Here is a 57,671-nt window from a genome sequence, read left to right as displayed (position 1 = left end):
TGTCGTACTGGCAATGGTACTTCCTGCCTTCATTCGTTTTCTTACCCCGGTGAAGGCGGAGGAAAAGATGGTAGCGGTGACCGAGCTTTCTAATTTGAAGATGGAGTTACCGGAGGTGAAGGAAGAGAATAAGATCGTGGCGGTGAACGTGCCGCCTCCGCCTACATTGAAGACGACAATCAAGTTTACCGCTCCCGTGATCAAAAAAGACGAGGAGGTGAACGAGGCAGACGAGATGAAGACACAGGAGGAGGTGAATCAAGCGAAAGCGGCTATTTCCGTGGCGGACGTGAAGGGAAATGATGACGAGAACGGTCAGGATATTGCTGATTTGGAAGATCACAAATTGATCGTGGCGAGTGATGACGAGGTATTTCAAGTCGTGGAACAAGCCCCGGAATACCCGGGAGGTATGGCCGCCTTGATGAAATGGATCGGTAAAGAGATCCGTTACCCGTCTATTGCCCAAGAAATGAACATCGCGGGACAGGTTATCGTGCAGTTTGTTATCGGGCGTGATGGTTCGGTGCGCGATGTGCAGGTCATTCGTTCCGTTGATCCTTCGTTGGATCAAGAAGCTATCCGGGTCGTGAAAGCGATGAAGAAATGGATTCCCGGTAGACAGCGGGGAGAAGCTGTATCCGTAAGATTCACGTTGCCGATATCATTTAAATTGCAACAATGAAAGAAAAGTCTATAAGGTCCATAAAGTCCGTAAGGTCATGGGTGTCCTTCGGACAATACTTATCGGTAGTTTGGCTACCGTGGACAAAGTGCCCCGCAGGGGTCCAAGGACTTTTGACCTTATGGACTTTACAGACCTTACGGACTTTATGAACCTTATAAACTAATTAAGTTATGAATATTCGAATCGGCTTTTGGCTCTTGTTACTGGTGTCCCTTGGGGCTTGTAAAGGAAAGGCATCAAGTGTGCAGGAAACCTTGTTCAGCGGGGTGATCCGGGTTGCTGTCGATGAAACGTTATCTCCCTTGGCCGAGGAAGCTATTAACGTTTTTGAGGCGCAATATAATCAGGCGGGTGTAATACCACTTTACACGAGTGAAGTGGAAGCGATCAATTTGCTGTTACGTGATAGTGTGCGGTGGGTTTTGGCTACACGACCACTGACGGAAAACGAATTAGAGTCATTCCACAGCAAGAAGTTTTTTCCGGAGTCGGTGAAGGTAGCCACTGATGGGATAGCCTTGATCGTGAACAGGCAAAATGCCGATTCGATATTTAATTTGGCTCTGTTGCAAAAGATATTTACCGGGGAGATTACCCGTTGGGAGGAGGTTGCCCCGGGTTCCAGTGCGGGAGAGATACAGGTGGTTTTCGATCACCCGAATTCAAGCACCGTGAGGTACGCGATTGATTCGATTTGCGGGGAGGGGCAGTTGTCCGAGCGTTGTCACGCGGCAGGGACGAACCGGAAGGTGATTGATTACGTGGCACGTACCCGTGGTGCTTTGGGGGTAATAGGTGTGAACTGGATCAGTGATGACAGGGATTCGCTTTGTCGCGATTTTCTTGACGAGATACAAGTGGCACGCGTGAGTCGTGCCGACCGACCGACGTACGGGAATAGTTACCAGCCTTACCAGTATTATCTCTATACCGGACAGTATCCCTTGCGACGGGATATTTATATTTTGCTGAATGATCCCCGTAGTGTTTTGCCCACGGGATTGACTTCTTTTTTCTCCGGTTCGCGGGGACAGCGTATCGTGTTGAAGGCCGGTTTGCTACCGGCAACAATGCCCGTGAATATCGTGAACGTGAGAGAACAAATCTAACTATAAATTTGAAGACGATGAATACAAAATGGATATTATACGGACTGTTCTTTTCGCTCCTTTCCGTGAGCGTGAAGGCGGCAGATAACAGGGTAGGGATAGATCTCTACGAGTCGGGAATGACCGGTGCGGCAAAGGTGTTTTTTCTGGATAATCTGCCGACGCTGACGGATAATGTACGGCAGGCAGAGGCGTGTTATTACCTTGGGGAATGTTATCTGACGCTAGGGCAGAGGGATTCTGCCGGTTTTTATTACGATAAAGGCGTGGGATTGCAACCGGATTACCCGTACAATCGGGTGGGACAGGCAAGTCTGAAGTTGAATGACGATCCTTCCGGCGCGGAGGCTTTATTGAAGGATGCCCTCGGAACGAAAGGGTATAAGAAAGACGCTACCCTGCAAATCGCTATCGCGAGGGCTTACTTGCACGCCGGTGATGCTGCGAAGGCTATGGAGCACGTGAATAAGGCAAAAGAGTTGGATGACAAGAGCGGTTTGCCCTACCTCGTGGAAGGCGACATTCTGGTGATGCGGGGACATACCGGGGATGCTTGTGCCAAGTACGAGTCGGCTACTTATTTTTCTCCGGATTGTCTGGGGGCTTATTTGAAGCAGGCACAGATATACATGTCCACCAATCGTTCGCTTTCTCTCGAGAAGTTGAATAAAGTGCGCGAGATATCGCCCGATTTTTGCGGGGCTTACTGTTCCTTGGGAGAATTGCACGAGATGTCCGGAAACAGTAAGGCGGCGGCAGAGAATTATACTAAGTTTATCCGTTCGGGGTATTACGACACGGAGAATTTGCTTCGTTATGCGGGGATATTGTATTTCGACAAGCAATATGCCGGGATGTTGCCCGTGCTGGAACAGGTGTTGGATGAGCGACCGGATAATTTAGTGGCGAAACGGTTGTACGCGTACTGTCTGGCGAAGCGGGAAGACGGGGAGAAGTGTTTGCAGGCTATCCGGCATTTTATAGAGTCAACCCCGGAAGAGCATCAGATTTATCAGGATTTCCTGTGTTATGCCGAGCAATTGGAGGCAAACAAGAATTACAATGATGCCGTGGTGTTTTACGAGAAGGCTTTGCAAACGGATGCCAAACATCAAGAGTTGAACAAGGAAATCGCGGATATTTTCGCGAAGACCAATCAATTGGATTCGGCCGTGGTATATTACAATCGTTATATTGATTATGCTGGAGAGGCGTCGGCGGAAGATTTATTGAAATTGGGCAAATGCTATTATAACATGGCTTGCCGGGATTCCGTTGTTGACGAACAGAAAGCGGAACTCGTGAAAGCCGATAGTTTGTTTGCCGCATTGAGTGACAAGGTGCCGAGTAGTTACGTGGGATATTTCTGGCGGGCACGCGTTAATTCGATGCTCGATCCGGAAACCTTGGAAGGGTTGGCAAAACCTTATTACGAGAAAGTGGTAGAAATAGGACTGTCGAACACGGAACGTTATAAACGGGAACTGATAGAGAGTTACAAGTATCTGGGGTATTACCATTACGTTGTTGCCGATGCTATCACGACGAAAAATAATGGAAATCCCGATTCGGCAAAAGGTGAATACGAGGAAGCAAAGGAGTTTTTCTCTAAGGTGCTGGCGTTGGATGCCAAGGACGAGATTGCTTTGAAGGCACTGGAAAGTATAAAACTTTAATAATTTTAGATTTAGTGATTTTAGATTTTAGATTGAGTAAAACGACTCGTGCAAGTTGCGCATAGCTTTCCCCGAGGAGTGGATGCGGGTAAGTCTTTTTTTTCCACCGTTGGGGTGTTTTGGTATGGAAATTGCACTATATTCCACAGAACAATAAAAAGGAAATATGAAGTTTTGGTTGAAAATATTGTCTGTCGTTATTATAACGTTTTGTTTCGGGATAAATGTTTTGTCCGGGGAGAACACGTTTGAAGGACGTACGGAAAACAGGACGGAGTATTTCGCTTCTACCCGGTTGGACGGGGAATTTACTTTGAGCGATTTGGCAAGAACCTACGATTTCGTTGGTGGTGCGTTTATCCTATCCGCATCAATTGATTTACCGGGCGATACGGGTATTGAAAAAGAAAAAAGAGGTGGTTTGTCTAAACTGCTCTCGTGCCATGATTCGGTCTTGAAGTCACATCACATTATTTGTCAGGAAAAATTCCGAGAATATTTATTCACAAAGCATGTCCATGGATTTTATATCTATCGGATAGGTCGTTTAGTTATTTAGCGGTATTGCCGGGATATATTCTCTCGTGCAAGGGAGAAAAAAAGCGTGTAGAAAGTTTGTTGGAAAGAAACTTTCCCGGTGAATATACGTTAAAGTTAAAAGTAAGCATTTAAAGAACGTTTAAATTATATATTATGAGACAGAATGTCGGGTACGTGACGCAAGTGATTGGTCCTGTCGTGGACGTGATTTTCGAGAATGACGGGGGAGATTTGCCACCTATTTACGAGGCGCTTGAAATCGAGCGGGACAATGGAGCCAAGTTGATTGTCGAGGTTGAACAGCACGTGGGTGAAGACACGGTGCGCTGCGTGGCAATGGATACGACGGACGGGTTGTATCGCGGGATGAAAGTGGTTGACTTGGGGCGGACGTTGACGATGCCCACGGGCGATCAGATTAAGGGACGTCTGTTGAACGTGACGGGTGATGCTATTGATTATCTGTCCCCGTTGGAATACAAAGATACGCTTTCCATTCACCGGGAAGCCCCGAAATTCGAGGATCTGTCCATACAGGAAGAATTGTTATTGACGGGTATCAAGGTGATCGATTTACTGGAACCTTATTCCAAAGGGGGAAAAATCGGTTTGTTCGGTGGTGCCGGTGTCGGTAAAACCGTGTTAATCATGGAAATGATCAATAATATAGCCAAGGGACATAACGGGTATTCCGTGTTTGCCGGAGTCGGTGAACGTACGCGTGAGGGGAATGACCTTTTGCGGGAGATGATCGAGTCGGGTGTAATTAATTACGGCGACAAGTTCAAGGAGGAAATGGCTCAAGGCAAATGGGATTTGGAAAGCGTGGACATGGATAAAGTGCGGGAATCACAGGCCACGCTCGTGTTCGGGCAGATGAACGAGCCCCCCGGGGCACGTTTGCGGGTGGCTTTGTCGGGATTGACCGTGGCGGAGATGTTCCGGGATTCGAATGAAGGCGGTAAGGAGATATTGTTCTTTATTGATAATATATTCCGTTTCACGCAAGCGGGTTCGGAAGTTTCGGCGTTGCTGGGACGTATGCCGTCGGCGGTGGGCTATCAACCCACGTTGGCATCGGAGATGGGTAAATTGCAGGAGCGCATCACTTCGACGAAAAACGGTTCGATTACATCTATTCAAGCTATTTACGTGCCGGCGGACGACTTGACTGACCCCGCTCCGGCGACGACATTCAGTTTCTTGGACGCGACCACGGTATTGAGCCGTAAGATCACGGAATTGGGTATTTATCCGGCAGTGGACCCCTTGGAATCGAATTCACGTATTCTTGACCCGGCTATCGTGGGTGAAGAACATTATCACACGGCGCAGAGGGTTATCGAATTGTTGCAGCATTATAACGAGTTACAAGATATTATTGCCATATTAGGAGTGGATGAGTTGTCGGATTCGGATAAGATTGTCGTGGCTCGTGCCAGACGGGCGCAACGTTTCTTGTCACAACCATTCCATGTGGCGGAGCAATTCACGGGTATTCCGGGTGTGATGGTTCCACTGGAGGAAACTATTCGCGGGTTCAAGATGATTTTGGATGGCGATATGGACGAGTACCCTGAGCAAGCCTTTATGAACGCCGGAACAATTGACGACGTGATTAAGAAAGGAAAAGAGATGATGGAGAAAGCGAAAAGCAATTGAAAATTGAAAGTTGAAAATTGAAAATGAAATGAACGATGATAGGGGAGGTGCCCGAAGGGCGGAGGAGTTCAATTTAAAATCTAAAATCTAAAATCTAAAATCAAAAGCGTTCGCTCGTGCGGCTGTAATCTAAAATCATAAATCATAAATCATAAATCTAAAATTAATCAGGATGGTTTTAAGAATAGTATCTCCGGAAAAAGTGCTTTATAAAGGTGAAGTGCAAATGGTGAAACTACCCGGTACGGTGGGACAGTTCACGGTATTGGAGCATCACGCCCCGTTAGTGTCCACGTTGACAGCGGGAAAGCTGGTTTACCGGGGGGCGAGCGGGGAGAAGGAAATTGATATAAAAGGAGGAGTCGTGGAGGTGCGGGATAACAACGTGGTGGTATGTATAAATTGATAAACGAATGAAAGGTTATGCAAGACATATATTGACGGTATTCTTTTCGCTGACGGTGGCTTTGAACGTGTCCGCGCGGGAGGTTGTTGCCGTGAATGATACTCTGACAACGGAAGATGAAATTGTTGCTCGGGTGGATTCGCTGGGGCAGGAAGTCGAGGAAGAAGCGAAAGCGTTTAACCCGAAAGAAACCATTTTCGAGCATCTTGGTGATGAATACGGTTGGAATATCGTGGGGCGTGTGACTCTTCCATTGCCAGTGATTGTTAGGGGAATAGACGGAAGTTGGCACGTGTTCAGTTCCACGCGTCTGGAGGACGGGAAGGAATACGAGGGATTTTATATCGCCCGCGAGGGAACTCACGAGGGGAAGATTGTCGCCACGGACGCGACGGGAAACGTGTATCGTCCGTATGATTTCTCTATCACGAAAAACGCATTTTCTATCATGATAAGCGCTTTGATTACCATGTTAATCGCCTTTTCGTTGGTGCGTTATTACCGGAAAAACAAATACAAAGCCCCTAGAAAGGGTGTCGGTTCAATCGAGATGGTCGTGGAGATGTTGTACAAAGAGGTTATCGTGAGCGTGTTGGGAAAAGAGGCGAGAAAATATGCGCCTTATCTGCTGACATTGTTTTTCTTTATATTCATCTCTAACTTGATGGGGTTGGTCGCGTTCTTCCCGGGTGGAGCGAATGTGATGGGGAATATGTCTATCACGCTTGTACTGGCAGTTTGTACCTTTGTCGTGGTGAACGTGTCGGGAACAAAGGAATACTGGAAAGAGATTTTCTGGCCGGATGTACCGTTCGCGTTGAAATGTCCGGTGCCCTTGTTGCCGATAATCGAGATTTTCGGGGTGTTCACGAAACCTATCGCTCTTATGATTCGTCTTTTCGCGAATATGCTGGGAGGACACTTGATTGTGCTGGTATTGATTTCGTTGATATTCATGTTCGGCGTGATGGGGCAGGTGGTTGTCGGGGTGACAACGATATTCTCGGTACTGTTCGCGGTGTTTATGAACTTGATACACGTGCTGATAGGATTTATTCAAGCGTACGTGTTTATGTTACTGTCGACGATATTTATCGGGTTAGCGAGAGTGAAGCGATTGAGTGATTTATAATAGAATAATTTGAATCAATAAATCTAAAATAAATAAGGTTATGGAAAGTTTAATTTTATTGGAAGCCGCGGTAGCCGGAATGAGTCTGGCAAAGATAGGTGCTTGTGTTGGTGCGGGTATAGCCGCTATTGGTGCCGGTATCGGTATTGGTAAGATCGGTTCTTCTGCTATGGACGCTATTGCCCGTCAGCCGGAAGAAACGAATAACATCAGAACGAATATGATTGTGATTGCCGCGTTGATAGAGGGTGTTGCCCTTTTCGCGATTATCGTTTGTTTATTAGCATTGTTTGTATAAAAAGAAGCTATGTCATTGTTTACACCGGAATTCGGATTAGTGTTTTGGATGCTGGTTGTCTTCTTGATTCTTTTCGGCATCTTGGCAAAATACGCTTGGCCTGCCATTGTCCGTATGTTGGACGAACGGGCGGACTTTATCGATAAAGGCGTGGTTTATGCTCAAGAAGCGAAGGAAGACCGGGAGAAGGCACAGGCAGATGTCAAGACGTTGCTGGCGGAAGCGCACAAGCAACAATTGGACGTGCTGCAGCAGACAGAACGACTGAAACGGGAGATGATAGCGGATGCACGCAAGGCAGCGGAGAACGAGGCGCAACGGGTGAGAGAAGCTGCCAACTTATCAATAGAGCAGGCGAAAAGAGAAGCGGAACGGCAATTACGGGTACAAGTGGCATCTTTGTCTTTGCAGATAGCAGAGAAGGTGATGCGGAAAGATCTGTCTTCCGATAAGGCTCAAACGGAGATTATCGGTAAGCTGTTGGACGAGCTTGAAAATAAAGAGTAAAGGAGGAAGGTATGGACGAAGGATTGATTGCTCGTAGATACGCGAAGGCTCTGCTTCGATACTCGCAAGAACTGGGTGCTGCCGATTTGGTTTACGAGAAGATGAAATTATTCGAGATAAACTATATCGCTCACCCCGATTTGCAAAAGGCTTTGTTGAATCCGTTGTTGTCACCCGGGGATAAGGAGATGCTTCTTTCCACGGCTATCGGAATCGAGCCGGGAGAAGCGTATATCAAGGGGATTCGTTTGTTGATAAAGAATCACCGGGAGATGTATGTAAGACAAATCTGTCTGATGTTCCAAAAACTCTACCGGGAGGCTTACGGCATCATCCGGGTGAAGATTACCACCGCGGTGGAATTGTCGAAGGAGGCTCTGGAACAAATAGAGGATTACGTGAAACGTCGCTATGCCTCGAAAAAGATAGAATTTGTCCATAAAGTTGATTCGACGATTATCGGTGGTTTCGTGTTACAGATCGGTACGGAGCAATTAGATGCCTCGTTGATGAAGGAACTGAAGGAGATAGGAGTAGGGTTAGGACTGGAAGAGAATTATTGACTCGGTAATTCCGTGATTCAATAATTGACGATTCAGCGATTATAAGAAATTTGGAAAGTCATTTTCAATTTTCAATTTGAAATTTTCAATTGTATAAATTTATGTTGAAAGCGAATGAAATATCGGATATATTAGAGATGCAGCTCAAGGAGGTGGATACTCGAATGGTTTTTGAAGAAGTGGGTAGAGTGATGGAAGTAGGTGACGGGGTTGCCCATGTCTTCGGGTTGGATAATGTTCGGGCAAACGAGTTGCTCGAATTTGAGAACGGGGTTCGGGGAGTCGCTATGAACTTGGAGGAGGACAACGTGGGTGTGATTCTGATGAATGCCGGTGACCGCGTGAAAGAGAATTACACGGTGAAGCGTACCGGGAACATCGCTTCCATCAAGGTGGGAGAAGGTTTGCTCGGGCGGGTGATTAATACTTTGGGTGATCCGATCGACGGGGTTGGTGCGATTCAGGGTGATTTAATGCAGTTGCCGTTGGAACGTAAGGCTCCGGGGGTAATCTATCGTCAACCGGTGAAAGAACCTTTGCAGACAGGTATCAAGGCTATCGACTCTATGGTGCCTATCGGACGCGGGCAGCGGGAGCTGATTATCGGTGATAGACAGACGGGGAAGACCTCTATCGCGGTGGATACGATATTGAACCAAAAAAGGTATTTTGACAAAGGTGATCCGGTTTATTGTATTTACGTGGCTATCGGGCAAAAAGCATCCTCTGTGGCTATGCTCGTGAACACGTTGCAGGAGCGGGGTGCCATGGAATACACGGTCGTGGTGGCGGCAAACGCCTCTGATTCGGCAGCCATGCGGTATTATGCGCCGTTTGCCGGGGCAACCATTGGCGAGTATTTCCGGGATAGCGGACGTAATGCACTTGTGATATATGACGACCTTTCCAAGCAGGCGGTAGCTTACCGGGAGATATCTTTGATTTTGCGTCGTCCGTCAGGTCGTGAGGCTTATCCGGGTGATATTTTCTACCTGCATTCCCGTTTGTTGGAAAGAGCCGCGCGTATTATTTCCAGCGATGAGATGGCACTGACGATGAATGATCTGCCGGAAAACTTGAAACCGATGGTGAAAGGGGGCGGTTCGTTGACAGCCTTACCGATTATCGAGACACAGGCGGGCGACGTATCGGCATATATTCCCACGAACGTGATCTCTATCACGGACGGTCAGATATTTCTTGAAGCCAGTTTGTTTAACGAGGGTATGCGTCCGGCAATTAACGTGGGTATTTCGGTATCCCGTGTCGGTGGTAACGCTCAGTTAAAGGCCATGAAAAAGATAGCCGGAACGCTGAAGATCGATCAGGCACAATACCGGGAACTGGAATCGTTCTCCAAATTCGGCGGTGATATGGATTCCGTGACGGAAATGGTGATAGACAAAGGGCGTAAGAACGCACAATTGTTGATACAACCCCAACATTCCCCGATGCCCGTGGAGGAAGAAATTGCTGTCATATATTGCGGTACCCAAGGATTGTTACGGAACGTGGCAATAAAACATATTGCCGAATTTGAAAAAATGTTTTTAGAAATCTTGCGTTCCAGATACCAAAAGGAGATTCTTGAACCGTTGAGTAAGGGTATGCTGGATGAAAATATTTCCAAGCTACTGGAAGAAGTTGCCGGGGATGTGGCACAAACGTTTAATGATTAGAGTTCATAAAGTTTGTAAAGTTCATAAAGTTTATAAAGTAACGGGTGTCCTTCGGACAAGGTTTAATGGCAGCGTGAACTGCCGTAAACAAAGCCCGCGGGTTCCAAAATCTTATGAACTTTACAACCTTACAAACCTTACAAACCTTATGAACTTTATAAACCTTATAAACCTTATAAACTGACTATGGCATCTACACGTGAATTGAAAGGAAGGATTAGTTCGGTACACTCTTCTCAGAAGATTACCGGGGCGATGAAGATGATTTCATCGGCAAGGTTGAGAAAGTCCGAAAACGCGTTGAATAACGCCCGACCTTACATGGAACAGTTACAGAATATATTGGATCATATCGCGGCGCAGACATGTGACTATCAGTCCCCGTTAAGCCAAGAGAGAACGGTGCAACGGGTGGCTGTTGTCATTTTTGCCGCTAACGAGGGATTATGCGGGGCTTTTAACCTGACACAGTACAAGAAGTTGTTGGAAACCCTGAACGAGTACAGTACTCAAGTGAAATCGCCGATACAGGTGTATCCCATAGGTAGAAAGATCGTGAATGAGGTGAAGCGGACGGCAGGGGTGGAAACGATGGAAATACCCGAGTTTTTCGAGGCGAAACAGTATGCTGACGGGTGTACGGCCTTGGCGGACGAGTTGATCCGACGTTTTATGGCAAAAGAAATTGATAGGGTAGACGTGATATACTCTCATTACAAGAGTATGGGCACGCAGATCGTCACCCGCGTGCAGTTGCTCCCGTGGGTGCCGCGGGAAACAAATGTTCTCTCCGGAAAGGAACAGAACACAGTTTATATCTACGAGCCTAATTGTGAAGAGATTCTGGAAACGGTGTACCCCTTGGTAATTCATTCCATCATGTATCGCTATTTGTTGGAAAACCAAACTTCGGAACAGGCATCCCGGATACTTTCCATGCAAATGGCAAATGATAACGCTATCAAGCTGTTGAAAGGTCTGCAACTGGAATATAATAAACTCCGGCAACAGAACATCACGGCAGAATTAATGGACATAGTGGGAGGCTCGCTAGAGTAATTTTAAATATTAATATTAAAGAAACATAATGATACAAACTTGATAAAACATGACTGTAACCCTGATTATTTTAGCTTTATCCGCGTTCTTTTTTGTAAATGGTAAGATAAGATCTGATGTCGTTGCGCTTTGTGCTTTAGTTCTTTTGATTCTGTTCAATATATTGACACCGGAAGAGGCTCTTTCCGGTTTCTCCAATTCAATCGTGATCATGATGATCGGGTTATTTGTCGTCGGGGGTGCGATATTTCAGACCGGATTGGCTAAGATGATCAGTAGTAAGATATTGAAACTCGCGGGGGATAGCGAGTTAAAACTTTTTATCCTCATTATGCTGGTGACTGCCGCTATCGGTGCTTTCGTGAGTAATACCGGAACCGTGGCGCTCATGCTTCCTATCGTCGTGAGTATGGCGGTAAGTGCCAAAGTGAGTCCCAGTCGTTATTTGATGCCGTTGGCGTTTGCCAGTAGCATGGGAGGTATGGCAACCTTGATTGGTACACCGCCGAACTTGGTGATTCAAAACGCCTTATTAGGAGCCGGATACGAGGGGTTATCCTTTTTCTCTTTTACCCCCGTGGGTATTATTTGCGTATTCGTGGGTATTATCGTGTTGATTCCGTTAAGTAAGATATTTCTTGTAAAGAAAGATGAGAAAAAGATAGAGAAAAAAGCGAGAAATAAATCGGTTAAAGATTTAGCTTACGAGTATCAGATCGCGCAAAACCTGTTTCGGGTAGGGGTGAAGAAAAACTCTTTGTTTTGTGGCAAGACGTTGGTCGAATTGAATATCACGGGAAAATATAACTTGACTATTCTGGAAATACGGCGAGAATCCAACACGCAAAATCCTTTCATGAAAACCATAGACCAGAGATTGGCGGGTCCGGATACGGCGTTGCAGGAGGGGGATGTCCTCTATGTGCTGGGACAATTCGCGCAAGTGGAAGTATTGGTCGGGGAGAATCATTTGGATTTGTTGGATACGCATACCGCCGAAGTTTCCGATAAACATGTCAAACAAGATGTGAACTTCGGGGAGATGGGGATTGCCGAGGTGTTATTGATGCCGAATTCGCAGTTGATAAACCGGGCTGTCAAAGATTCCGGTTTCCGGGAGAAATACCGTGTCAATGTCTTGGGTATTCAACGGGGCGGGAAATACATATTACAGGATTTGAAAGACGAGAAAATGCACTCCGGTGATGCCTTGCTGGTTCAAGGTACGTGGCAGGATATTGCTCGTTTGAACGAGATGCAGTCCGAGTGGGTGGTGGTGGGTCAGCCGCTGGCAGAAGCTGCCAAGGTTACGCTGGACCACAAAGCACCTGTCGCGGCGGCAATCATGCTTCTGATGATTGTGGCTATGGTTTTCGATTCTATCCCGATTCCACCCGTGGCGGCGGTAATCGTGGCAGCCTTGTTAATGGTATTGACCGGATGTCTTCGTAACGTGGAGGATGCCTATAAAACGATAAACTGGGAGAGTATCGTGTTGATAGCAGCCATGTTGCCCATGTCGCTTGCCTTGGAGAAGACGGGGGCTTCGTCCGTGATTTCTTCCGGATTAGTGAATTCTTTAGGTGGTTTCGGTCCTGTTATCCTTTTGGCGGGTATTTATTTCACCACATCATTGTTGACCATGTTTATCAGTAACACGGCAACGGCAGTGCTTTTAGCCCCTATTGCCATGCAGGCAGCCATAAACACGGGGGTGAGCCCTTATCCGTTCCTCTTTGCCGTCACGGTTGCCGCGAGCATGTGTTTTGCTTCCCCGTTCTCCACGCCGCCTAATGCTTTGGTGATGTCTGCCGGGAAATACACGTTTATGGATTACGTGAAAGTGGGATTACCGCTTCAGATTATCATGGGAATCGTCATGATATTCATATTGCCTTTGTTATTTCCATTTTAGTGTGAAAGGGGTAGAAATTTATGATTTTTTGATTGATAATTGCTAAATTCATTGTTCCTTTGCAGGGTAAAAACCGATAGACGTGCTGGAACGATTAAGATCATGGATGTTGCCGTTGGCTATGTTGGGTGGGGGTATATTTTACTCCTTCTTTAATTTGTTTGCTTTTCTGACACCTTATTTGATTTCCGTGATGTTGCTGATCACCTGTTGTCGCTTGTCGATACGGGAGATGCGGTTTACTCGCTTGCATGCATGGATGTTGATGGTACAAGTTTTCGGCAGCGTGATCGTGTATGGTGTCCTATGCTATTTCGATCGGGTGTTGGCGGAGGCGATGATGATATGCGTGTTGGCTCCCACGGCGGTTGCGGCGGCGGTGATCACGGGGATGCTTGGTGGAAGCGTGCCTTGTCTGGCAACCTACACGCTGGCAAGCAATCTTTGCGTGGCAATCGTGGCTCCGGTCATGTTCTCGTTGGTTGGGGTGCGGGACGGGGTGTCGTTCGGTCAGTCGGTTTGGTATATTTGCACTCAGGTGGGACCTTTGTTGCTTTTACCTCTTGCCGGGGCTTGGGTGTTGGAGTATTTTGTTCCTTCCGTGCACAAAATATTGCGTGCCCGCCAGAGTATTTCGTTTTACCTGTGGAGTTTGAGTCTGACGATCGTGACGGGGAGAACGGTGTTTTTTATCATGCAGCAGGATAGTAAGGACTACGGGGCGGAGATTCTGATGGCTATCGCTGCTCTGGTGCTTTGCATCGCGCAATTCGCTCTCGGGCGCCGGATCGGGAAAAAATATGGTGAAACGATCGCGGGGGGACAAGGACTCGGGCAAAAAAACACGATTCTCGCTATCTGGATGGCACAGGTGTACCTGTCGCCTCTCTCTTCCATAGGTCCGGCGGCGTATGTTCTGTGGCAAAATAGTATTAATGCTTTTCAATTATATCGTAAGAGAAATACAGCGGGTGGCGTGAAAGACGAACGATGATAATTAGTGAAAGGTTTGGAATTCTCCTAAAATTATAATAAATTGCAATCATAATATCGCGAATCAGCGATAAATACATGATATCATGAATAATTGGACTATAATAAAGACTTTCGTTTATCCACAAGATGCTTATATGGCAAAGGCATACCTAGAGTCGGCAGGAGTAGATACATTATTGCAGGACGAGCTGACAGCTCAAGTAAATAATTTCTATTCTAATGCGATTGGTGGTGTGAAGTTGTGGGTGCGGGACGAACATTTGTCGGAAGGGGTGAAGTTGTTGCAAGAGGGGGGATATATTACTTCGGTCGATTTGGTGCAAGAAGATGAGGTATGGATTGTTGAAGCGGATAAAACCACGGATAGGACGTGTTGTCCCTTTTGTGGCTCTTCTAATATTGGTGTAAAGAAATCTCCCGACGTGATCATGATTGTGATATACTTCTTGTTGTCGGCGTTGTTCCCGATATTCAAGTCGGTGAATAAATGCTTTGATTGTGATAAGGTGTGGAAATTTAAAAAGAAAAGAAATCATGGAAGAAGTGGAAATCCCGGAAATTGACAGAGAAGGTTTGGAAGAAGAAGCAAAGGCTATATTCCCGAACGAGGAAAAAAGAAAATTGTACGTGGATATCTTGGTGAAGAGTGTGGAGGAAGCCAAGGCATTAACTAATCTTGTGTCCTTGATGGTAGAGTACCCGGAGATCGTGACTAACGCTGACTCTCGACGGAAAATGCACGAGGCGCTTGAGGCGCATCGCGAGAAAATGGGCGAACTTGAAAAGAAGGTGAAGAAATTGTGACATTTAGAGTTTTAACTTTGAACTCTAAGCTCTTTTACTTGCTTCTTCGTTTTCTTGTTAATAAGAATAAATCCAATAACGATCAGTACGAGGGCGATCGGGTCGTGCCAAGAGAATTTCTGTAAGCCGATAGCGATAGAAACGATAGCCCCCGTGATAGGGAGTAAATATATATACGCGCTTTCCACGAATGGGGTAATGTACACCAAGGCTTTCAGACTCAAGAAGTAAGCGAGCATCGTGGAGAACACGAGCGTGAATCCCAGTTCCAACCAGATGTGTGTCGGTGCGACGGACGTGAATATCGGTGCGTTCAAGACTTGATGAATACCGAACGGAAACGTGATAATCATGGCGGCCAGACTCATCCACCGCATAACGATGACGGAATTGAACTTTTGTGTATAAGGTTTTATTAAAATCAGGTACAAGGCATTAAACACGGAAGATACGAAGATAAGAACGTCACCCGTGACCGAATCCTTGACCGCTCCGGCATGGGGAGTTATGGATACATACACCGTCCCGGCAAGGCCGAGTATGATACCGATTGCCTTATACCAGTTAAAAGAGGCATGTAACAGAAGCACGGCAAGACCGATCACGATGATCGGCTGGGTGGTACGGATCACGAAAGCATCCACTGGACCGGTCATGTTCAATCCGTTGATATAAAGTAATAAATTCCCACCGATGCCGAGTACACCCCCGAGCATCATCATTAGAATGTCTTTTTTTGTCGGTTTCGCTTGTCCTTTTGTCGGAAGAAACAACGAGATCAGCCAGAATCCCGCGGCCATCATGGTACAGCGGAGTAACACGAGCCCGTGGGGTCCTATCCACGAGGGCATAAGGATCTTCATGAAGTTCGTGTTGAAACTGTATATGATGATTGTAGACAAGACCATAAGATGCCCTATGATCTCTTTGGGCTTACCGGTTGTTTCCATTCTTTTCTATTTTCCGTGATAAACGGAAACCGGAAGAAGAAAGTTACAGAGTAAGGTCCATAAAGTCCGTAAAGTCCGTAAGGTCTATAAAGTCACGGGCGTCCTTCGGACTGAGTTTAACGGCAACATTGCTGCCGTGGACAAAGCGCCCCGCAGGGCTCCATAGACTTTACTGACCTTATGGACTTTATGGACCTTGCTGACCTTATGGACTACTTGCACAAGTCAAGAGCCGCGTCTCCGGCGGGAATCGGGTCCCGTTTGATAGAAAAGTGGAAACGTGTTCCCCGTCCCTCGGATGAGGTGAACTGTATCGTTCCGCCCATAGCCTCGATGTATGCTTTGCAGATTGATAATCCAAGTCCCGTACCTTCCGTGAAGGTGTTCGCCTTGTAGAACCTCTCGAAAAGATTGGCATGAATCTTCGAGGGCATCCCTTTTCCGGTATCCTCTACCACGAAGTTGATCGTGTTTTGCTCCTTGTTCAGGGAATAACTCAGGCGGATGTGTCCCTTGTTCGTGAACTTCTGGGCATTCGATAAAAGGTTTACGATCACTTGGTACAACTTCTGCTGGTCGGTGTAGACGAGCAGGTCCGGGGTGTCGCCTTCCAAGTATAACTCCACGTTCGGGTGCGTGTTGTTCATGCGCATTAACAGAATATCTTGACAAAACTCGTGCAGGCAGAACGTGGTCATTTGAAGCTCTATCTTGTGTGCGTCGATTCTTGCCAGTCGCAACACGTCGTTTGCCATATGCGACAACTGGTCGGAATGTTCATAGATAAGATTCATGTACTCGTTGCGCTGGTTCTCGGTCAGCGTCTTGTCGGTGCTGACCAGATTTGCCCAACCCAATATACAATTCAACTGATCGTTGATATCGTTACCCAGTTTTTCCAGAAACGAGAATTTCGATTTCTCTATACGTCCCGTCTTGTCCAGTGCGTCCTGCAATCTGATCTGGGCTTGTTTCAGTTCCGTGATATCATGAATGGTGATCAACATTTCCGGGCGACAGTTCATATCCATGTACGATCCTGACACGGAGACATTGCACTTTATTGACTTCTTCTCCGATACGCGCAGGCTGACAACGGCTTCTAAATTCGAGAAGTCCTTCCTCATGCGGAATGCTTCCGTGATCGCTTGCCGGATGGGGCAGGTCTGACAAAGTTCCCCGTTCCCGCATCCTTTCTCGAAAGAGTTGACACACTGGAGTAATTCACCTACTCTTTTTTTTCGGTTATCGTCCCGTGTATCAGTCACGGTGTAATAATTTGTTTTCTCCACGATAAAATCCTTGTCGATAACTAGGATATACGCTTTAATATGTTGCAGGATAAAATCAAATAACGCTCCCGATGCCTCGATCTCTTGCCCTCTTTTACTGCTCATCGTCCTTGCTCTCATGTACAAGCAGAAGAGTAATAAAATAACGCCGCTTAATATTGTAATGATAATACAACTATTCATACTACACGCTTCTAAATTCACCACAAAGTTTGTTATAATTTACCGATGTTCCAAAGCATAGATTTAAAATTTCTATCTTTTTAAGAAAATCGTTTCCGCGAAACAGTCCCTTGGTAGCTTGATTTTCGAATTGGCATATTGATAATCACCTTGATCCTGTATAGAAACCAAGCCGGGATAAGTATTGTTACCAGACGAATTTTAGAGCAAATCCTCGTATTCCTTGTGTCGTGCCACGTAAGCGCGAGCGAAAGGACACGTGATAATTACTTTCAACTTCTTTTCTCTGGCATAATCCAGCGCCTGCTTTACTAGCGCCGAGCCGTAACCTTTGCTTTGCAAGGGCTTCGGGACGAATGTATGTACTATGTTGATTCCCCCGTCAAAGGGTTTGTATTCCACAACGGCCGTTTTGCCGTTATCTTGAATTTCGAACAGATGCATCTGTTCATTGTGCTTGATTTCCATATCCGAGTGTTTTGAGTTTATATCTATTGGAGTATACGATATACTTTCCAACACAGTTTCAGTTTTATTAAAAAATAACGAATACCTTCATTTTCAATTCTCCATTATTTTGAAACGTCTTTTCCTCTTTCATCGTATTAATTTTATGAATATATTTGTATTCTTCATCAATTTAACCATTAAATAGTAAATAATGTCTCATTTACCGACTTTGATAACCGACCTCGCGCTCATTCTTGTATCGGCGGGGATTATTACCCTTTTGTTTAAATGGCTCAAACAACCCCTTGTGTTGGGGTATATCGTGGCGGGACTTCTCGCGGGCCCTTACGTGCATGTTTTTCCCACGGTGGGGGATATCGAGAATATTAATATCTGGGCGGAAATCGGGGTAGTATTCCTGCTTTTCGCGCTAGGACTGGAGTTTAGTTTCAAGAAGTTGGTGAACGTGGGTTCGACAGCGTTTATCACGGCGATCACGGAGGTGGTCACGATGCTGATTATCGGATATCTCGTGGGCTATATGCTGGGGTGGTCAACGATGAACAGCATTTTCCTCGGGGGGATGTTATCAATGTCTTCCACGACGATTATCATCAAGGCATTTGACGATCTGGGTTTACGTAGCCAGCGATTCACGGGGATTGTGTTCGGGACGCTCGTCGTCGAAGATCTGGTGGCAATATTGATGATGGTGTTGCTTTCCACCATGGCGGTCAGCCAGCAATTCGCGGGAGAGGAACTCATCATGAGCGTCTTTAAAGTAATCTTCTTCCTTGTCCTCTGGTTCCTGATCGGGATATTTATCATTCCTTTGATATTGAAAAAAGTCAAGAAGTTGATGAACGACGAGACATTATTGGTCGTCGCTCTCGGTCTGTGCCTCGGTCTGGTGGTGCTGGCAACGGAAACGGGATTCTCTGCCGCTCTCGGGGCTTTTATCATGGGTTCCATACTGGCGGAAACAGTGGAGGCGGAGCGTATCGAGCATATTATCAAACCGGTGAAAGACTTGTTCGGGGCTATCTTTTTCGTTTCCGTGGGAATGTTGGTCGATCCGGCGATACTCGTGGAATACGCGTGGCCGGTAGCGATCATCACGCTGGTGACCATTGTCGGTAAAGCTTGCTTCTCGACGTTCGGCGTCCTCTTGTCGGGACAAACGCTGAAGACTTCCGTTAAATCCGGGTTCAGCCTCGCGCAGATCGGGGAATTTGCCTTTATCATCGCCTCGTTGGGCGTGTCGCTGAAAGTTCTCGATGATTACGTTTACCCGATCATTGTTGCCGTTTCCGTGATCACGACTTTCACGACGCCTTATTTTATCCGGCTCGCGGATCCTTTTGCTGACTGGTTGTACCGGGTGTTGCCCGATCGTACCTGCAACTTCCTCGATCGCTATTCTTCCGGCGCGAAGACAATCAATCACGAGAGCGATTGGAAAAAACTGTTGAAAAGCTTTCTTGGGCGCCTCTCGATATTCAGTATATTACTGACCGCTGTCTTCTTGCTCTCTACACACGGGATATACCCGTTGATGACAGATCAATTCCCCGACTCGCCCGTGCTCGACAACGTGGTTACCGTCGTGTTGACATTGGTACTGATGGCGCCGTTTCTTATCGCGCTCGTGTCAAACAAGTACAATTCGCGCGAATTATTCATGAGTCTTTGGAATGATAGTAAATACAACCGGGGACGGCTGGTGTCGATGGTGCTTTTCCGGGTATTCGTGGCGACGTTTTTCGTGTCACTCGTGTTGATCAGGTATTTCCATATCCAGTACGGTATCGTGATTATCATTGCCCTTGGGATACTGGCGTTATTCCTTGTTTTTCGGCGTGACTTGAATCAGTATGCCAGATTGGAGAAACGTTTTCTGTTGAATCTGAACCAGCGGGAGGAAGCGGCACGCCGTCGTAATCCCCTACGTGCAAGTTTCAAGCGGAAATTGAGTGACAAAGATATTCACCTCACCGCTATTACCGTGTCGCCCAATTCCCCCTATGCCGGACTTTCCCTCGGGGAAATCTCTTTCCGAAAGACTTTCGGTGTCAGCGTGGTGGAAATTATTCGGGGCGACCACAAGATCAATATCCCCGATAACACGGAACGTGTTTACCCGCAAGATCGCCTCGTTGTCGTGGGAAGCGACGAGCAAATCCAACGTTTTTCCGCGGAGGTGGAACGAATGCAGGAGGAAAACCGTGACGGTATTCACGAGGAAGAGGTCACCTTGCAATCCTTCACCGTGGAACCCGATTTTCCTTTTCTTGAGCAGACTCTGGCGGAATCACACGTCGGCAATCGCTACAACTGCGTGATCGTGGGAGTCGAACGGGACGATAATGCCATCATGAACCCGAACGGTCACACGATCTTCAAGGAAGGTGATCTCGTGTGGGTTGTCGGTGAACGCGACAATATCCGGGATATGATAGCGGGGAAAGAGAGTTAAAGGAAGTTCGCCGCTCGACTGAAAACTCCTTCAAAGGCTTGGTGCAACATTTCCGGCGTGGCTCCCGTGTTTGTCGGGAAGGGGTTCTGGTGCGAGTACTCGTAGGGGAAATCCAGTTGTTCCAGAATCTTTCCGGCGTTTTTCGCGCCGAGGGCTTCCACTACACCCCGCGTAGGCATAACGGTATCTTTCGCGAGGCTGATAATCCGGATACGGTTTTGAGCCTGTTCAAAGAATGATTCCCGGTAATCCTGCATGATTTCGGGGCGAATCATGGCTTTGAACGCTTTTTCCATGAAATCTTCCTCGTAAAGCACGGGTAACATACGGTGTGCTTCGCCCGGTACGAGAAAATCATTCATAAAATAATCTTTCACCTTTCTGTATGCTTCCCGATCCATGATATCCCGTGCGCTTCCGTCCATTCGGCTGAATATCGAACCGCCGCAAAACAGGAACAGGCGGCAGTCGTCCAGCAGTCGGTCGGGATTGGCTAACATCAGTATTTGCGAGAGGAAAGCACCGATCGAGTAAGCAAAAATGTTTACCGGGGTATCCCGCTTGAACAGGGGGTGCTGTCCCGTCTTGATCTCCGTGAGCAATTGCCATAGGTTGAACATGGATTCCTTACCCGAGATAAAGAAACGGAGCGGGGCATCCGACAGGCGGTAACTCAGCGCGACGTTCACGAACGTAGAGTTGTCGAGATGTTCCACTTCTTGCTTCCGTCGTGTTACCCACGACATCAGTGCCCGCGGGTTATACCATGTGCCCGGCGTGCGGTTCATGTGAAAAGCGATAGGGAAAAGAATGACGGCTTTACCCGTGGCGAGTGCAAGGTATTCCGCCCACGTCAGGTACTTGTCCCAGTTCCGTTCGTTCAGCCCGTGCAGCAGCAGGATGGCTTTGTCAATTTTCTTTGTTCCGCGAGGGGTGAAGACAGTGTACGAGAAACTTTTATTCTCTTGGATGTTATTGTCCGGAACGGGACAAAATTCACAGGGGGGTATCAATTGCTGGAATTGCTCGATCTCCTTCACCCCGGTGTTCTGGATGAAATGATACGGGTGTATTTCCAACGGTCTGTCGTCTATTTCTACCTTTTTATCGTAAGAGAAAATAGCTTTTAATTGTTTGGTTCTGGTGATGATTTCCATGGTGTTGTGTTTATAGCTTAATGCAAAAAAACGACACAATTCCGGGTTTTCAAAATCAAAGGTATGTACCCCGGGGGAAAGGGACGAAAAACGATATTCAGGGATAAAATTCAGGTATGAGGGGTAAATTTTATGACGGGAAAAGTGTATCTTTGTTTGAAATTTACAAAAAAAGAGAGAGATGAATGCGTTGACACGTAAAATACCCACGTTTCATTACGAGAAATCGAACTTGCTACGTTTAGTGTTATTCACGGCTGTATTTGACTTGATTTTTATCAATCTCTATAAGCCGTTTAGTTCCCTGACGTGGTATCCCGTGTCGGAGTTCAAGTTTTTCCTTTTCTCCAGTCTTGTCATTCTCACGGGGGTACTGGTGGTCGCGGTGAGTCGTCTTATCATGTATTATTACACGAAACGTCATGCGCTCAATTACCTGCAATATGCCGGTTGGATTGCAGCCGAGGTCTTTTTCATGTCGCTTTTTTATACTACCTATTCCATGTATCTGCGACCGGAGCGCGAGGTGATGGAAATATTCGCGGAATCGACCGAGAACACTTTTCTTGTTTTGCTTTTGCCTTACGCCATGTTGATGCTTTATTTCTCGTGGCGGGACAAGGTACAAAAGTTGCGGATGATAGAGAATGATAAAAACGACATGGGAGGAACTTCCGCGGTGATCTCGTTTCTTGATGCGAACGGAGAGTTGCGTTTGTCCGTGAAACGCGGAAATTTATTGTATATCGAGTCTGCGGATAATTACGTGCGTGTCTGGTATTTGAACAAGGGTGTTGTCACGAGTTTCATGCTACGGAACACGTTGAAAGCCATGGAAGAAACCTTCGAGGGAACGAATATCCTGCGTTGCCATCGTTCTTACATGGTCAATTTCGAGCAGGTGAAAGTGATTCGCAGGGAGAAAGACGGTATTTATCTGGAATTTGGCGTCGAGAAAGTACCCGATATCCCGATTTCTAAAACGTATAGCGAGAAAGTGACACATTGGTTCATGTGTTATTCATCATAATTCGTTGGAAAGTCGTATCTTTGTAGAGGAGAAGTTAAGATTATGACACCTAAGGGGAGAAAAGATTTAACAGTTTCGGACGGAAGCGTGAAGCGGAAATTGGGGTCACGGAAATGGAGAAAAATCGTGAAACGGGTTTTCGTGTATGGTATCGTTTTGCCCCTTTTGCTTTGTTGTATGGGGATACTCTTTTGTAATTACCGGATAACGTGTTATGCCAAAGGTCGGGTATTCACGGACACGGCATCAATCCCTTGTAACAAGGTGGGATTATTGCTTGGGACTTCCCCCCGGTTAAAGGGTGGGCGGAGTAACCCGTATTTCGACAACCGCATCAACGCGGCAGTGGCGTTATATAACGCGGGAAAGGTAAAATATATACTGATCAGTGGGGATAACCGCCGGCACAACTACAATGAACCTCAAGCCATGAAAGATTCGCTGTTGAGAAGAGGTGTTCCGAAAGAGGTGCTTGTGTTGGATTTCGCGGGACTGCGTACGCTCGATTCCGTGGTGCGTTCCAAGGAGATATTCGGGCAGGATAGTATCACCGTGATTTCCCAGCAATTTCATAACGAACGGGCTATATTTCTGGCTCATCATTATGAAATGGAAGCGATCGGGTACAATGCCGAAGATGTCGGAACCCAAGAAGGTTTCAAGACACAAGTACGCGAATTGTTTGCCCGGGTAAAGGTGTATGTCGATTTCTTCACGAACAAGCAACCCCGCCATTTAGGAGAGAAGATCGAGATTCCGGAATAAGTTTATAAAGTTCATAAACCCGAAGCGACAGGTTCTATTCGCCTTCGGCGAGTTGCAGGTTGCAAGTTGCATTTGCCACAAGCGGCAAGTTACAAGTTACTTTTCTCGAGTTCTAGTTTGTATTCCAACTCATCCTCTGTTTATAGAGGAAACCGGCGAGTAAGCGAGGGCAATAGGGAAGCTTGCTTCCTGATTGCCGAGCGTGAGCTGGTTCGAGACCGGCTTCCGGGCTCACTTGGACGCGAAGCGGACGGAGGAGTTTAATCTAAAATCATCAATCAAGCAATCGTAAATCACCAAATCAATAAGATTACTGAATCAACAAGTCCACTTCCCGATATTACGTTCTTCCGCGTTGAATTCCACGCCCACCTTGACGGTTTTCCGGCTGTCGGCGGAGTAGGGGATGAGGTATCCCCGATCGTCGATTTGGGCGAGGGCTTCCTCGGCGGAGCCGTCGAGTTTGAACTCGAAGACATATATGTATAGCGAGGTTTTCACCACGGCGTCCGCCCGTCCTCGGGCACTGCGTACCTCGGCGTCGGTGAATTGTCCCATTAACTTGAATACAAGGTAGAACACCACTTGATAATGCCGTTCCGTCTTGGCGTTTAACTCGTAAGGAAAATCGGCGAAGAACGCCCGCAGTCGTGTCATGAAGGCATTGACATCCCCTTTTTCCAGTTCCTGCACGAATTTGCCGATATAAAAATCCGTTTCGCTTCCCGGTATGGCGGAGTAAAACGGGGCGACAAAATTCAGGAACCCGTACTTCACCTCCTCGTTGGGGAACCCGAGAGTGTACGTCTGGAAACGCTTGTCATATCCCTTTATCGTCAGGTAACCGCTCTGGTAGATCATCGGCACGGGATTCTTCACGTCGGCACGGTCGTCGGTGAGCGACGAGGCGGTTACCTCGATGCCGTCCAGTTCCTGCAAGTCGAAATCCGTCTGCTGCAGCATGCGTGCCAGAAACGTCGGCGTACCCGTTGCGAACCAGTAGTTCTGGAACAAACGTTTCTCCATCACGCTCAACAGGCTGAACGGGTTGAACACGTTCGGCACGTCACCGCTACTGAAATGATAGCCGTCGTAGCGGCGGGTTAATTCCTCTATCATCTCCTCGCGTGTCCCCCCGTGGTATGCCACCAACCGGTCTATTTCCGGCGCGAAGTTCGCCTCTATCTCGGAGAGTGTCAACCCGCAAAGCGTGGCATAATCCAAGTCGAGGCTGATATCGGAGAGTTGGTTGAGATTGCTGAATATCCCCATCTGCGCGAACTTCGTCACCCCCGTGATGAAGATGAAACGCAACCACGGGTCGGCGGTTTTTAACACTGAATAAAATGCCGTCAGTATCGAGCGGTATTGTTCCTGCAACTCAGGGTTATCGAAGCTGTTGAGCAGCGGCTTGTCGTACTCGTCTATGAGCACCACTACCCCCCGCCCCGTCCGGGCGTGTGCCGCCTTGATTACCTCCAAGAAACGAATGGAACGCGTCGGTCCCGGTATACTGACCCCGTACTCCCGTTCCCATTCCCCGAGGCGGTATTCCAGCATCTTGTCGAGTTCCTCCACGGTCTGGTATTGCCCTGCGTTCAGGTCGAGATGCAGCACGGCGTGAGTCGCCCATTCCGTCTCCAGCCGCTCGACGGCAAGCCCCTCGAAAAGCTCGCGCTTGCCTAGGAAGTACGCTTCCAGCGTCGAGAGCAAAAGACTCTTCCCGAAGCGCCGCGGGCGGCTCAGGAAATAGGGGGTTGGCGTACTGGCAAGGCGGTACACCAGTTCCGTCTTGTCCACGTACACGAAACCTTCCCGGCGGAGTTTCTCGAAACTCTGTATGCCGATAGGCATCTTCCGGAGATGGGATAACGTTTGGTTCATGGTCTTTTTTTTTACCTTTGGCAAGTTGCAGGTTATATTCGCCTTCGGCGAGTTACAGGTTGCAAGTTACATTTGCCTTCGGCAGGTTACAAGTTCAATTTGTTTTATTCGTTATCACAAAGGTAGGGATAACAATTGAAAATTGAAAGTTGAAAATTGAAAATGTTCTATTCGCCTTCGGCGAGTTGCAGGTTGCAAGTTGTATTTGCCTTCGGCAAGTTGCAAGTTACTTTTCTTGCGTTAAGGCTGTATTCCAACTCTTCCTCTGTTTATAGAGGAAACCGGCGAGTAAGCGAGGGCAATAGGGAAGCTTGCTTCCTGATTGCCGAGCGTGAGCTGGTTCGAGACCGGCTTCCGGGCTCACTTGGACGCAAAGCTGACGGAGGAGTTTAATCTAAAATCTAAAATCATAAATCATAAATCACCGAATCGTCAGGCTCATCGAATCGGTCGTTACTTCCAAATGTTGGCTTTCCGAAAATTCCGTTCTCTCGGGGTTGCAGAAGAAGGGGTAGAGGTGGATTTTCCGGGGTTGCTTGTCGTTGAGGACGATGGAGATGCCGCAACTGGCGCGGGTGACGCCGCTGTCGGCGACGAGCATGGGTTTGCCGGGTTTGTTGTCGAAGAGGACGCCGACGAGTAGCGGGTCGTGGGGAGAGCAATGGGGGGAGCGGCGGTTGTCCTGCCACGTGATGGTGATGGTGTTGCCGTCGGCGCGAGCCTCGAGGTTCCACGGCAGGCTTCTCGGCCCGAAGCTGAAACGGAAGAGGTGGAAACACGCCACGACGCGTCCTATCAACTTGTCGTGGTTCATGTGGAACATGAGGTTGTCGCCCGTGCGTCCTGCCCAGTAGAGGGTGGCGGCGGTTGCCCATGCCGGGTAGTCCGCCATCGTCCGGGCGAAAGCGGCGCCGAACTTCCTTGCCTTGCCGAATACCTCGTTCGTGCGTTCCTGCTCGGGATGCTTGGGTCCGGTATGCTTCCGGTTGTGCTTCGGTCGGAGTACCCAGTTGCCCAGTCGTTTGAAACCGATGATGTTGCGTAAGTTTACCCGCCGGATGGAGAAAAAGTCAAAGATCGTTTTCATGGTGTGTGGTTTATTTGTTACTAACTCGAGATTGGTTTCAGCCTGTGCCGGATTTGTCCGGTAGCCGTGTACCTTGTTGCTTTATTCCCCCGCAGGTTCGTGCCAATGCACTCGGATTTCGGGGAGGGAGTCCATCACCATCAGCCCCGCCGAGGCGGTCAGCTCATCCACCGGAACCCCCGCCAGCAGTGCCACCATGCCTTGCCCGGCGGCGCGGCTCAGCTGCGAGAGGTAGTAGTGCGTGATGTCGGCGGTGTATATTCCGTCCTTGGCATACGTCGGGGAGGCATCCGTCAGGATGGCGTCCACCGGTTTCCCCTCCGCGTCGGTCACCGCGGCCTTCACGCGGTTGTCGCCGTCCGTTTCGTAGAGGCGCACGGCGGCAGGCAGCGGGTAAGGCGTATTGGTCATCTCCTCTTTGACTTCCTCTTCCTCTTCCCCTTCCACGGGCGGTGTCGTGTACCATCCCGGCTGCCGGACATGCCACCGGATTTCCACCTTCGCCGGTGTGCGTCCCTCCGCTTGTCCCGGAAGCGCGTCCGGCAATTCCATCCGCACCATGTACCCGCCCGCGCCGCACACCACTGCCTGCCCGTCGGGGTATCCCTGCCGGGCGGCATCGGCAAACGGCAGGGCGTCCGTCTGCTGTTGGAGTACGCTATAAAGCGTCCCCGCCGCATTGTTGACTATACTCATAAACATACACGGGGCATCCTCCGCCGCGCCCGTGACAAAGGAGCAGCTCCGGGCAGTGCCGCCGCCGTCGTGCCAGTGGAGGGTGATGCCCATGCCGCCTGCCGAGGGGTCGAGGGTGGAGATACAGGTGTTCAACGGGTCGGCCATCACGACCAGCCCTTTCAAATATTCCCGAAACTTGGCGGCATCCCCCATCACGCTGTTCTCGGCAGCGAGCATGGCGAGCATCTCCCGCCCGAGGGCGTCGGCCTTGTCGAGCCGGAAACGCAGAACGGGCGGCACTCTCCCCGCTCCGGGCCAAAACGTGAACGAACCCAAAGGTTCAGCCTCGTGCAGGACAGTGGCAGTGTTGAAGACCGGGGCGGACGGGGGAAGTTCCCGCAGGCGGTAGAGGTGGATTTGCTGCAACAAGGTTGTATCTCCCCACACCGTCCCGCCGCCGCGGGCGAAAAAGGTGAGTGAATCGTACACGTGGTCTGCCCGCACCTCCGCGCCGGAAGGAGGCGAGAGGGTGAAATAGGGCGTCGCTCTCGTCACCCCCGTGATATCGTCCGTCTGTCCCAACAGCAGCATCCGGGGGGAAGAGGTCGCGAAGGAGTCGCGCTTTACGGTCAGTGCCGGAAGTTCCTCCGTCACGACGGTGACCTTCACGGGAGGCTCCGGGTCGTGAATCGGGTCTTTCACGTCGCAAGCGGCGAGCAACAGGATTGCCGCCGGGACGAGAAGTGATGTAATCGTAATTTTCATATCTTTCATTCGTGTATTTGTTCTACTTGTTCCTTCCGGTAGTCCACACGAGGCTGATTCCTGCTTGTGTCGGTCCCCAGAAATTCTTTGTTTTCCCTCTTTCCTTGTACCGTCGTGTTCCTTCAACTGCGTCGAACGTGTCGTGGTCGAAGCGCGTGTAGCCCAGTCCGAGATTGAAGTCGATGGAGAAGCAGCGCGAGAGATAGAGCTGGTAGCCCGTTGTCACGCCCGCGCTCCACGTCGTGCCTTGGTAGCCGGTGTCTTTCGACAGGAAGCTGCCTATCGGGTACTTGTATATATTGTACTCGCCGTAGCTGCCCGATACTCCCGCGTAGAAGCGTTTGCCGTCGAGCAGGTACCACCTTGCTTCGGGGTTGAGCAGCCATACCTTCTGCACCTTGCCGCGGTCGCCGTTCCACCGCGCGAGGCTGCCGTCGAGCCGTATGCCGACATGGCGGTTCACGCGCCACTCCGCTCCCAGTGCGGGAAGCAGCAAGGCGTCGTGCAGCAGGTTCGTCCGTATGGCGAAGCGGTACAGGCGTGCCGGGGATTCCGGTTCCGCTGGTGGCGCGGGTGCAACTGCCTTCGCGGGTGCGTTTTCCGTTATCGTTTCTTCGACCGTCACCGTTTTCTTTTCTGTCGTTTTTTTCTCCGCGGCGGCGGGTGGAGCCTCTTCCTTCGGCTTCTCCGCCACGGGCAGGGGTGCCGCTTTTGCCGGGACGCGGAGGGTCATGATTACCGCGTCCCGGTTGCCGTCGCGAGCGACGGCGCGGTTAGTGGTTATGAAGTTTTCTTCCTTGAGTCCCCGGCGCGTGATGAGTTCCGACTTCATGCGGTTGGCGCGGACGCGTGCCATGTCGAGGTTTTCCCGTTCGGAGGGGAGGGAGGCACAGTAGCTGTCCACGGCGAGAGGCATGCTGCCGTCGGCTATCCGCGCGCGGTATTCGTCCACGAGCGAGAGCAGGCGGCGGAGTTCCGCCTCGTTGCCCCGGAGGAAAAACATATCGTTGCCCGGCAGGAAGCGGAAAGTGACGACGGAATCTGCCGCCACTCTGTCCGCCCCCCGGGCGGGCGGTGTACCGGAAACCGGCATGCCCGCTATCAAAAAGAGTAGGATCTTAGTTAGTCGAGAAAGTTTCATAAAGCTGTTATTTATATATAAGTATTTTGTCGATTTACCGGAATGGCACCGCGTGCGGTGGTTCGTGAATGTAAAACTAGGTAAAAATGAAATCCGCCGGGAGACAATTCAACAAAATATTGCTTGCCAAATCGTAATAGGGGTATTTTTTTCACTTGCCAAATCGTAATTCCGTGCAAAAAGGTAAAAAACGTACTATTTCGGGCTATGATAGTCGTTTTTTGACAAAAACGCGATATATTTGAAGCATGGATGTGTCTGCTGCCTACCCGATAGCCATGACGGTGCTCGTGCCCGTTTTCTCGGCGGTGTCCTGCGGGATACTCGCTCTTTTTTCCCTGCCGGACAGTTTGACCCCGGGGGAGAAAAAGTTGAAACGGGTGCTTCTGGTCTATCTTTCCCTGTCGGCACTCGGTTGGTACACGTTTTTTTGTTACGAGTTCCAGCCGGGACTGTTTGTCCTGCTGAACACGGTTTGCCTTTTGGGCTTCGTGCTCCCGTCGATATTCTTTTACCGCGTGATCCGTTACCTTACGCGACTGGGGTTGCCGGAGCGTTTCCCGCCGTGGCATTACCTTGCGCCCGGGGTGTTGGCGGGGGTGATGCTGGGGTGGTCGCTGTTCGTGCCCGGCGAGGTGCAGCTGGAAATCGTCACGGGCAAGGCGCTGGTGACGCCGCCGGGATACGGGGCGTACACCCGCTTTTTCACGATAAAGCCCTTGGCGCGGGTGATTTTCGGGTTGGTGTATTACGCGTTGACGATCGGGGTACTGGTACGTTATTATAAAAAGATGAGCGAGCGGGACACGCTGGCGCGTGCGCCGGCACGGTGGGTGATTTTCCTCGTGGCGATCTCCGTGGCGTCGTTGCTCTCGTCGCTGTTGCCTACCTTTATGCCGCGCGGTAAAATACTTTATTCCATCTGGACGAGCGTGGTGACGTTGAGCATCGCCGCGCAACACGTGTTGCTGACCTACCACGTGATACGGCGCGAGTACGTGCTTTACGCCGTGCCCGAACCGGAGGGAAAAGTGCCGGGGGACGCGGCTGAAAAGACGCCGCGCAGGCAACATTCCGGCAGTATGTCGCGGTTGAGGCTGGAAACGTATTTCGTGAAGGAGAAACCTTACCTGAACCCGGGTTACAAGATAACGGATCTGGTGGAGGCGCTGGACGTGAACCGGACGGTAATATCGGCGTTTATCAACCGCGAGTACGGGATGAATTTCAACCGCTACCTGAACCACTGGCGGTTGCGGGAGGTGGAACGGCTCCGCTCGCTGCCCGGCAACGAGGGCAAGAGCGAGAGCGCGTTGGTCAAACAAGCGGGATTCGGCGAGTACAGGCAGTACACCCGCGCCCTTGCCGCCGGGCGGGAAGGAGGGGAGCCATGATCGGGCGGGAGCTTGTCGAGGCGTTCGCTTTCACGGCGCCCGTCGTGTGCGCGCTGGTGTGCATGGTGATGGTGCTGCTGGACGCGCGGACACGGGGGCGAAGCCGGGAAGACCGCCAATTGCGCCTGTTTCTGGCGCTGGCGTATTTCGTTACCTCGCTGGGGTGGATGGGGTTGGTGTTTTACACGATTTATCCCCGTGTCTTCATCTATTATCACTCGGTGTTCCTGCTGACGCTGATGCTGGACCAAGTGCTGTTCTACCGTTTCGTCGCCATTCTCACGGGCACGGGAGAGTACCGGCGGTTCGGCCGCCTGCATCTGGCGATACCGCTCGGCATTGTGGCGGTTTCGGTGATTTTTGACTTCGCCGTACCCGTTAGCCTGCAGGCGGCGGTGGTCTACGGCGACGACGCGTCGGGGACGTGGTTCCGGGTGATGTATGCCATGACAACGCTCGTGTTCGTCGTTTACAATACCGTTTATCCCGCGTTGAGCTTGAGGAATATACGCCGTTACAAGCGATGTGTCGTGAATTACTCGTCAGACGCGCGTCGGTCGTCGCTCGGTTGGCTGGCGCTGATGCAGGCGTTGATACTGGTTTGCGTTCCGGTGCCGTTGGCGGGATTGTTATTTCGCGTTCCGGTTTTCGCCACCAATTATTTCGTGTGGCTGGGTGCGCTGCCGACCTTCGTGTTTTACTTGATATTGTGCTATAACCTGCTCGATGATAATTACGTTATTATCAGGCAGGATGCCGGGGAAGAGGAGTACCCGCCCGACAAATCGATACCTCCCGGCCGTGCGCGTTTCACGCGTTACATGCGGGAGAAAAAGCCTTATCTTAATCCCAAGCTGCGTATTACCGACCTCGCCGCCGGAATGCACACGAACCGCAGTTATCTCTCGGCGTTTATAAACAAGGAGTTCGGCATGAACTTTTGCCGTTTGATCAACCGCTATCGCCTCGCGCATCTCGAACGCCTCCGCCTTTCCCCCGACAACGCGGGCAAGAGTAAAATGGAACTGGTGATTATGGCGGGGTTCAGTAATTACAGGAGTTATCTGCGGGTGAAGGAGGAGGAGAGGCTTGTTAATTAGGTGATTTATGATTTTAGATTTTAGATCGAACTCCTCCGTCAGCTACGCTGCCAAGTGAGCCCGGAAGCCGGTCTCGAACCAGCTCACGCTCGGCAATCAGGAAGCAAGCTTCCCTATTGCCCTCGCTTACTCGCGGGTTTCCTCTATAAACAGAGGAGGAGCTGGAATACAGTCATGAACGCTAGAAAAATAACTTGTAACTTGCCGAAGGCAAATGCAACTTGCAACCTGCAACTCGCCGAAGGCGAATAATCTAATATTAGACTATATCCCTCCGGCAAACATTTAACTGCCGAGCTATCGGATTAACTAAATATATTGTCGTTATGTCGTTATTATAACCTGCCTATAGCAGGTTATGAGCAGGTTTTGAGCAGGTGATGGGCAGGTTATGAAGGTTCCTAGCCCTTTGGTGGCGCGGGTTTCGGGAGGGTAAAACGGGAAAAAAGGTGTAAGTGATTATAAAACAGAATGGTGTGATTTGTATTTATTTTAGGTAATATTGGATTAAAATTAAATAAGTATTATAAAAATAATTTAAAAACAAATGAATATTTTCTTTGTTTTGTAATCTAATTGTTTTAATATTGCATTACGATATCGTTTGAAAAAAGAAGGAAGACCCCAACGAGGCACCCCGGGGATCGGGTGTGACCGGTAGAACTAACACGACGTTTCATTATAAATAAAGAGAAAGTATGTACATGAAGAAATTGTTTCCTTGCTTGAAGAACATCCCTTGTTCCGGCAACGGCGTGTGGATCAGGCTCCCGGACGGCAGTATCGGGAAGTGGAACCTGTCGAAGGTAAACGCGACCTGCAACTCGCCGAAGGCGAAAAAAGAATTACGAACTAAAAAGAATTGAATTATGGCAAAAGGTAAATCAACCCTGTTTTGGGAATTGCGCCAGAGTATCGGTCAACACCGTTTCACCACGAGTTGGGACGGCGAGATAATCTCGGCGATGAAAGGTAAAAAGAACCCTGTTTACTCGAGCAAGGAGAAGCAGGAGGCACGTGACTTGCGTATAGCGGGTTACGGCGGTTGCGGGAAACTTACCCGCCCGTTGCTGGAAACGTTGCGGGTGAGCTTTCGCGAGCGCAAGAAGCGGGAATCGCCGATGAACGCTTTCATGCAGGCGAACGTAAAGACGCTCTGCACGGCGTCCCGCGACGCGTTGACGAAGAAAATCGTGCTGGAGTACGATTTCGGCGGGATGCAGGTGAGTGACGGCTCTCTGGACACGGCGAACGTGACGGCGACGGTGGACATGGACACGAACAAGGTGGCTTTCGTGCAGGTGGACGAGGTGATCCCCGGCGGGTTGGCGCGGGAGAACGACCGGGTGTACGCCTGCATGTTCACGGCGGGCGCGGAGGATCACAAGTCGATGCGCAGCCTGCGAGTGGATTTGCGTGACCGCGGCGAGGCGGGCTCGACATCGGCACTGATCCCGGCGGGCTGGAACAAGGCGGCGCTGTTCATCTACGCTTACGCCGTGTCCGCCGATGGCAAGTACTCGTCGCCCTCGACGCGGCTGTACCCGCCCCCCACGGCGGAGGAGCTCACGCTTGCCGAGGCGGTGGAGGCGTACGAGGCGGCACAGTTGCGGCTCGCCGTCCGCGAGGTGACCGCCACGCCCGAGGAGCGCGAGGCTATCACGCGGGCGAAAGCGGGCGTGAAGAAAGCAACCGCCGCCGCCGAGAAGGAAGCGGTGAAAGCGAAAAAGTCAGCTTTCGAGATAAAACTGGCGGGATTGGAGGCGGCAACGAGACAATTGAAAATTGAAAGTTGAAAATTGAAAATGATTTGTTCGCCTTCGGCGAGTTGCAAGTTGTTGAATCTAAAACAAACCGGAAAAGAAGCCGGGATACTGCCGAAGGTGGCGGTATCCCGGCTTTCCCGCTTCAGTGGCACTTTCATTTTCAATTTTCAATTAACTTGCCGCTCGCGGCGAATACAACCTGAAACTTGCCTTTGGCAAGTTTCATTTCACCCATACATTCAAGATCTCGCCGATAAACCTCTTGTGCATGGCTTTACCTGACCATTGTTTTTTGAGTTCGGGATCGGAGATGCCGTCGATGTTGATGGTCTGGGAAATCATTTTGCGACACTCGATAATCATCCATGCTTCCGAGAACGCTTTGCTGCCGGAAGGGGTGGTGACAGGGGTTAGTCCGGCTCCCTTTACTTTATCGGCATCCTTGCCGGAGTTGTGCCCGCAATAGTTCAGCGCTTCGCGGTACGTTTCGGTGTAGAACGTGAGCGTGTAGGTGTCGCCGTTATCCATCAGGTCATACGTGTAGCGTGCCGGGGAGATGAAACAGAAAGCCACGGGTTTGTTGTACAAGTATCCCAGTCCGCCCCAGCTTGCCGTCATGGGGTTGAATTTCTCGTTGTTCCCGCCCGTGATCAGCATCCAGTCTTCGGAAAGCATTTTGATGATGTTTCCGGGAATCTTGTCGGGAGCGATCCGCTTGTAACCTTGCAGGGCTTCACCCGACACGGGAGCGATGTTCTCCACCGCTTGGGCGGGAGGGGCTACTGCCGGGGGCGTGGGTACGTTTTGTGCTGTTGCGGGTTGCACGCCGAGGCTCTTTTCCGCACCCTCGAACAAGTTTTCCGCGAGATCGACAGTTTTGATACGGAATTTGGCAATTCGTTTGATCAGTTTTGTCCGGTCCTTGTTCATGGCTTGCTCATCGGTGATCCAATCTTCCGCCGCCAGACGGTCTTTGCTGTCTTCCGGGTAGAGATAATGGATGTTCGTGATTTCCATGACGCATTTGCCGGGAGAGCAAACGAAGTTCACCCGATAGTTGGTTTTTGCTCGGTCGAGAGAGAACGTTTTGTCGGCGAACACGAGATATTCGCTGCCGTAGCAAGCGATTTGCCCTTCTTCCTTGTTCGAGTACGCGACTTGTCCCCAGTTACCTTTATCCGTTTTAAACCGGGAGTTTGCCCATGCCGACACGGCATCGAAGATTTGGTCTTTGGACAAGTTAGGGGCTTTGATTTCTTTCTTGAACATCACTTTACCGTCCACCACGGGAACGGCGCCGGTCATGTATTTGCTGTCAACTTCTTCCTGCGCGAAAGCGAACGCGGGTAAGAGGCAAAAAATAAGTAAAAGACGCTTCATCATAGTATGTCAGATTTAATAAATATTTCAGTACGGGTATTGCCCCGTCAAATCGGGGGAAAACAATAGAAGCCGCTCTCAAAGTTAAAGAAATATTTTGTATTCCGGCGGGAGAAAGGGAATATTTAAGATTTATGATTTAAGATTTTAGATTGAAGATTGAAAAGATTCCCGAAGCAAGGCGGTATTCGAGCTCCTCCTCTGTTTATAGAGGAGGTGGCACGGAGTGCCGGAGGAGTTTATTGATTAAGTGATTCAATGATTGTCGATTCAATGATTAACGAAGCGTCGCTCGTGCGACCGGAATCATTCAATGTAAAATCGCTAAATCTACAATTAATAAACTCCCTCCCCCCTTCGGGGTATTGAGCCCGGAAACCGGTCTCGAACTGGCTCTCGTTCGACAGACAACGAGCAAGCTCTCAGTCTGTTCTCTCTTACTCGCCAGTTTCCCTCTATAAACAGAGGGAGAGCTGGAATACAGTCTTTAACGCTAGAAAAGCAACTTGTAACTTGCCGCTTGCGGCAAATGCAACCTGCAACTTGCAACTCGCCGAAGGCGAATATAACCTGCAACTCGCCGAAGGCGAAAACCGAAGTGTGGTATTTTTCCACAAAGTGCGGACGGGGATTCCTCATTTCCCACGTTTGTCCGTTCGGGTATGTTGTTGAGGTAAAGTCGATTGTTGCTTTTTGTTGTTTTCGGTATATTCTTTGAAAAATATTCAGGTATGGTTACTGTTTTCCGTGTGCATGAAGGTTAATAAAGTCGGGAGAAGTAGTTGGATTGACGGAAAAGGAGGAACAATGAATTTATGGAATAATTGATAAATAGAATATTGAAGATCGTATGGAAAAAGTTAAATTTACATTAGCCAATTCGTTTTTATGGATCTTTCTTTTCTCGGCTTTGCCTTTGACCTTATGTGCCCAAGACGATAAGGCCAAGGAATCGCAACGTACCATAAAAGGACGGGTTCTTGACGAGAACAGGGAACCCATGGCAGGAGTGCTCGTTTTGATTAAAGGAACTACAAGAGGTTCCGCCACGGATGACGAAGGGCAGTACACCTTGAATCTGATGCAACAGGATAGTTTGCTTGAATTCAGTTTCTTGGGATATGAAACAAGGACAATAAAATTGTCCTCTTCCCAGAAGACGGTGAACGTGACGTTGCGTCCTACCCGGATACGGATGGACGAAATCGTGGTCGTCGGGTTCGGAACACAGGCACGGGAAAAAGTAACCTCCGCTATCACTAAACTGCCCCCTTCGGCTTTGGAGAACGTGCCTTATACCAATCTCGCTTCGGCATTGCAAGGCAACGTTTCCGGGGTACAGGTGCAGAGTACGTCCGGACAACCCGGCGCGGCGCCGAGGGTGATTGTCCGGGGTGGTACTTCGATCAATAACATGAACGGGGCGGCACCTATTTATATCGTGGACGGGATCATTCGTACCGATCTTGCCGACTTGAACAGTAATGATATCGAGTCGCTTCAAGTATTGAAGGATGCCGCTTCCACCGCTATCTATGGGGCAAGAGCTTCCAACGGTGTGGTGATTGTCACCACGAAAAGCGGAAAGCCGGGCAAGATACAGGCTAATTATTCGTTCGGGTTGACAGTTTCCGAACCCGGGGAAAAATATGATCTGGCTTCCGGGCGGGAGTATATCGAGATGAACCGGAAAAGTATGCAGTACGCTTCCCGCTACAACGCCAGTGCTTTGGACCGTCTTAATTCGGCTCTCGGTTTCGGTACGGGAAACGATTTGACGAATAACACGGCTTACACGACGCAATACTTGACGGAAGCCAATAAACACAAGTTGAACGAGGGGTGGGAGAGTATGCCGGACCCGATTGATCCCTCGAAGACGATTATATTCAAGGATACGGATTTTCAGGATTTGATTTACCGTACGGCTTACACGTACTCGCATAACCTGACCGTTTCGGGTGGAAGCGATAAAGCTACGTTTTATGCCGGGTTAGGGTACATGGATAGCGAGGGAACGGTGATCACGACCAAGTACCGCCGTCTTTCTTTCAGCTTGAACGGCAGTCTTAAATTGCGGGACAATCTGAACGTGTCGGGGCGGATGATGTATACCACTTCAAGTAATAACGAGGTATATGACCTCGCTCAGATTTTTTACCGGGCGGCATCTTTGCCCCATACCGCGAAATACACGTACGAGGACGGAACGTTGGCACCGGGACAAAATCGCAGTATCGGTAATCCCGTTTACCATTTGAACAATGACAAGCGAAAGAACAGTAAGGATAACCTCTCTCTTTCTCTTGCCGCGGACTGGGAATTTCTCCCCGGTTTCAGGTTTACCCCCCAGTTGTCCATGTACAAGTACACCACGGACGGTTATTCCTTCATTCCGTCTTATTGGAACGGTTCCATGACATTTAACGATTCACGGGAAGCGAAAGGATATTACACGAAAACGTTGCAGGGACAAATGGATTTGGTGTTAGGGTATAATAAGCTGTTTGCCGACGCGCATAACGTGGACGTGAAAGCCGGGTTCTCCTATTTCGGGAGGGAGAAATCGACGTTGAATGCCGAGGGGCAAGGAGCGGCGACCGATTTGATTCCCACGTTGAACGCTTCCGCTTCGGCAAAAAGCGTGAAAGGGGATGAAAGCACGCAGGCGATAGCCGGATTCTTTGCCCGCATGAATTACGATTACAAGGACAGGTACCTGATTTCGCTGAGTGCCCGTTTCGATGGAGCGTCCAACTTGGGTGACGACCACAAGTGGGGATTTTTCCCCGGTGTATCCGTCGGTTGGAACGTGCATAACGAGAAATTCTGGGAGCCGTTGAGTTTTATCCAGTTGAAATTAAGAGGTAGTTACGGGGTGACGGGAAATATCAGCGGACTGGATGATTTTCAGGCACGGGGTACGTATGCCGTGGGAAAAATCTACGATGGAACTTCTGCCATCCAGAACACGGTCATCCCGAACTCGGAACTGAAATGGGAACAGTCCAAGACTTTTGACGTCGGTGCCGATATCGGGCTGTTCAACCAACGGGTGGGGATACTGTTTGATTACTATCGCCGGGTGACGGATAACTTGATCACTCAACTTTCATTGCCGCCTTCTACCGGGTTTGCCAATATTTACACGAACTTGGGACGCTTGGAAAACAAGGGATTCGAGTTGGAAGTGAACGCTAATATCCTTCCGGGATGGAGTGCCGTGCAATGGACTATGGCAGCCACGGTCACGAACACGAAACACAAGATATTGAAGTTGCCGGAGAATGGGGCCGAGAATAACCGTATCGGCGGGGAATACGTGTGGGTACCTTCCCGGGGTGAATACGCTTGGGTAGGCGGTTTGCAGGAAGGCGGACGTGTCGGTGATATTTACGGTCACGTGATTGAAGGTGTGTACGCTACTGACGCGGAGGCTCAGGCAGACCCGACCGTGAATACCATGATTCCGGGTAATGACAAGACTAAATACGGCGGTTACTCCATATTCCGGGATGTGGACGGTGACGGACAGATTGATTCCAAGGATAAAGTATATTTGGGAAACTACTATCCCAAGTGGACGGGAGGATTCTCTAGCAAACTCTCGTTCCGTAGATTTACCTTCTCGTTCCGTTTCGACTACACGCTGGGACACAAGATATATAATTATGCAGCCCGCTTTATGAACAATAACTCGCAAGGCGACGGAAATCTCACGAAAAACATGGCGGTAAATTCATGGAAAGAACAAGGGGATGATGCTTCAATGCCTTGTTACATCTGGAATAGTGCTTACAATCACCCGGAGAGAGCTAATATTTACGTGGAGAAGGGGGATTTCCTTTGTTTGCGCGAGATATCTTTGAGTTACGAGTTCCCGAGAAGGTGGCTGCGGAAAGTGGGACTTGCCGGAGTACGTATGCACGTGACGGGGAATAACCTTCACTATTTCACGAATTATTCGGGATTGAACCCGGAAGAGGGCGGACAAGATAACGGGCGTTATCCTATTCCGAAAAACATTATTACAGGAGTATCTATCACATTTTAAATGAATCGAGCCATGTGTAAATTGAAAAGACAAATAATTCATATAGCCATGGGAGTGAGTATGGGACTTGCCATGGGGGCGTGTGACATACTGGATGTTGATCCCACGAGTGTTATCACGGCTGACTCTTTCTGGAAAACCGAATCGGACGCGGAGGGCGGATTGGCGGGAATGTACGTGTTCCTGCGGGATAATACCACGGATAATATGTTTATCTGGGGAGAGATGCGAAGCGAAACGCTGGAATCGGAGGCTATCGTGGGGGATAATTACAAGAAATACAGGGATAATGACTTGAGTGCAAGTTTCGGACCCACGTGGGAAAAATTCTATGCCACGGTGAACGCGGCAAATTTGCTTCTGACAAAGGTACCGGAAATCCCTTTCACTGACGAGTCCGAACGTAACCTGATACTGGCACAAGCCCATGCCACGCGGGCATTCGTGTATTTCACCATGGTGAAGATATGGGGCGGAGTGCCCCTGCGGACGGAAGCAATGGAGGGGTACGATCCCGCGAAAGTGCAGAAAGCAAGGGCAACCGAGGAGGAGTTGTTTACCTTTATCAAGGATGATATTGAAGATGCTTTGGGATTATTTCCCTCGACGGCTTTCGAAACAGGCAGAAACCATTGGTCTAAAGCGGCAACTTACGCGTTGAAAGCGGATGTTTATCTTTGGACGGCACGCCGTAAGAACGGTGGCGAAACCGATTACCGCACGGCCTTGGGAGCCTGCGAGGAAGTGCAGAAAATCGCCGGAATCCGTCTTCTGCCGGAGTTTAAAGACGTGTTCGCTTACGAGAATAAAGGGAATGACGAAATCTTGATGGCTGTCAATTACAAGTTGAACGAGGCGGATAATAATTATTTTGACATGATGCATATTTCTCCGGCTACTATTTCTCCTGATATTGAACCGGAGATACTGGAAATTATCGGTGCCGGGGGCGGATTGATGGAACAATCACCGTCCAAACATTTGCGGGAACAGTATGCACCGGACGATAGCCGGAAAGACGCTACTTTTCTTGAAATATACAAGACGGTAGAGGGTGAGCGGAAGTATTACGGGACCATGGCTATGAAAGGACGAGGGACGGTGGTTTCGGGAGTCCGCTATTTCGTGGACGATATTATCCTTTACCGTTATGCCGATGTGTTACTGATGAAAGCGGAGGCGAAGAACGGGTTGGGCGAAGACCCGACCGACGAGATGAAAGAAGTCCGGGAACGTGCCTACGGCGAGAAGTACGCCGACCACGCGTTCGTGAACGGTACTCCTGCGGAAAACGATGCTGCCATTTTGCAGGAACGGTTGTTGGAATTTGCTTTTGAATGTAAGCGTTGGTGGGATTTGGTACGCTTCGATAAAGCATTCGAATTGGTACCCTCTCTCGTGGGACGTGACAATCCGGATTTGCTTTATTTCCCTATTCCCAACAGTGTGTTGAGTCTTGAACCGCTTGTTGAACCTAATCCGGGTTGGCCGATGTAATAGAAAAAGGTTCTGCCTTTGACGAATAGGTCGGAAGTTCTTTTGAACTTTCGACCTATTTTCATACTTTAGCGCATTGAAATAAAAGAAAAAAGATGTAATCATGAATAATGAGTTGCTTGAAAGATTAAAGACCGAATACGGGGAAGAGGACGACGTGATCCAATTGTACGAGGAATGGGGCGAAACGCCCTATTTACAAGAGATATTTCAAATTCTGGATCGACAAAATTCCGATTGGACTCTGGAACGGGAATTGGGTAGTTGGGCAGCTGAATTTATACTGGATATATTGCAGGAACACGAGGAAGAATTGGAAAATTTATCCGTGGAAGATCGTGGGAAATTATTCGAGGAGGAGATTGACGAACGCTATGCCGATTTCAAAAGTTGTCGCCAATTCGCTCGTGTAAACAATCTTTCTATACAATTCGAGGAAGACGAGGATACCGATTGTCAAGACTTGGATGAGTATATTGCCGAGGACGGAGAGGAAATAGGTTTTCCCCGGTATTAAACTCCCTCCCCCCTCCGGGGTATTGAGTCCGAAACGGACTCGAACTGGCTCTCGTTCGACAGACAACGAGCAAGCTCTCTGTCATTTCTCTCTTACTCGCCAGTTTCCCTCTATAAACAGAGGAAGAGCTGAATTACTCACCGTCTTCGGGATGAGTCACCAGCTCCTCCTCTGTTTATAGAGGAGGTGGCAGCGAAGCTGACGGAGGAGTTTTTAGAAAAAATGACTTTTGCCTCCCTCATCGAAACCGTAATAATAAGATAAACTAAGGTGTGATTACGAATTATAGCATAAGTTGATTAACATCCGGCAAATCAAATCACCCCCTGTAATAGCGATAGCGTAGAGTATTCCCAGACGATAGCCTTTCAAGTTGCACGACACCCGTAGCGCGTGAAACATCCATATCAGTACCCAAACAAAGAAAATCAGGGAAAATAAAGAGAACCATACGCCTTTTATAAATTCCGGTTGTGCAAGTAATTCCTGTATGGATAGAGCGTTCGGGTTGAGTTGTGTCATAAACCGGAGCGAAGGTATAAAGTAGAAAAGGTTCATGATAATGAAAGGCAATTGAGCGAATGCCACAGTTCCCAAGACATCGACAATACGGATGCGGGAGCGAGAAAGTAATAATCCCCCGAGGTAAAACAGAATGGCAGGAATAAGCCATATCACCAGATGTTCGGCGGCGAAGCACCACCATGCCGGATTGGGTGCCCAACCAAAGTGTAATAGCCCGTGATAATGTAATCCGGTGGAATAGGAGAGTAAGGTGGCAAGCACAATACCGAGGAAACCCCATCCTAATGCCGAGTAGCCGGCTATTCGTGCGAAAGGATTGAACAATAAATTGAGTCGTTGTTTTTTCATAGCTATTCCATTTTATTTAGTTTGTCAATCAGATCATCCAGTACGTTGCGCACCGTGGGGTAACTGACTCCCATGTTTTTTGCCATGTCTTTCAAGCTGCCGCTGGACTTTATGAAAGCAATGGCAAATTGTTGTTCGTTTTCCGTCAGTCTGGCTAATACCGGTAGCTCGAATGAACCGCACACTTCCGTGTCACATTCTTCACAAAAGAGTCGTCCGACCTTTAGCGTGGAGTCGCATGCCGGACATCTTAGGGGTAATCGTTTCTTTGATGTATTCATAATACGGATTATTATTTGCAACAAAGGTAATTAAATAATCAATATTATGAATGTATAAATGAATAAAATTAATATCTTGTTTTATTTTATTTATTTGAAGTGAGATGAACGTTCTTCAAGGGGGGGGAGGGTATTAAACAAAAAAAGGAGCTATTGCAGCTCCTTTTCCAGTATTTGAATCTTTAATCAAATTTCGATTTCGATCAATTTAGCTCCGGCGCTAACCGATTTACCTTCTTGGGTAAGAATACGTTTTACTCTACCGTTATAATCGGATGTTATGTTGTTTTCCATCTTCATGGCTTCGAGTACAAGTACGTTCTGACCTTTGGATACGGTATCTCCGGGTTTTACCAGAATCTTGAAAATATTTCCCGGCATAGGTGCTTCTACTACTTTTCCGGTAATAGGCTCGTCTTTTTGAACATCTTCTTTTTGTTGTGCTTGTCCTTCTTTATGGGTTGCTTGGTAGCGGGCTTCTTTCTGTTTCGTCAAGAAGGTTTTAGCTACAGCGGGGAAAAGTTCCAACAAAAGAACTTCTTTCTCGTTCTCGGCAAGTTTTACGCCACCAAATTCTGTCAACACGGGATTTTCCTGCATTTGATATTTGGAAGTGTCATACGGGATTTCCTCGCGAGTTCCGGCAATTTTCAGACGGAATTCCGGATCTACCGGAACGGGAGTTTTTCCGTATTCCCCTTTCACTAACGCGACGAATTGATTAGACGTGTTGGAATACATCGGTTTTCCGTTCTTCACGTCCAAAGCACAGTTCACGGCTTGAGCACCCACGATCTGGCTGGTCGGGGTTACTAGAGGAGGAAGACCTGCTGCTAAACGAACAGTCGGTATCAACTTCATGGCATCCTCGAGGATATCCATAGAATTCAATTGTTTCAATTGGGCTACCATGTTGGTGTACATACCACCGGGAACCTCGGCTTTTTTCACGAGCTCGTTCGGTTTCGGGAAGTTGAAGTATGCCTCGATAGCGTGGCAAGCTTGTAACAATGCTTCTTCGTTGTTGTTCTTGGCAGCGGCGATAGCGTCGTCGAATAGCTTGTCTATGTTAGCAGGAAGCGTGTCCGTGAGCGGGTTGAACGGATTCGGGAATTGTTTAACGGCGTCGAACGCTTCCAACTCTTTCCGGATGTTGTACAACTCTTTATTGATTTTGGCAACGGCTTCCATGTTTACATCCATTTCTATGCCTAATTTCTGGCAGAAGATATAAATCAACTCGATAGCCGGAGCGGCAGGACCACCCGCGAAGTTCCAGATATTGGTATCCACGATATCTACCCCGTGCACGATAGCGGAAAGTACGGCTCCAAGTCCGTAGCCGGGAGTACAGTGGGTATGGAAGTCTACCGGGATTTTCAGGTTTTTCTTGAAAAGCGGAAGTAATTCGGCGATACGTGCCGGGTTAATCAGACCACTCATATCCTTGATCGTGATCATGTCAGCCCCGAGAGCTTCCATTTCTTTTGCTTTATTCAAGAAGTACTCGTCCGTGAACACGGGTTCCGGGTTCTTTTTACCTTTCAACTTATCCATCAGGCTAAGTTTCGGGTATTTCGGGTCAATCGTGTAACAAACCGCACAATCAGCCATACCACCGTATTTCTTCACGTATTTGATGGTCGATTTCACGTTGTTCACGTCGTTCAAAGCATCGAAAATACGCATGATTCCTAAACCGGACTCGATGGCGTTTTTACAGAAGCCTTCGATAATTTCGTCGGTATAGGGAGCGTAACCGAACAGGTTACGACCTCTTGACAAGGCGGTCAGTTTGGAAACATCACCTACAACGGCTTTGATTTTTTCCAGACGATCCCACGGGTTCTCGTTCAAGTAACGCATCACGGAGTCGGGTACTGCACCACCCCATACTTCCATCGCGTAGAATTTTGCGTCTTTGTAGAAAGGTAACACGCGGTCTACTTGGTTTTGATTCATTCTAGTCGCGAATGAAGATTGTTGACCATCTCTCAATGTCAAATCTCTAATGAGTAATTTTCGTGCCATGTTTTATAAGAATTTAATTGTTATGTGTTTATTCTATTTTAATGCTTCAAATCTATTCAAAAAAAAAGAGTTTTCCTAATAATACTCATGAAAAATCAAAGAAAAACTAACAAATTTTTGGATAATTGACAAAGATGATTTTAATTTGTAACTTGAGATCGGATGTTTTACTTCTAAACATCGGAAGAATTATAAATAATACGTCATGGAAAAAATTGCTGTGTTTCCGGGATCCTTTGATCCGTTTACGGTTGGTCACGAGGAGATCGTGAGAAGAGGGTTGAAAATTTTCGATAAAATCATTGTTGCTGTCGGTATTAACGCTGTAAAGCAGGAGTTCTTGGATGTCGATACACGTATCGCTATTATTGAGAAAGTCTTCAAAGACGTGAAAGAAGTAAGCGTGATGAGTTATTCCGGGTTGACTGTTGATTTTTGCGAGCAGCAGAATGCCGGTTTTATCATCCGGGGACTGCGCACGGCTGCCGACTTCGAGTACGAGCGTGCCGTGGGACAGATTAACAAGGCGATGGATTCTAATGTGGAGACCGTATTCTTGCTGACGTCGCCCGAACATACTTTTATCAGTTCCACGATCGTTCGGGATATATTCATGAATGGCGGAGACGCGACTAAATTCCTGCCTTCAAATATTACCACCGAAGATTTACGGCAATAAGGAGGTTGCGGATTTTGGATTTAATGATTTTGGATTTTAGATTGAGTTTCGGGGAGAACTCGATCCGGGGTGTGTTTGGCTGTTGTCGGTTACATATGTTTTAAATTATACATATTGCTAACCTGATTATAGGGTAATGCTCTATCTTCTTCGTGGCTTTGTCAGAGCTCAAACGTAGCAACTATATTCCCCTGTATGGTTGTTATGTTTGTGTTCTGTTTGCGCTCTGGCGGAGGGGTAGTATTACCATATAAACTTTATGAACCTTACAAACTTTATAAACCAAAGAGGGCGTTCGAAAAACGCCCTCTTCACGTGTGAAATTGAGTAATTGAATATTAAACGAGAGTATTTTATATAGTTGTTTAGAAACTAAATCCGCTCTGGAATATATTCGATTGGCTATACGGAACCAAGTTACCGGAGAAGGTCAATTCACGACCGTTCGTGTTCGAGGTTACGGTTGCGGTAGCGTAGCTACTTCCATAACTCATGCGTACGGTGACTTGCGCGAATAAAGCGGCTCCCATAACGTTGAACGTGTAGGTGATGTTGCCGTTTTTGTCCACTCTCTGGTTGATACTGGAAGGCCAGCCGGTCAGCGTGATTCCCCCCAATCCGTTCGGTCCGGGATTAAACCCGTTGAATGCCAACTGTACGGATACCTGATTGTTGTCCATAGCCACGAAGTTCGTGTTGTTGGTAACAGGTATGGCTCCCCCGAAGTTGTTGAACAAGGTATTGGCTTGTAATACCCAACTGTTGTTCTTGAGGGCTTTTACTGCGTCCTGATAAGCGATCATATTTTGTTGTTCGCGTACCATTTTCCGGTGCATACGCATACATGCCCTGTGTGCTTTTCTCTTTTCCCTTATTTCTTTTTTGGTTTGTGCCTGCATGGCAAAGTCACTGAAAAGGAATGTAGTCATTGCCAATAAAAAAATAACTTTTTTCATAGCGTCTCTTTTTTATTTTGTTTAATTAGTTTAGTTTGTGAATTTCTCGTATTCCCAACCCCTCTTTTCCGCTAGTCTGATGAAAGAATGAGTGATAGAGTATCAAAATTCTATGGCATATACGGCAATAAGAGCGAGAGGGTTCAATTTCTCGCTTTAAAAAAAGTTTAATAATTTATGGATTCTGTGATTTTATGATTGTCCGTGAACGATATTTCACGTGTGGACGGGGGATATAGATATCGTAAGATAGTAAAAAAAGGTGTGGCAAAAATCTATTCGCCACACCTTTTTTTTTTTATGATTCACGCATCTATTTGTTTTTTTTTGTTTTTCAGCGGTGTTTCGTGCGTGGCTTCTTCTGCCACGTAAGATGGTACATGTTTTTTGTCTTTGCTTTTTTTCGGTTTTTTGTTACCTGCGGCACCCATAATAAATCCTCCTGATAATTTAATAATTAAAACAATAAATTTATAATGAGTAGAAATCGGTTATTTGAAAATAGCTGTTCTATTCACGGGCAAAGACAGACAAAAGATATGCCAAACAAGGAAGTGGTGTCAAGTTGGTGAATTTATGATGTCAATTTGACAGTGATAAAGAAAAAAGTTTTTTCAGTTTATTTTATATTTATATATTTGTGTCGTATATGTGAGAATGCATGATAAGATCGGTTGATTATAAAGGGATTTTTGAACAGTTATTTCGGGAGAATTATATTCGCCTGTGTTATCATGCCTATAGTTTTTTGAATGATGAAGAGGCTGCAAAAGATGCTGTTAATGATGTGTTTGAAAAAGTGTGGGTTAATTTCGAGAAGATAGAACGTACCCAATCTGTTCTTCCGTTACTATATACATTGGTACGTAATCATTGCGTGAGTTTGCTCCGGCATAAGAAAGTGAGGGAGCGTTTTAATCAAGAGTTGCGATTGAAGGATGAAGCGACGGATGAGGGATATATGGAATATGAACTTCTGATCGAGCGTTTGCGGCAGTCTGTGGAGAAACTACCCGGTCAAACGAAGGTCGTGTTCAGAATGTGTTTCCTTGACGGGAAAAAGTATCAGGAGACAGCAGATGCGTTAGCGATTTCTATTAATACGGTCAAAACACATATAAACAAAGCTTTACGGATTCTTCGAGAAGAGTATTCCGATTATTCTTTGCTGCTGGTTATACTTTCTTCCAAAAAATAAATAAAAAAAGTAGTCATTGACATCACCCGTTTTTAGTCGTTGAGCGTGTTAGTATAAAATAATACACTAGAAGTATGCAGGACGGCTTTAAAGATAAAGATATAGAATTTGCGTTGCACGTGTTACAGCATGTAGAATGTCATGATGATAGGGAGGTAAAAGTTTGGTTGGAGGAGAAAGATCACCGTGAGCTATTAGAAGAATTACGACGTTTTCGGGAAGCGGGTATGCGGGAAGCGGAAAGTCTGAACGTGGACGAGAATTACCAATGGCGGTTGTTGGAGCGGAGAATGGTGGCACGGAAAAGAAAGAATCATATCCGGCATGTAGTAACGGGAGTTGCTGCCGCAATAACTATATTGATAGTTGCGAGTGTAATCATTTATTATCAACAAAAGGAAAATACTTCTGGGGAAATACCTCAATTGGCTCTAAGAGCGGGAACAGATGTGGTGAAACTGATTACCGGCAAAGGGGAAGAATATATTTTGGCTTCTTCGACGCTGAACGATAGCGATACTTTGGGGTCCCAAGGTATTGTTATTGATTCCGTGGGAGGATTGAAATACATGAGGATATTACACGATACTACCCGTCCGGAGGAGTTTCACACGATACTGGTTCCCCGCGGCGGAGAGTATATATTGGTACTGGATGACGGTACCCGGGTGTGGATCAATTCCGAATCGGAATTACGGTACCCGGTGGCGTTTCGTGATTCGGTAAGGAAAGTTTATTTGAAGGGAGAGGCTTATTTCGAGGTGAAACGTGATGAAAAACATCCTTTCGTAGTGGAAACAAGCGAGTTGTGTACTCGTGTGTTGGGAACGGAGTTTAACGTGCAGTCTTACGAGAGGCGGGAGGTGAATATTACTTTAGTTGAAGGTCGTGTCGCAGTGAATAAAAACGGGAACGGTGCGGGGGTGATCTTGAAACCGGGTGAAAACGCTTCATATAACGGGGACAGCCTTTACGTGGAAAGCGTTGATGTGTTGAAATACGTGTCGTGGAAAGAAGGTTTTTTCTATTATAATAATGTGCGGTTGGAAGATATTTTGAGTGAGTTGGGACGGTGGTTTGATTTTACCGTTTTCTATCAGAATCCCGAAGTGAAGGATTACCGGTTTAAATTTTGGGCTAATCGGAAAGATACGGTGGAACAGGTACTGGAGCGTCTGAATGAAACGGGAAAATTGCAAATTGAAGTAAGAGGGAAAACGGTAACCGTTTCCTTGTAATAGATAAATAGACGAGGACTGATTCTAATATAAAAGGGATAGTCATAACCTATCCCCTTTGTAATAATTCAGTTCATCGGAAAGATGAACATGTTTAATTTTAACTACAAATGTATGGAAAAAAAATCGATTTCACCTCATACCAGAGGGCGAAAAACGAGTAATCGGGTGAAACACATGATGTATGTCCACTTGGTTCTTTTTTTAAGTTTGTTTTGCATGACGTCAGTCGTGTTCGGTCAGCAAAAGAAATTGAGTTTTAAATGGAAAGACGTGCCTTTGTCAGATGTATTCAATGCGCTGGAAAAGGCGGATGTCTACAAGTTCGTGTTTAACTACGAGGACACAAAACTTTACAAGGTGACTCTGGACGTGGAAGGGAAGAACGTGTTGGAGATACTGGATTCGGTGTTAAAGGAGAAACCTTTTTCTTACAAGACGGAAGGTATCTATATTATGATCCGGTACAAGGAACCGGAAGGTAAACGATTTATCGTGGGAGGGAGAGTGATTGACGGGAAAGCGAATCCGTTACCCGGGGTTACCGTGTTGCAGGAAGGAACAACGATCGGTACGGCTACCGATTCGGACGGGAAGTTTAAAATTCTTCTGACGAAGGAGAAAGGGACGCTGTCGTTGTCATTCATCGGGTACAAAAACCAGAAAGTGGCTTACGAAGCGGGAAAACCTGTTGTTGTGAAAATGGAAGAAGAGGTGACGGATTTGGATGAAGTGGTGATTCGTGCTTACGGAACCCAGAACAAAAAAGAGGTGGTGAGTTCAATCACTTCTATCAAGGCGGACGAGATGAAGGAACTTCCCTCGCATAGTATATTGAGTATGTTGCAAGGGCGTATGGCAGGTGTGGATATCGTGAATCAGTCGGGCGCTCCGGGTGCGGGAGGTAATCGGGTAGCCGTGCGGGGATATAATTCCCTGATGCAAGAAGGTGCCACGGACGGGCAACCCTTGTACGTGGTGGACGGGGTTCCGATGTTTTCGTTTAATTCCCCGACCACAGGTACAAATACATTATCGGATTTGGATCCCTCGATGATTGCTTCCGTGGAAGTGTTGAAAGATGCGGCAGCGGCGGCAATTTACGGTTCGCGTGCCGGGAACGGGGTGATTTTGATTACGACGAAAAAAGGACAAGCCGGAAAGGCAAAGTTTTCGGTTAACTTTTCTTATACCGCCTCTTTTTTGCCGGTTACGCCCGAGCAGACAGGAGGACGTTTGGAGAGAATGACCAAGATATATAATTTACGGCATAGCCTGGATGCGATATACGATGATTACACGCAGTTGAACAGATATCCCACTTCTTATGAAGATGCTTACAGACAGGGAGATGGCGGATATGATGCTTGGTGGGGAAACGGTTATTCCGGCTCGGCAATGGATCATACTATTCTTCAAGATAGCTTGAATCCGTTTTATAATAACCAGACGAATTGGTACAAGTATAGTTTCCAGACGGGTAAGGTTCTTAATGCCAATATTCAGGCTTCCGGAGGATCGGATAAGATACAATACATGATAGGAGCAGGGTATTATAATGAAAAAGGTATTATGTTGAGCAGCGATTATTCCCGGGCGAATTTGATGGTGAATTTAAGTGCCAAGCCCGCACCGATTATGACGGCTGCGGCGCAAGTTTACATGGCATATATGGATAAAAGCCGGAATTTGAATAATACGGGAACGACTTCGCGCAATATAGAAGGAATGACAGTAGATCCCGCTTCACAGACTACTTTATTTCCCGGGCACGGTAAGATCAACGACGAATTTCTGGCAAAGATCAACCATACGGTGTCCCGTAATGATAATTATCGTTTAATCAGTAGTTTGAACTTGGAATTTCAACTGTGGAAAGGGTTAACACTCTCGGGTGTCGGTGCGATAGATTATGCGCAGTTCAATGTAAATGAATTTAGACCGAGTACTTTGGATGGAGCGCTTCATCGTAATTCTTCGGCGGGACAAATTTCCCGGAGTATTTCATTAATGAATGAAGAATTGTTGAAATATAGGGTAGAGATCGCACAGAAACACACGGTGGAGGCTTTGTTAGGTTTTAATATTTCTAAAGAGCAGAGCTTTGATAACAAAGGCATCGGCTACGAGGGGCCGAATGATAATGTCTATTGGTATTCCGGACCCGGAGGTGTTGCGAATTATCAGCCTGAGGGCTACGAACCGCGCTGGGAATCCAGAACGGATTATTCTTCCGATTTTCAAGAAAAGACGATGTTGAGTTATTTCGGTCGTTTGAGTTATAATTTCAAGAAGTTGTATATCGCGGAGTTCGCTTTCCGTCGGGACGGATCGTCTACGTTCGGGGCAAATGTACGTTGGGCAAACTTCCCTTCAATAGCCTTCGGTTGGAATTTCGCGGATGAGGCTTTTTTAAAGGATGTATCATGGCTGAATAGCGGAAAATTGCGTTTGAGTTGGGGAAAGTCCGGTCAAATATTTAAAGAAGCCTACATGGCGTACGGATTGATGTATAAAAACGGATTATTTCAAGGTAAACCGGGAATGACATCAATGCAGGGGGTTGCTCCCGATCTGACTTGGGAGAAAACGAAACAATATAATGCCGGTTTGGATCTGGAATTGTTCGAGTATCGGTTGAATGTTAAATTTGATTACTACAATAAATTGACCTACTCGTTGATTTCAGATGTACCCACCTTTGGGGATATGAATGTGCTGGATAGTTTCAAGAGAAATTCCGGGGAGATTTCCAATCAAGGCGTAGAATTGGAATTGAAGGCGGATATTTTCCGGCAAAGTGAAGTGAGGTGGAGAAGCCGATTGAATATTTCCCGGAACTGGAACAAATTGGTCGACACGTACAACGGCAAGGATATGGTTGATAACGTATTGAAACGAGGGTTGTTTGGGGTATATGTTTTCAATGATAACGGGTATTTCCAGAATGAAAAAGAAGTCCCGGTTTACTATAATAACGAAGGTTATCCTATTTATTTGAATCGGGTTCAAGGTGAAATCAGTGGTATGGTAGGTGAAAGAAAGATTCAAGATGTGAATGGTGACGGCGTGATAGATGATGATGACATGTTTTACATTGGTAGTGCCTTACCTAAAGCATATGGCGGATGGGCAAATGAAATTTCGTGGAAGAATTTTGATTTGAATATTCTTTTCAATTATTCTTTGGGACGGAAGATGATCAATGCGGTAAGTTATTCGTCACCTTTTAGTATTGACGGTCCGATATTTCGTGATTTGCCCAAGACTACGTTTTGGGAAAAAGAAGGTGACATGACGGATTTGCCGCGTTTGGGAGCCACGATGACTTACCCGGAGTTGCGTTCCAACGTGGAACGAGTGAATATGCTTCGATTGAAGCAACTTACTTTAGGGTATAATTTACCGGAGAAATGGGCTAAGAGATTCTACTTTAGTGGTATCCGCTTGTTTGTTACGGGTGAAAATATTTGGACTTGGTCAAATTATTCCGGCACAGATCCCGAGGTTGTGGATATGGATTACGGGATAGATGGTGGAAAAGCGTATCCTTTACCGGAAAAATGGACGTTTGGGTTAACTCTTAATTTTTAATAATTATGAAACAGTATTTTATATATATTGTTGTGGGACTTCTAGCCATGTCATGTAGTGGCTATCTGGACGTAAGACCGGAAAATTCAACGACTTTTAATAATTATTTCCGTTCCGGGCAAGATGCTGAAGCTCTGCTCAATTCGATGATGAATAACGTGCGTGTTGCCGAAAATTCGGATATGTTGCATATTGCTGCCGGTTTGAAGGTGGATAATGTAGTAAGTGATTACCGGGGAACGCCAATCTATCGGGCACGTCAATTAGCACCGGTAAGTTATTTCAGATCAAATTGGAGAAATTATTACGCTGCCATTAATGATGCGGACGTGATGTTGGATAATGCTTACCGTTTTCCCATGTCGGAGGAGATTGTTAATATTTATCGTTTACAGGCTTATTTCGTGAAAGGGTTATGTTATTTCTGGCTTGCCCGGGCGTGGGGAGAGGTGCCTATTGTTCCCGATAGCGAGTCTATAGAGATTAAATTAGCAAAAAGTAGTGTGACTGAGGTGTTGGAAGAAGCGACAAAATGGGCGTTGAAAGCTATGGATTTGCCAAAGTATGAAGACTTGAAAGATTATGCAGGCAACAAGAGAACCACGAAACAATACGGGAGTAAAGGAGCTGCCGCTGCCTTGTTGGCTAATATTTATGCTTGGCGGGCAGGTCTTGAGAACAGAAAAGAGTATTGGGAAGAAGCCGAGAAATATTGCACGATGATTATTGAAAACAAGGTCGGCGCATATGGTTTGGGAGCCGACCCGGAGGACGTGTGCAACCGGGTATTCAAAGGTGGAAGCGAGGAGAGTATTTTGGAAATATACCGGACTTTCACTGCTGTCGGGGAATTCACTGAATTGGCTTATGTCGGGGAGCAATTTGCAGGTTGGCCGGTAAGGACAGACATGGAAGTGAGTTTCTCGTACCCCGATGTATTGGAATTTAATAAAACCACGATTAACGAACTTTATCCCGGTGATGATTTGAGAAGGCAGAGTTATTTCTACGGGATAGATTCCACTGAATTCCACGTGAAGGTTAAGGTATTTAATCCAGAAACGTGGGAAATGGAAGACGTGATAAAAGTTTTCGATAACACGAAAATAGAGAAGGCGTATATAAATGTATTTCGTTTCCCTAGTTACACGTACACGGGTAATGATAAAGAGAAAGTTTTCTTGGGAATGGAGATGTATAAAATAGTCTGGCGTCTGGCGGATATTATGTTGTTGAGGGCTGAATGTCGTTGTCGTGCCGGGTTGCCTGACGCGATGGAGGACGTGATAGCTATTCGGGAGCGTGCCGGGTTGACGGGAGCGGATTTGACGGATGATTTTGGCGGGGATGTACAGTTGGCGATATTCAGGGAACGGGAGCGGGAGTTGTTGTTCGAGGATACCCGGTATTACGACGTGATCCGAAATGGCGTGGAATACGTGCGGCGGGAGCTTTCTGAAACTTTCAGCCGTTTGTCCGACAAGGATATCCAGAATGGGGCATTATATTATCCGGTGGGCTCGTCTGCCATGAATAATAATGATTTGATTTTGCAAAATGTATATTGGAATACAAAAGTACAATAGGGCTATGAAACATATATTGATATTAGGCTTTGTATGTCTGGTTTTAGGCATGGGAGGCTGTGTACAGGATAATTTTATTAAATCCGGGTTGCATAACGGTCGTTTTGACGGTAGCTTGTTGGAGTATTTAAAAGCCCCGGGGCATTCTTACGACTGGGATTCCACGGCTAGATTGGTGGAACAAGCTGGTCCCGATGTGGTTCGTCTGTTCGAGGGAAAAGACACGGAACATCCGGAGATTACTTTTCTTGGACCGACGAATCACTCTATTCGCAGGTATATGTTGGAAAATGACATCGAGCGAATCTCGGATATGGATCCGGATGTTTGCAAGGATTTGTTATTACAATGCATCATCGATGGCAAAATATACCGGGATGATGTTCCGAGAGGAAAATATGATGAAGATGAAGCTATGCCGGGAGAGGGCGGTAAGTATTATCCTACATTGAGTGGAAGTACCGTTTGGTTGTACACGCACCAGCAGACGTTACAGGGAATCCCGGACGTGGGAGCTGTTTCCTTGGGCGTGTATTCACAAAGCGCGTTCCGTGATTTTTCTATCGCTTCTTCCAATATAGAACCGGATCATTGTGTGGTGCATTCTTTGTCATACAACTTCACGTTAGGGGATTTCGGGGAAATGGACGATTGGGAAGATCCGGACGATTGGGAAGATTTTGAGTAATAATAAAAGAGAAAGTTATGAAACGGATATTATTTATATTGAGTGTTATATACTGTGGGCTTGTGTCATGTGACGAGAAAGAGGGTTATTTGATAACGGAGAATGCTGTTTACGACCCGGATACGATGATCGTGCGTCTTACGCCGGACCCGGAATTGGATGCGGTACGGATAGAGTATGAATCTCCGTGGCAATCTTTGAAAATGCAAGGCTACGAGGGAACCGAACGAATTGATTTTTCCGTGGAATCTGTCTCTTCAACTGTTGGAGAAGAAGCTGCTGCTACTTTCATGCAGGAACTGACCATATTGGCAGGCGGGGGTGTTATGCGCTATCCATATAAGGGAAAGTCGCCCGCGGGACGGTATACCGTGTCGGTTCGGTTGACGGGACCCGGGTATAGTCAGGTGGTGAAGAATGCTTTTACATTTATCTTAAAATGAAAGACAGATGAAAGGAATAAAGTTAATTTGTATTTGTTGTATTCTTGGAATGACGGGTATTCATGGTGTGTCTGCGCAATCGGAAGACAATTTGTTGAATATCCTTTCCGGGGAGTTGAATAAACATTACCGGGAATTACAGGGGGAGAAACTTCCCCCCTATTACATGAATTACAGGATTATCGACACGTGGAGCACGACGATCATCACTTCGTTCGGGGCGTTGAGGGATAACCAGAGCCGGCATACCCGCATCATGATTCCCCATATTCGATTGGGTGACACGACGTTGGATAATTACAAATATTACCCGATGGGATCGGAAGTGACCGAGTTTGGTATTTCATCCGCCGTCCTGCCGATTGATGACGGGAACAATGAGGATGCTATCCGTCAGGAAATCTGGATGGAGGCTTCTTCCCGTTACGCTTTTGCCGTGGATATTTACGAGCGTACAAAGGCGCAAACCAAGGTGAATGTCAAGAATGAAGATAAAGCTCCTTATTTTTCTGCTGCGCCGGTGGAGTCCTATTACGAGGCTCCTTTTCCAGCCGATCGGTTGAAAGTGGATGCGGAGGCATGGATTGCCCGGTTGAAGAAGATTTCCGCTCTTTTTAACGAAAATATGAATATCATGCAGGGCGATGCCACCTTGACGTATGATGTCGAACGTCGTTATTTCGTGGACACGGAGGGACGGAGTGTCGTGCAGAACCTGCCTTATGCCCGCGTCATGATCCAAGGAAACGTGATGGCTTTGGACGGGATGCGGCTTCCCTTGTACCTGTCCTATTTCGCGCATGATCCGGCTGATTTGCCCTCAGACGAGCAGATGATGGCGGATACGCGGGAGATGATCAAGACATTGGCGGCTTTGCGGGAGGCTCCCGTGGCTGACCCGTATACCGGTCCCGCCTTGTTGTCGGGTGCAGCGAGCGGTGTGTTTTTTCACGAGATATTCGGGCATCGTCTGGAAGGGCAGAGGATGAAGACGGACGAGGACGGACAGACTTTCAAACAGATGGTGGGAGAAAATGTATTGGCTCCTGATTTTCAAGTTTCCGACGATCCGACGTTGACGAGTTATGCGGGAAAGGAGTTGAACGGGCATTACAAGTTTGACGATCAGGGTATTCGTGCCGAACGGGTAAACGTCGTGGTGGACGGTAAGTTACGGGATTTCCTGATGAGCCGCGTGCCGATAGACGGCTTTCCGAAGACAAACGGTCACGCCCGGGCAAGTGACGGGTTCGATCCCGTGTCCCGACAATCCAACCTGTGTATCGAAACGAAAGCTCCCAAAACACAACAGAAGTTGCGGGCGATGTTGATCGAGGAGGCGAAAAAGCAAAACAAGGAATACGGTTATTTCTTCAAAGAAGTGACAAGCGGCTTAACGTACACGGGGACAAGCAGCACGAATTCGTTCAACGTGACCCCGTTGGTGGTTTACCGGGTCTACACGGACGGCAGACCGGATGAATTGGTTCGGGGTGTTATCCTGATCGGGACTCCGTTGTCCATGTTCTCGAACATCGTGTGCGCGGGGGACGACCCGAGTGTCTTCGTCGGTATTTGCGGGGCGGAATCCGGGGGTGTGCAGGTTACTGCCATTTCGCCGACGATTTTGGTGAACAAGGTGGAAACCCAGCGTACGGCGAAGTCCAGCGTGTTGCCGCCTGTTCTCCCGAGAGTGTATGTACCGCAAAAATGAAGTTATGAATATTAAATAGGAAAATGATGAGATACACGATATTGTTATTTTTAATATTTCTGGTCAGCCTGTCGCGTGCTCAGACGCAAGAGGACGTGACTATTTTCACGGCGATGGGGGACGAGCAGGCGAGAACGAAAGAGCAGTTGACTCTTCCTATGATGAGTAAGCCTTTTTATGTCTCTTACGCTCTTCTACTTTCCCAGCAGTTTTCCGTGGAGGCAACCTTGGGGTCTGTGTTGAATTCGGTTAATCTGCCCCTTCATTTGATGGGAACCTCTCAAGTCTTGCTTGGGGATTATAATCGCACGAGCGATCTGCGTCACGTGGGGCAATTCCTTCGGGTGGATGTAGGAGGCGAGATTGATTATAACGCTATTCGCCTAGGCTTCTGGCTGGCTTCAGATCAGGGATACAAGGTGGCTTTGCAGGAATACTCTGCAAAAAAGGCATACTTGGAGGCAAACCCGTATGAACTTCCCGATAATCTTCCGGATTTGTTACCGACCCCTTCCGTGGAGAAACTGATACAGGGAAAACAACCTTATATTTCCGTTATTTCCGGGGTAGAGGCGAAGGCACGGGAATTGTCCGCCGTGTTTAAAGATTACAAGGAGATCGTCGCTTCCAAAGTATCATTGCAGGGAAGTGAGATGACGTTTTACAAATTGACCACGGAACAGGTGGCGTTGAAACAGCCATTGAATTTCGTGGAATTATACGTGGAAGGTACGGTTGTCACGAAAAACGGGGAATATATTCGGGATTCGTACGTGTTGTTAGCTCCTTCACTGGAGGCATTGCCTTCACAGGAACATTTGAAACAAGTGGTGGCGGGCTTCGCCCGGCGGTTGATCGACCTGAAAAACGCGGAAGTGTTTTCCGAGGAGTATAACGGACCGGTTCTTTTCGAGAACGAGGCGGTGCGTCAGATCCTCACGGATAATTTGTTGGGGAATAACGGCGGACTGTGTACTTACCGGATGCCGCTCGGCGTGAAGGAAACGACCACTTCCTTTGAAGATAAGATCGGGAAGAAATTACTTGATCCCCGCCTGTCCGTGGTGAATTATAGTTCCATGACGGAATACATGAATATCCCCTTGTTGGGAAGTTACGAGGTGGATGCCGAAGGCGTGGTTCCGGAAAAAGAGATGATGCTGGTGGAGAAAGGGGTTTTGAAAAAGGTGTTGAACGGGCAGATTCCCACGAGTAAGGTGCGTTACTCGACCGGGAGTTCCCGTTTTATTCCCACCCGTAATGACGTGATTTACGTGACGGCTCCCGGCACGCTTCATATCAAGGCTGACGGCGGGTTAAAGCCGGAGGCGATGAAAAAAGCCTTGTTGAAAGCGGCAAAAGAAGCGAAGTCTGGTTACGCTTATATCGTTCGCCGCTTGGCAGGCAACGCTTCACTCCTGTACAAGGTAGACGTGAAGACGGGCGAAGAAACGCAAGTCCGTTTTGGAAAAGTTGCCCCCGTGAATATGTCCAAGTTGAAGAATATACGGGAAATCTGTAATCAGGAAAAGGTACACAATCTTCTACTGGACAAGGGTGCTTTGGTATCCATGATTTATCCTTCATCTATTTTGTTGAATAACATGGATATATCTGTTATGGATGTACCGAAGAGAAAACTGCCGGCATTGAAGAATCCTTTGCAGGAGAGATAGAATTTAGTGATTTTAAATTGAAAAATGTCTGTTATCTCCGGAATGATTGAGGAATGACAGGCATTTTCAGCTCTCTCTCGATAAACAGAGGAGGAGTTGAAATACAGTCCGAAA

General features: G+C 47.7%; 49 protein-coding genes (1 of these 49 only partly in view). 36 read left to right on the top strand and 13 right to left on the bottom strand.

The genetic code is table 11. From position 1 onward, the window contains the following. The 16 genes from Q5866_RS05090 to Q5866_RS05015 all read left to right on the top strand — a co-directional run. Window positions 1-685: the 3' portion of an energy transducer TonB gene (locus tag Q5866_RS05090; RefSeq protein ID WP_303179261.1), read on the top strand. Its footprint begins 140 nt before the window's first position; 685 of the gene's 825 nt are visible here — the last part of the coding sequence; the start codon falls outside the window, past its left edge; it ends in the stop codon at window positions 683-685. A 173-nt stretch (window positions 686-858) separates the two neighbouring features. Next, window positions 859-1,797: a PstS family phosphate ABC transporter substrate-binding protein gene (locus tag Q5866_RS05085; protein ID WP_303179259.1), complete on the top strand. Its 939-nt coding sequence runs from the start codon at window positions 859-861 to the stop codon at window positions 1,795-1,797. Between the two features lie 17 nt (window positions 1,798-1,814). Continuing rightward, entirely contained in the window at window positions 1,815-3,473 is a 1,659-nt protein-coding gene (locus Q5866_RS05080) for a tetratricopeptide repeat protein (protein WP_303179256.1), read from the top strand. Between the two features lie 166 nt (window positions 3,474-3,639). Next, window positions 3,640-4,032, top strand: a complete 393-nt coding sequence (locus Q5866_RS05075; protein ID WP_186975756.1) for a hypothetical protein — start codon at window positions 3,640-3,642, stop codon at window positions 4,030-4,032. 134 nt (window positions 4,033-4,166) lie between these two features. Continuing rightward, window positions 4,167-5,675, top strand: a complete 1,509-nt coding sequence (gene atpD / locus Q5866_RS05070; protein ID WP_099292987.1) for a F0F1 ATP synthase subunit beta — start codon at window positions 4,167-4,169, stop codon at window positions 5,673-5,675. A gap of 172 nt (window positions 5,676-5,847) precedes the next feature. Beyond that, window positions 5,848-6,081 (top strand): ATP synthase F1 subunit epsilon, encoded by a 234-nt coding sequence (gene atpC / locus Q5866_RS05065; RefSeq protein ID WP_227215598.1) that lies wholly within the window; start codon window positions 5,848-5,850, stop codon window positions 6,079-6,081. A gap of 7 nt (window positions 6,082-6,088) precedes the next feature. Continuing rightward, complete coding sequence (gene atpB, locus Q5866_RS05060) at window positions 6,089-7,213, top strand: F0F1 ATP synthase subunit A (RefSeq protein ID WP_303179253.1); 1,125 nt, start codon at window positions 6,089-6,091, stop codon at window positions 7,211-7,213. 40 nt (window positions 7,214-7,253) lie between these two features. Then, complete coding sequence (gene atpE, locus Q5866_RS05055; RefSeq protein ID WP_099292981.1) at window positions 7,254-7,511, top strand: ATP synthase F0 subunit C; 258 nt, start codon at window positions 7,254-7,256, stop codon at window positions 7,509-7,511. 9 nt (window positions 7,512-7,520) lie between these two features. Then, window positions 7,521-8,018, top strand: a complete 498-nt coding sequence (gene atpF / locus Q5866_RS05050; protein WP_303179251.1) for a F0F1 ATP synthase subunit B — start codon at window positions 7,521-7,523, stop codon at window positions 8,016-8,018. An 11-nt stretch (window positions 8,019-8,029) separates the two neighbouring features. Continuing rightward, a complete protein-coding gene (gene atpH / locus Q5866_RS05045) occupies window positions 8,030-8,581 on the top strand; it encodes an ATP synthase F1 subunit delta (protein ID WP_099292977.1) in 552 nt (183 codons plus the stop codon). 101 nt (window positions 8,582-8,682) lie between these two features. After that, a complete protein-coding gene (gene atpA / locus Q5866_RS05040; RefSeq protein WP_099292975.1) occupies window positions 8,683-10,260 on the top strand; it encodes a F0F1 ATP synthase subunit alpha in 1,578 nt (525 codons plus the stop codon). 186 nt (window positions 10,261-10,446) lie between these two features. Continuing rightward, window positions 10,447-11,319 carry an ATP synthase F1 subunit gamma gene (gene atpG / locus Q5866_RS05035; RefSeq protein ID WP_099292973.1) on the top strand — a complete coding sequence of 291 codons (873 nt, stop codon included), beginning with the start codon at window positions 10,447-10,449 and terminating at the stop codon, window positions 11,317-11,319. A 49-nt stretch (window positions 11,320-11,368) separates the two neighbouring features. Next, window positions 11,369-13,234, top strand: coding sequence for an SLC13 family permease (locus Q5866_RS05030; RefSeq protein WP_099292971.1), 1,866 nt, complete (start codon window positions 11,369-11,371; stop codon window positions 13,232-13,234). An 82-nt stretch (window positions 13,235-13,316) separates the two neighbouring features. Continuing rightward, window positions 13,317-14,228 carry a transporter gene (locus Q5866_RS05025; RefSeq protein WP_186975752.1) on the top strand — a complete coding sequence of 304 codons (912 nt, stop codon included), beginning with the start codon at window positions 13,317-13,319 and terminating at the stop codon, window positions 14,226-14,228. A gap of 85 nt (window positions 14,229-14,313) precedes the next feature. After that, window positions 14,314-14,793 carry a DUF2007 domain-containing protein gene (locus tag Q5866_RS05020; protein WP_099292967.1) on the top strand — a complete coding sequence of 160 codons (480 nt, stop codon included), beginning with the start codon at window positions 14,314-14,316 and terminating at the stop codon, window positions 14,791-14,793. Beyond that, complete coding sequence (locus Q5866_RS05015; protein ID WP_099292965.1) at window positions 14,765-15,034, top strand: hypothetical protein; 270 nt, start codon at window positions 14,765-14,767, stop codon at window positions 15,032-15,034. Before Q5866_RS05020 ends, Q5866_RS05015 begins: the two co-directional genes overlap by 29 nt. An 11-nt stretch (window positions 15,035-15,045) precedes the next feature. Here Q5866_RS05015 and Q5866_RS05010 read toward each other — a convergent pair whose 3' ends face one another. From Q5866_RS05010 to Q5866_RS05000, 3 genes are all read right to left on the bottom strand, one after another. After that, window positions 15,046-15,984: a DMT family transporter gene (locus tag Q5866_RS05010; RefSeq protein WP_186975751.1), complete on the bottom strand. Its 939-nt coding sequence runs from the start codon at window positions 15,982-15,984 to the stop codon at window positions 15,046-15,048. 212 nt (window positions 15,985-16,196) lie between these two features. Then, a complete protein-coding gene (locus tag Q5866_RS05005; RefSeq protein WP_186975750.1) occupies window positions 16,197-17,459 on the bottom strand; it encodes a sensor histidine kinase KdpD in 1,263 nt (420 codons plus the stop codon). Between the two features lie 201 nt (window positions 17,460-17,660). Next, on the bottom strand, window positions 17,661-17,927 hold the full coding sequence (locus Q5866_RS05000) for a GNAT family N-acetyltransferase (RefSeq protein WP_099292959.1): 267 nt from the start codon (window positions 17,925-17,927) through the stop codon (window positions 17,661-17,663). A gap of 193 nt (window positions 17,928-18,120) precedes the next feature. On the opposite strand from Q5866_RS05000, the gene Q5866_RS04995 reads away from it, so the two are divergent. Then, a complete protein-coding gene (locus Q5866_RS04995; protein WP_303179230.1) occupies window positions 18,121-20,385 on the top strand; it encodes a cation:proton antiporter in 2,265 nt (754 codons plus the stop codon). Here the strand turns inward: Q5866_RS04995 and Q5866_RS04990 are convergent. After that, window positions 20,382-21,542, bottom strand: coding sequence for a DUF6051 family protein (locus tag Q5866_RS04990; protein ID WP_303179229.1), 1,161 nt, complete (start codon window positions 21,540-21,542; stop codon window positions 20,382-20,384). The two genes, Q5866_RS04995 and Q5866_RS04990, sit on opposite strands and share 4 nt — an antisense overlap. Before the next feature lie 181 nt (window positions 21,543-21,723). On the opposite strand from Q5866_RS04990, the gene Q5866_RS04985 reads away from it, so the two are divergent. Beyond that, entirely contained in the window at window positions 21,724-22,572 is an 849-nt protein-coding gene (locus Q5866_RS04985; RefSeq protein ID WP_186975748.1) for a LytTR family DNA-binding domain-containing protein, read from the top strand. Between the two features lie 126 nt (window positions 22,573-22,698). Continuing rightward, window positions 22,699-23,337 (top strand): vancomycin high temperature exclusion protein, encoded by a 639-nt coding sequence (locus tag Q5866_RS04980; RefSeq protein WP_186975837.1) that lies wholly within the window; start codon window positions 22,699-22,701, stop codon window positions 23,335-23,337. A 318-nt stretch (window positions 23,338-23,655) separates the two neighbouring features. Here Q5866_RS04980 and Q5866_RS04975 read toward each other — a convergent pair whose 3' ends face one another. From Q5866_RS04975 to Q5866_RS04960, 4 genes are all read right to left on the bottom strand, one after another. Next, window positions 23,656-25,221 (bottom strand): ATP-binding protein, encoded by a 1,566-nt coding sequence (locus tag Q5866_RS04975; RefSeq protein ID WP_099292953.1) that lies wholly within the window; start codon window positions 25,219-25,221, stop codon window positions 23,656-23,658. A gap of 421 nt (window positions 25,222-25,642) precedes the next feature. After that, window positions 25,643-26,308 (bottom strand): hypothetical protein, encoded by a 666-nt coding sequence (locus Q5866_RS04970; protein WP_186975746.1) that lies wholly within the window; start codon window positions 26,306-26,308, stop codon window positions 25,643-25,645. 81 nt (window positions 26,309-26,389) lie between these two features. Then, window positions 26,390-27,760 (bottom strand): hypothetical protein, encoded by a 1,371-nt coding sequence (locus Q5866_RS04965; protein ID WP_303179226.1) that lies wholly within the window; start codon window positions 27,758-27,760, stop codon window positions 26,390-26,392. A 13-nt stretch (window positions 27,761-27,773) separates the two neighbouring features. Further along, on the bottom strand, window positions 27,774-28,892 hold the full coding sequence (locus Q5866_RS04960) for a DUF3575 domain-containing protein (RefSeq protein WP_303179225.1): 1,119 nt from the start codon (window positions 28,890-28,892) through the stop codon (window positions 27,774-27,776). A 248-nt stretch (window positions 28,893-29,140) separates the two neighbouring features. Here Q5866_RS04960 and Q5866_RS04955 point away from each other — a divergent pair, with 248 nt between their 5' ends. From Q5866_RS04955 to Q5866_RS04935, 5 genes are all read left to right on the top strand, one after another. Beyond that, window positions 29,141-30,286 (top strand): AraC family transcriptional regulator, encoded by a 1,146-nt coding sequence (locus Q5866_RS04955; RefSeq protein ID WP_227215604.1) that lies wholly within the window; start codon window positions 29,141-29,143, stop codon window positions 30,284-30,286. A gap of 167 nt (window positions 30,287-30,453) precedes the next feature. Next, window positions 30,454-31,386, top strand: coding sequence for an AraC family transcriptional regulator (locus tag Q5866_RS04950; protein ID WP_255723115.1), 933 nt, complete (start codon window positions 30,454-30,456; stop codon window positions 31,384-31,386). Between the two features lie 698 nt (window positions 31,387-32,084). Then, complete coding sequence (locus Q5866_RS04945; RefSeq protein ID WP_303179223.1) at window positions 32,085-32,252, top strand: hypothetical protein; 168 nt, start codon at window positions 32,085-32,087, stop codon at window positions 32,250-32,252. Window positions 32,253-32,255: 3 nt separating this feature from the next. Beyond that, complete coding sequence (locus tag Q5866_RS04940) at window positions 32,256-33,182, top strand: hypothetical protein (protein ID WP_227215606.1); 927 nt, start codon at window positions 32,256-32,258, stop codon at window positions 33,180-33,182. Beyond that, complete coding sequence (locus tag Q5866_RS04935) at window positions 33,179-33,355, top strand: hypothetical protein (RefSeq protein WP_303179221.1); 177 nt, start codon at window positions 33,179-33,181, stop codon at window positions 33,353-33,355. Before Q5866_RS04940 ends, Q5866_RS04935 begins: the two co-directional genes overlap by 4 nt. Before the next feature lie 19 nt (window positions 33,356-33,374). On the opposite strand, the gene Q5866_RS04930 is transcribed toward Q5866_RS04935, so the two are convergent. After that, window positions 33,375-34,535 (bottom strand): DUF4468 domain-containing protein, encoded by a 1,161-nt coding sequence (locus Q5866_RS04930; RefSeq protein ID WP_303179219.1) that lies wholly within the window; start codon window positions 34,533-34,535, stop codon window positions 33,375-33,377. Window positions 34,536-35,382: 847 nt separating this feature from the next. Between Q5866_RS04930 and Q5866_RS04925 the strand changes: the two genes are divergently transcribed. The 3 genes from Q5866_RS04925 (at window position 35,383) to Q5866_RS04915 (ending at window position 40,600) form a co-directional block, all read left to right on the top strand. Further along, window positions 35,383-38,586 carry a TonB-dependent receptor gene (locus Q5866_RS04925; RefSeq protein ID WP_303179217.1) on the top strand — a complete coding sequence of 1,068 codons (3,204 nt, stop codon included), beginning with the start codon at window positions 35,383-35,385 and terminating at the stop codon, window positions 38,584-38,586. 12 nt (window positions 38,587-38,598) lie between these two features. After that, entirely contained in the window at window positions 38,599-40,083 is a 1,485-nt protein-coding gene (locus tag Q5866_RS04920; protein ID WP_303179215.1) for a RagB/SusD family nutrient uptake outer membrane protein, read from the top strand. A gap of 103 nt (window positions 40,084-40,186) precedes the next feature. Beyond that, a complete protein-coding gene (locus Q5866_RS04915; protein WP_227215610.1) occupies window positions 40,187-40,600 on the top strand; it encodes a hypothetical protein in 414 nt (137 codons plus the stop codon). Window positions 40,601-40,876: 276 nt separating this feature from the next. Here the strand turns inward: Q5866_RS04915 and Q5866_RS04910 are convergent, their stop codons facing one another. The 3 genes from Q5866_RS04910 to Q5866_RS04900 form a co-directional block, all read right to left on the bottom strand. Continuing rightward, entirely contained in the window at window positions 40,877-41,473 is a 597-nt protein-coding gene (locus Q5866_RS04910) for a YIP1 family protein (protein WP_303179213.1), read from the bottom strand. A 2-nt stretch (window positions 41,474-41,475) separates the two neighbouring features. Further along, window positions 41,476-41,754, bottom strand: a complete 279-nt coding sequence (locus tag Q5866_RS04905; RefSeq protein ID WP_099292934.1) for a DUF2089 family protein — start codon at window positions 41,752-41,754, stop codon at window positions 41,476-41,478. 186 nt (window positions 41,755-41,940) lie between these two features. Further along, complete coding sequence (locus Q5866_RS04900) at window positions 41,941-43,785, bottom strand: biotin/lipoyl-containing protein (RefSeq protein ID WP_099292932.1); 1,845 nt, start codon at window positions 43,783-43,785, stop codon at window positions 41,941-41,943. Window positions 43,786-43,990: 205 nt separating this feature from the next. Between Q5866_RS04900 and coaD the strand changes: the two genes are divergently transcribed. Next, window positions 43,991-44,464: a pantetheine-phosphate adenylyltransferase gene (gene coaD, locus Q5866_RS04895; RefSeq protein ID WP_099292930.1), complete on the top strand. Its 474-nt coding sequence runs from the start codon at window positions 43,991-43,993 to the stop codon at window positions 44,462-44,464. Window positions 44,465-44,829: 365 nt separating this feature from the next. On the opposite strand, the gene Q5866_RS04890 is transcribed toward coaD, so the two are convergent. Then, window positions 44,830-45,420, bottom strand: a complete 591-nt coding sequence (locus tag Q5866_RS04890) for a DUF4251 domain-containing protein (RefSeq protein WP_186975737.1) — start codon at window positions 45,418-45,420, stop codon at window positions 44,830-44,832. 661 nt (window positions 45,421-46,081) lie between these two features. Here Q5866_RS04890 and Q5866_RS04885 point away from each other — a divergent pair. From Q5866_RS04885 to Q5866_RS04850, 8 genes are all read left to right on the top strand, one after another. Further along, window positions 46,082-46,618 carry an RNA polymerase sigma-70 factor gene (locus tag Q5866_RS04885; RefSeq protein ID WP_099292924.1) on the top strand — a complete coding sequence of 179 codons (537 nt, stop codon included), beginning with the start codon at window positions 46,082-46,084 and terminating at the stop codon, window positions 46,616-46,618. 74 nt (window positions 46,619-46,692) lie between these two features. After that, window positions 46,693-47,856 (top strand): FecR family protein, encoded by a 1,164-nt coding sequence (locus tag Q5866_RS04880; RefSeq protein ID WP_303179208.1) that lies wholly within the window; start codon window positions 46,693-46,695, stop codon window positions 47,854-47,856. 114 nt (window positions 47,857-47,970) lie between these two features. Beyond that, complete coding sequence (locus Q5866_RS04875; protein ID WP_303179206.1) at window positions 47,971-51,450, top strand: SusC/RagA family TonB-linked outer membrane protein; 3,480 nt, start codon at window positions 47,971-47,973, stop codon at window positions 51,448-51,450. 5 nt (window positions 51,451-51,455) lie between these two features. Beyond that, window positions 51,456-53,036, top strand: coding sequence for a RagB/SusD family nutrient uptake outer membrane protein (locus Q5866_RS04870; RefSeq protein ID WP_186975735.1), 1,581 nt, complete (start codon window positions 51,456-51,458; stop codon window positions 53,034-53,036). Window positions 53,037-53,040: 4 nt separating this feature from the next. Next, a complete protein-coding gene (locus Q5866_RS04865; protein ID WP_186975734.1) occupies window positions 53,041-53,724 on the top strand; it encodes a hypothetical protein in 684 nt (227 codons plus the stop codon). 17 nt (window positions 53,725-53,741) lie between these two features. Next, entirely contained in the window at window positions 53,742-54,167 is a 426-nt protein-coding gene (locus tag Q5866_RS04860) for a hypothetical protein (RefSeq protein WP_186975733.1), read from the top strand. Window positions 54,168-54,174: 7 nt separating this feature from the next. After that, window positions 54,175-55,881: a metallopeptidase TldD-related protein gene (locus Q5866_RS04855; protein ID WP_186975732.1), complete on the top strand. Its 1,707-nt coding sequence runs from the start codon at window positions 54,175-54,177 to the stop codon at window positions 55,879-55,881. Window positions 55,882-55,907: 26 nt separating this feature from the next. Next, window positions 55,908-57,557, top strand: coding sequence for a metallopeptidase TldD-related protein (locus tag Q5866_RS04850; protein WP_303179201.1), 1,650 nt, complete (start codon window positions 55,908-55,910; stop codon window positions 57,555-57,557). The last annotated feature ends 114 nt before the right edge of the window (window positions 57,558-57,671 follow it).

The sequence above is a fragment of the uncultured Butyricimonas sp. genome (assembly GCF_959596855.1).
Lineage (GTDB): Bacteria > Bacteroidota > Bacteroidia > Bacteroidales > Marinifilaceae > Butyricimonas > Butyricimonas muris.
Note: the sequence above shows the minus strand (reverse complement) of the source record. Positions and strands in the feature narration are given on the sequence as shown.

Coding starts and splice junctions, on each gene's coding strand:
- Q5866_RS05010 (WP_186975751.1), bottom strand. CDS start 15,984: ATGGAAACAACCGGTAAGCCCAAAGAGATCATAGGGCATCTTATGGTC.
- coaD (WP_099292930.1), top strand. CDS start 43,991: ATGGAAAAAATTGCTGTGTTTCCGGGATCCTTTGATCCGTTTACGGTT.
- atpB (WP_303179253.1), top strand. CDS start 6,089: ATGAAAGGTTATGCAAGACATATATTGACGGTATTCTTTTCGCTGACG.
- Q5866_RS04875 (WP_303179206.1), top strand. CDS start 47,971: ATGGAAAAAAAATCGATTTCACCTCATACCAGAGGGCGAAAAACGAGT.
- Q5866_RS05020 (WP_099292967.1), top strand. CDS start 14,314: ATGAATAATTGGACTATAATAAAGACTTTCGTTTATCCACAAGATGCT.
- Q5866_RS04960 (WP_303179225.1), bottom strand. CDS start 28,892: ATGAAACTTTCTCGACTAACTAAGATCCTACTCTTTTTGATAGCGGGC.
- Q5866_RS04915 (WP_227215610.1), top strand. CDS start 40,187: ATGAATAATGAGTTGCTTGAAAGATTAAAGACCGAATACGGGGAAGAG.
- Q5866_RS04850 (WP_303179201.1), top strand. CDS start 55,908: ATGAGATACACGATATTGTTATTTTTAATATTTCTGGTCAGCCTGTCG.
- Q5866_RS04900 (WP_099292932.1), bottom strand. CDS start 43,785: ATGGCACGAAAATTACTCATTAGAGATTTGACATTGAGAGATGGTCAA.
- Q5866_RS04860 (WP_186975733.1), top strand. CDS start 53,742: ATGAAACGGATATTATTTATATTGAGTGTTATATACTGTGGGCTTGTG.
- Q5866_RS05030 (WP_099292971.1), top strand. CDS start 11,369: ATGACTGTAACCCTGATTATTTTAGCTTTATCCGCGTTCTTTTTTGTA.
- Q5866_RS04930 (WP_303179219.1), bottom strand. CDS start 34,535: ATGATGAAGCGTCTTTTACTTATTTTTTGCCTCTTACCCGCGTTCGCT.
- Q5866_RS05075 (WP_186975756.1), top strand. CDS start 3,640: ATGAAGTTTTGGTTGAAAATATTGTCTGTCGTTATTATAACGTTTTGT.
- Q5866_RS04905 (WP_099292934.1), bottom strand. CDS start 41,754: ATGAATACATCAAAGAAACGATTACCCCTAAGATGTCCGGCATGCGAC.
- Q5866_RS04855 (WP_186975732.1), top strand. CDS start 54,175: ATGAAAGGAATAAAGTTAATTTGTATTTGTTGTATTCTTGGAATGACG.
- Q5866_RS04945 (WP_303179223.1), top strand. CDS start 32,085: ATGTACATGAAGAAATTGTTTCCTTGCTTGAAGAACATCCCTTGTTCC.
- Q5866_RS04970 (WP_186975746.1), bottom strand. CDS start 26,308: ATGAAAACGATCTTTGACTTTTTCTCCATCCGGCGGGTAAACTTACGC.
- Q5866_RS04990 (WP_303179229.1), bottom strand. CDS start 21,542: ATGGAAATCATCACCAGAACCAAACAATTAAAAGCTATTTTCTCTTAC.
- atpC (WP_227215598.1), top strand. CDS start 5,848: ATGGTTTTAAGAATAGTATCTCCGGAAAAAGTGCTTTATAAAGGTGAA.
- Q5866_RS04880 (WP_303179208.1), top strand. CDS start 46,693: ATGCAGGACGGCTTTAAAGATAAAGATATAGAATTTGCGTTGCACGTG.
- Q5866_RS05005 (WP_186975750.1), bottom strand. CDS start 17,459: ATGAATAGTTGTATTATCATTACAATATTAAGCGGCGTTATTTTATTA.
- atpG (WP_099292973.1), top strand. CDS start 10,447: ATGGCATCTACACGTGAATTGAAAGGAAGGATTAGTTCGGTACACTCT.
- Q5866_RS04985 (WP_186975748.1), top strand. CDS start 21,724: ATGAATGCGTTGACACGTAAAATACCCACGTTTCATTACGAGAAATCG.
- Q5866_RS04955 (WP_227215604.1), top strand. CDS start 29,141: ATGGATGTGTCTGCTGCCTACCCGATAGCCATGACGGTGCTCGTGCCC.
- Q5866_RS04995 (WP_303179230.1), top strand. CDS start 18,121: ATGTCTCATTTACCGACTTTGATAACCGACCTCGCGCTCATTCTTGTA.
- Q5866_RS04940 (WP_227215606.1), top strand. CDS start 32,256: ATGGCAAAAGGTAAATCAACCCTGTTTTGGGAATTGCGCCAGAGTATC.
- Q5866_RS05080 (WP_303179256.1), top strand. CDS start 1,815: ATGAATACAAAATGGATATTATACGGACTGTTCTTTTCGCTCCTTTCC.
- Q5866_RS05000 (WP_099292959.1), bottom strand. CDS start 17,927: ATGGAAATCAAGCACAATGAACAGATGCATCTGTTCGAAATTCAAGAT.
- Q5866_RS04910 (WP_303179213.1), bottom strand. CDS start 41,473: ATGAAAAAACAACGACTCAATTTATTGTTCAATCCTTTCGCACGAATA.
- Q5866_RS04965 (WP_303179226.1), bottom strand. CDS start 27,760: ATGAAAGATATGAAAATTACGATTACATCACTTCTCGTCCCGGCGGCA.
- Q5866_RS04920 (WP_303179215.1), top strand. CDS start 38,599: ATGTGTAAATTGAAAAGACAAATAATTCATATAGCCATGGGAGTGAGT.
- Q5866_RS05015 (WP_099292965.1), top strand. CDS start 14,765: ATGGAAGAAGTGGAAATCCCGGAAATTGACAGAGAAGGTTTGGAAGAA.
- atpD (WP_099292987.1), top strand. CDS start 4,167: ATGAGACAGAATGTCGGGTACGTGACGCAAGTGATTGGTCCTGTCGTG.
- atpF (WP_303179251.1), top strand. CDS start 7,521: ATGTCATTGTTTACACCGGAATTCGGATTAGTGTTTTGGATGCTGGTT.
- Q5866_RS04975 (WP_099292953.1), bottom strand. CDS start 25,221: ATGAACCAAACGTTATCCCATCTCCGGAAGATGCCTATCGGCATACAG.
- Q5866_RS04865 (WP_186975734.1), top strand. CDS start 53,041: ATGAAACATATATTGATATTAGGCTTTGTATGTCTGGTTTTAGGCATG.
- Q5866_RS04950 (WP_255723115.1), top strand. CDS start 30,454: ATGGGGTTGGTGTTTTACACGATTTATCCCCGTGTCTTCATCTATTAT.
- atpH (WP_099292977.1), top strand. CDS start 8,030: ATGGACGAAGGATTGATTGCTCGTAGATACGCGAAGGCTCTGCTTCGA.
- atpA (WP_099292975.1), top strand. CDS start 8,683: ATGTTGAAAGCGAATGAAATATCGGATATATTAGAGATGCAGCTCAAG.
- atpE (WP_099292981.1), top strand. CDS start 7,254: ATGGAAAGTTTAATTTTATTGGAAGCCGCGGTAGCCGGAATGAGTCTG.
- Q5866_RS04885 (WP_099292924.1), top strand. CDS start 46,082: ATGATAAGATCGGTTGATTATAAAGGGATTTTTGAACAGTTATTTCGG.
- Q5866_RS05085 (WP_303179259.1), top strand. CDS start 859: ATGAATATTCGAATCGGCTTTTGGCTCTTGTTACTGGTGTCCCTTGGG.
- Q5866_RS04890 (WP_186975737.1), bottom strand. CDS start 45,420: ATGAAAAAAGTTATTTTTTTATTGGCAATGACTACATTCCTTTTCAGT.
- Q5866_RS04870 (WP_186975735.1), top strand. CDS start 51,456: ATGAAACAGTATTTTATATATATTGTTGTGGGACTTCTAGCCATGTCA.
- Q5866_RS04925 (WP_303179217.1), top strand. CDS start 35,383: ATGGAAAAAGTTAAATTTACATTAGCCAATTCGTTTTTATGGATCTTT.